This is a genomic window from Microcoleus sp. CZ3-B2, from assembly GCF_036705055.1.
Lineage (GTDB): Bacteria > Cyanobacteriota > Cyanobacteriia > Cyanobacteriales > Microcoleaceae > Microcoleus.
Genome location: NZ_JAUBTN010000040.1, coordinates 1 through 57,671, shown reverse-complemented (window position 1 = coordinate 57,671; position 57,671 = coordinate 1). Strand labels below are relative to the sequence as shown.

At 45.7% G+C, this 57,671-nt stretch carries 52 protein-coding genes and 1 tRNA gene (1 of these 53 running past the window's edge); 31 read left to right on the top strand and 22 right to left on the bottom strand.

Translation table 11 applies throughout. From position 1 onward, the window contains the following. The 4 genes from QUA97_RS18200 to QUA97_RS18185 form a co-directional block, all read left to right on the top strand. Window positions 1-1,229, top strand: the 3' portion of a protein-coding gene (locus QUA97_RS18200) for a serine/threonine-protein kinase (RefSeq protein ID WP_194068590.1). Its footprint begins 796 nt before the window's first position; only the last 1,229 of its 2,025 coding nucleotides appear in the window; its start codon lies beyond the left edge, outside the window; it ends in the stop codon at window positions 1,227-1,229. Beyond that, window positions 1,208-1,354 carry a hypothetical protein gene (locus tag QUA97_RS18195; protein WP_194068588.1) on the top strand — a complete coding sequence of 49 codons (147 nt, stop codon included), beginning with the start codon at window positions 1,208-1,210 and terminating at the stop codon, window positions 1,352-1,354. Before QUA97_RS18200 ends, QUA97_RS18195 begins: the two co-directional genes overlap by 22 nt. Before the next feature lie 38 nt (window positions 1,355-1,392). Next, a tRNA-Val gene (locus QUA97_RS18190) sits at window positions 1,393-1,466 on the top strand. A gap of 53 nt (window positions 1,467-1,519) precedes the next feature. Then, window positions 1,520-3,397 carry an RNA-binding domain-containing protein gene (locus QUA97_RS18185; protein ID WP_194068587.1) on the top strand — a complete coding sequence of 626 codons (1,878 nt, stop codon included), beginning with the start codon at window positions 1,520-1,522 and terminating at the stop codon, window positions 3,395-3,397. Between the two features lie 236 nt (window positions 3,398-3,633). On the opposite strand, the gene QUA97_RS18180 is transcribed toward QUA97_RS18185, so the two are convergent. Continuing rightward, entirely contained in the window at window positions 3,634-3,795 is a 162-nt protein-coding gene (locus tag QUA97_RS18180; RefSeq protein WP_228050116.1) for a hypothetical protein, read from the bottom strand. A gap of 7 nt (window positions 3,796-3,802) precedes the next feature. Then, a complete protein-coding gene (locus tag QUA97_RS18175; RefSeq protein ID WP_194013064.1) occupies window positions 3,803-4,801 on the bottom strand; it encodes a hypothetical protein in 999 nt (332 codons plus the stop codon). Window positions 4,802-5,125: 324 nt separating this feature from the next. On the opposite strand from QUA97_RS18175, the gene QUA97_RS18170 reads away from it, so the two are divergent. Both QUA97_RS18170 and QUA97_RS18165 read left to right on the top strand, forming a co-directional pair. Continuing rightward, window positions 5,126-5,407 (top strand): helix-turn-helix domain-containing protein, encoded by a 282-nt coding sequence (locus tag QUA97_RS18170; RefSeq protein ID WP_194068585.1) that lies wholly within the window; start codon window positions 5,126-5,128, stop codon window positions 5,405-5,407. Between the two features lie 73 nt (window positions 5,408-5,480). Next, window positions 5,481-5,924: a helix-turn-helix domain-containing protein gene (locus QUA97_RS18165; protein ID WP_228050115.1), complete on the top strand. Its 444-nt coding sequence runs from the start codon at window positions 5,481-5,483 to the stop codon at window positions 5,922-5,924. A gap of 58 nt (window positions 5,925-5,982) precedes the next feature. Here the strand turns inward: QUA97_RS18165 and arfB are convergent, their stop codons facing one another. Beyond that, a complete protein-coding gene (gene arfB, locus QUA97_RS18160; RefSeq protein WP_194068583.1) occupies window positions 5,983-6,396 on the bottom strand; it encodes an alternative ribosome rescue aminoacyl-tRNA hydrolase ArfB in 414 nt (137 codons plus the stop codon). A 223-nt stretch (window positions 6,397-6,619) separates the two neighbouring features. After that, window positions 6,620-7,090 (bottom strand): restriction endonuclease, encoded by a 471-nt coding sequence (locus QUA97_RS18155; RefSeq protein ID WP_194068581.1) that lies wholly within the window; start codon window positions 7,088-7,090, stop codon window positions 6,620-6,622. Window positions 7,091-7,261: 171 nt separating this feature from the next. Here QUA97_RS18155 and QUA97_RS18150 point away from each other — a divergent pair, with 171 nt between their 5' ends. Next, a complete protein-coding gene (locus QUA97_RS18150; RefSeq protein ID WP_333195465.1) occupies window positions 7,262-7,537 on the top strand; it encodes a hypothetical protein in 276 nt (91 codons plus the stop codon). Window positions 7,538-7,571: 34 nt separating this feature from the next. On the opposite strand, the gene gnd is transcribed toward QUA97_RS18150, so the two are convergent. Continuing rightward, window positions 7,572-9,026 carry a decarboxylating NADP(+)-dependent phosphogluconate dehydrogenase gene (gene gnd / locus QUA97_RS18145; RefSeq protein WP_194068577.1) on the bottom strand — a complete coding sequence of 485 codons (1,455 nt, stop codon included), beginning with the start codon at window positions 9,024-9,026 and terminating at the stop codon, window positions 7,572-7,574. Window positions 9,027-9,314: 288 nt separating this feature from the next. On the opposite strand from gnd, the gene QUA97_RS18140 reads away from it, so the two are divergent. Continuing rightward, window positions 9,315-9,737, top strand: coding sequence for a hypothetical protein (locus QUA97_RS18140; protein WP_333089901.1), 423 nt, complete (start codon window positions 9,315-9,317; stop codon window positions 9,735-9,737). 235 nt (window positions 9,738-9,972) lie between these two features. On the opposite strand, the gene QUA97_RS18135 is transcribed toward QUA97_RS18140, so the two are convergent. After that, window positions 9,973-10,569, bottom strand: coding sequence for a Uma2 family endonuclease (locus tag QUA97_RS18135; RefSeq protein WP_194068573.1), 597 nt, complete (start codon window positions 10,567-10,569; stop codon window positions 9,973-9,975). A gap of 71 nt (window positions 10,570-10,640) precedes the next feature. On the opposite strand from QUA97_RS18135, the gene QUA97_RS18130 reads away from it, so the two are divergent. Then, window positions 10,641-10,841 (top strand): hypothetical protein, encoded by a 201-nt coding sequence (locus tag QUA97_RS18130; protein ID WP_333195464.1) that lies wholly within the window; start codon window positions 10,641-10,643, stop codon window positions 10,839-10,841. 2 nt (window positions 10,842-10,843) lie between these two features. On the opposite strand, the gene QUA97_RS18125 is transcribed toward QUA97_RS18130, so the two are convergent. Together QUA97_RS18125 and QUA97_RS18120 are read right to left on the bottom strand one after the other, a co-directional pair. Next, the gene (locus tag QUA97_RS18125) at window positions 10,844-12,709 is read right to left on the bottom strand and encodes an ABC transporter ATP-binding protein (protein ID WP_333195463.1); all 1,866 of its coding nucleotides are present in this window, start codon (window positions 12,707-12,709) and stop codon (window positions 10,844-10,846) included. A 181-nt stretch (window positions 12,710-12,890) separates the two neighbouring features. Continuing rightward, complete coding sequence (locus QUA97_RS18120; RefSeq protein ID WP_333195461.1) at window positions 12,891-13,415, bottom strand: MerR family transcriptional regulator; 525 nt, start codon at window positions 13,413-13,415, stop codon at window positions 12,891-12,893. A 255-nt stretch (window positions 13,416-13,670) separates the two neighbouring features. Between QUA97_RS18120 and QUA97_RS18115 the strand changes: the two genes are divergently transcribed. Together QUA97_RS18115 and QUA97_RS18110 are read left to right on the top strand one after the other, a co-directional pair. Next, window positions 13,671-16,364 carry an N-6 DNA methylase gene (locus tag QUA97_RS18115; protein WP_333195459.1) on the top strand — a complete coding sequence of 898 codons (2,694 nt, stop codon included), beginning with the start codon at window positions 13,671-13,673 and terminating at the stop codon, window positions 16,362-16,364. An 11-nt stretch (window positions 16,365-16,375) separates the two neighbouring features. Then, window positions 16,376-17,410 carry a ComEC/Rec2 family competence protein gene (locus QUA97_RS18110; protein WP_333195457.1) on the top strand — a complete coding sequence of 345 codons (1,035 nt, stop codon included), beginning with the start codon at window positions 16,376-16,378 and terminating at the stop codon, window positions 17,408-17,410. 73 nt (window positions 17,411-17,483) lie between these two features. Here QUA97_RS18110 and QUA97_RS18105 read toward each other — a convergent pair whose 3' ends face one another. Then, a complete protein-coding gene (locus tag QUA97_RS18105; RefSeq protein WP_333195456.1) occupies window positions 17,484-19,820 on the bottom strand; it encodes a glycoside hydrolase family 31 protein in 2,337 nt (778 codons plus the stop codon). Between the two features lie 143 nt (window positions 19,821-19,963). Here QUA97_RS18105 and QUA97_RS18100 point away from each other — a divergent pair, with 143 nt between their 5' ends. Beyond that, window positions 19,964-20,155 carry a hypothetical protein gene (locus tag QUA97_RS18100; protein WP_194012076.1) on the top strand — a complete coding sequence of 64 codons (192 nt, stop codon included), beginning with the start codon at window positions 19,964-19,966 and terminating at the stop codon, window positions 20,153-20,155. Continuing rightward, window positions 20,148-20,492: a type II toxin-antitoxin system PemK/MazF family toxin gene (locus QUA97_RS18095; protein ID WP_333195455.1), complete on the top strand. Its 345-nt coding sequence runs from the start codon at window positions 20,148-20,150 to the stop codon at window positions 20,490-20,492. The genes QUA97_RS18100 and QUA97_RS18095 overlap by 8 nt, the downstream gene beginning before the upstream one ends. An 84-nt stretch (window positions 20,493-20,576) precedes the next feature. Here QUA97_RS18095 and QUA97_RS18090 read toward each other — a convergent pair whose 3' ends face one another. Further along, window positions 20,577-21,710, bottom strand: coding sequence for an ankyrin repeat domain-containing protein (locus tag QUA97_RS18090; protein WP_333195453.1), 1,134 nt, complete (start codon window positions 21,708-21,710; stop codon window positions 20,577-20,579). Between the two features lie 143 nt (window positions 21,711-21,853). Here QUA97_RS18090 and QUA97_RS18085 point away from each other — a divergent pair, with 143 nt between their 5' ends. Further along, the gene (locus QUA97_RS18085) at window positions 21,854-22,456 is read left to right on the top strand and encodes a 2OG-Fe(II) oxygenase (RefSeq protein ID WP_333195451.1); all 603 of its coding nucleotides are present in this window, start codon (window positions 21,854-21,856) and stop codon (window positions 22,454-22,456) included. Window positions 22,457-22,655: 199 nt separating this feature from the next. Here the strand turns inward: QUA97_RS18085 and QUA97_RS18080 are convergent, their stop codons facing one another. Then, entirely contained in the window at window positions 22,656-22,778 is a 123-nt protein-coding gene (locus QUA97_RS18080; RefSeq protein ID WP_333195450.1) for a hypothetical protein, read from the bottom strand. 527 nt (window positions 22,779-23,305) lie between these two features. Between QUA97_RS18080 and QUA97_RS18075 the strand changes: the two genes are divergently transcribed. The 3 genes from QUA97_RS18075 to QUA97_RS18065 all read left to right on the top strand — a co-directional run bounded on the left by QUA97_RS18075 (window position 23,306) and on the right by QUA97_RS18065 (window position 29,731). Then, entirely contained in the window at window positions 23,306-25,480 is a 2,175-nt protein-coding gene (locus tag QUA97_RS18075) for a glutamine synthetase III family protein (RefSeq protein ID WP_333195448.1), read from the top strand. 373 nt (window positions 25,481-25,853) lie between these two features. Further along, window positions 25,854-26,858, top strand: a complete 1,005-nt coding sequence (locus tag QUA97_RS18070) for a BMP family protein (RefSeq protein WP_333195446.1) — start codon at window positions 25,854-25,856, stop codon at window positions 26,856-26,858. A 41-nt stretch (window positions 26,859-26,899) separates the two neighbouring features. Further along, window positions 26,900-29,731 (top strand): PAS domain S-box protein, encoded by a 2,832-nt coding sequence (locus tag QUA97_RS18065; RefSeq protein ID WP_333195445.1) that lies wholly within the window; start codon window positions 26,900-26,902, stop codon window positions 29,729-29,731. Between the two features lie 124 nt (window positions 29,732-29,855). On the opposite strand, the gene QUA97_RS18060 is transcribed toward QUA97_RS18065, so the two are convergent. The 5 genes from QUA97_RS18060 to QUA97_RS18040 all read right to left on the bottom strand — a co-directional run bounded on the left by QUA97_RS18060 (window position 29,856) and on the right by QUA97_RS18040 (window position 35,902). Then, a complete protein-coding gene (locus tag QUA97_RS18060) occupies window positions 29,856-31,256 on the bottom strand; it encodes a cation:proton antiporter (RefSeq protein WP_333195443.1) in 1,401 nt (466 codons plus the stop codon). Between the two features lie 120 nt (window positions 31,257-31,376). Next, window positions 31,377-32,150: a 1-(5-phosphoribosyl)-5-[(5-phosphoribosylamino)methylideneamino]imidazole-4-carboxamide isomerase gene (hisA, locus tag QUA97_RS18055; RefSeq protein ID WP_194069494.1), complete on the bottom strand. Its 774-nt coding sequence runs from the start codon at window positions 32,148-32,150 to the stop codon at window positions 31,377-31,379. A gap of 164 nt (window positions 32,151-32,314) precedes the next feature. Further along, window positions 32,315-33,004 carry a TIGR02117 family protein gene (locus QUA97_RS18050; RefSeq protein ID WP_333195442.1) on the bottom strand — a complete coding sequence of 230 codons (690 nt, stop codon included), beginning with the start codon at window positions 33,002-33,004 and terminating at the stop codon, window positions 32,315-32,317. 164 nt (window positions 33,005-33,168) lie between these two features. Beyond that, on the bottom strand, window positions 33,169-34,359 hold the full coding sequence (locus QUA97_RS18045; protein WP_333195441.1) for a glycoside hydrolase family 10 protein: 1,191 nt from the start codon (window positions 34,357-34,359) through the stop codon (window positions 33,169-33,171). A 133-nt stretch (window positions 34,360-34,492) separates the two neighbouring features. Beyond that, entirely contained in the window at window positions 34,493-35,902 is a 1,410-nt protein-coding gene (locus QUA97_RS18040; RefSeq protein WP_194069500.1) for an amidohydrolase, read from the bottom strand. A 115-nt stretch (window positions 35,903-36,017) separates the two neighbouring features. On the opposite strand from QUA97_RS18040, the gene QUA97_RS18035 reads away from it, so the two are divergent. The 4 genes from QUA97_RS18035 (at window position 36,018) to QUA97_RS18020 (ending at window position 38,358) form a co-directional block, all read left to right on the top strand. Continuing rightward, window positions 36,018-36,788: a cysteine hydrolase family protein gene (locus QUA97_RS18035; RefSeq protein ID WP_194069501.1), complete on the top strand. Its 771-nt coding sequence runs from the start codon at window positions 36,018-36,020 to the stop codon at window positions 36,786-36,788. 512 nt (window positions 36,789-37,300) lie between these two features. Then, window positions 37,301-37,738 carry a cupin domain-containing protein gene (locus QUA97_RS18030; protein WP_442922539.1) on the top strand — a complete coding sequence of 146 codons (438 nt, stop codon included), beginning with the start codon at window positions 37,301-37,303 and terminating at the stop codon, window positions 37,736-37,738. 36 nt (window positions 37,739-37,774) lie between these two features. After that, a complete protein-coding gene (locus tag QUA97_RS18025; protein WP_194069507.1) occupies window positions 37,775-37,972 on the top strand; it encodes a hypothetical protein in 198 nt (65 codons plus the stop codon). A 35-nt stretch (window positions 37,973-38,007) separates the two neighbouring features. Then, window positions 38,008-38,358, top strand: coding sequence for a DUF952 domain-containing protein (locus QUA97_RS18020; protein WP_194069509.1), 351 nt, complete (start codon window positions 38,008-38,010; stop codon window positions 38,356-38,358). A gap of 193 nt (window positions 38,359-38,551) precedes the next feature. Here QUA97_RS18020 and QUA97_RS18015 read toward each other — a convergent pair whose 3' ends face one another. Continuing rightward, window positions 38,552-39,805, bottom strand: coding sequence for a CCA tRNA nucleotidyltransferase (locus tag QUA97_RS18015; RefSeq protein ID WP_333195440.1), 1,254 nt, complete (start codon window positions 39,803-39,805; stop codon window positions 38,552-38,554). A 108-nt stretch (window positions 39,806-39,913) separates the two neighbouring features. Between QUA97_RS18015 and QUA97_RS18010 the strand changes: the two genes are divergently transcribed. The 3 genes from QUA97_RS18010 (at window position 39,914) to tsaB (ending at window position 42,944) form a co-directional block, all read left to right on the top strand. Beyond that, a complete protein-coding gene (locus QUA97_RS18010; protein ID WP_194069513.1) occupies window positions 39,914-40,162 on the top strand; it encodes a Ycf34 family protein in 249 nt (82 codons plus the stop codon). Between the two features lie 359 nt (window positions 40,163-40,521). Then, window positions 40,522-42,234 carry a serine/threonine-protein kinase gene (locus QUA97_RS18005; RefSeq protein WP_333195438.1) on the top strand — a complete coding sequence of 571 codons (1,713 nt, stop codon included), beginning with the start codon at window positions 40,522-40,524 and terminating at the stop codon, window positions 42,232-42,234. A 2-nt stretch (window positions 42,235-42,236) separates the two neighbouring features. Next, on the top strand, window positions 42,237-42,944 hold the full coding sequence (tsaB, locus tag QUA97_RS18000) for a tRNA (adenosine(37)-N6)-threonylcarbamoyltransferase complex dimerization subunit type 1 TsaB (protein ID WP_194069517.1): 708 nt from the start codon (window positions 42,237-42,239) through the stop codon (window positions 42,942-42,944). 143 nt (window positions 42,945-43,087) lie between these two features. On the opposite strand, the gene QUA97_RS17995 is transcribed toward tsaB, so the two are convergent. The 4 genes from QUA97_RS17995 to QUA97_RS17980 all read right to left on the bottom strand — a co-directional run bounded on the left by QUA97_RS17995 (window position 43,088) and on the right by QUA97_RS17980 (window position 48,097). Beyond that, window positions 43,088-43,918 (bottom strand): DUF928 domain-containing protein, encoded by an 831-nt coding sequence (locus tag QUA97_RS17995; protein WP_333195436.1) that lies wholly within the window; start codon window positions 43,916-43,918, stop codon window positions 43,088-43,090. A gap of 64 nt (window positions 43,919-43,982) precedes the next feature. Continuing rightward, window positions 43,983-46,442 carry a CHASE2 domain-containing protein gene (locus tag QUA97_RS17990; protein ID WP_333195435.1) on the bottom strand — a complete coding sequence of 820 codons (2,460 nt, stop codon included), beginning with the start codon at window positions 46,440-46,442 and terminating at the stop codon, window positions 43,983-43,985. Window positions 46,443-46,471: 29 nt separating this feature from the next. Continuing rightward, window positions 46,472-47,422, bottom strand: coding sequence for a DUF1822 family protein (locus QUA97_RS17985; RefSeq protein ID WP_333195433.1), 951 nt, complete (start codon window positions 47,420-47,422; stop codon window positions 46,472-46,474). A 30-nt stretch (window positions 47,423-47,452) separates the two neighbouring features. Then, the gene (locus tag QUA97_RS17980; protein WP_333195431.1) at window positions 47,453-48,097 is read right to left on the bottom strand and encodes a hypothetical protein; all 645 of its coding nucleotides are present in this window, start codon (window positions 48,095-48,097) and stop codon (window positions 47,453-47,455) included. A 393-nt stretch (window positions 48,098-48,490) separates the two neighbouring features. Here QUA97_RS17980 and QUA97_RS17975 point away from each other — a divergent pair, with 393 nt between their 5' ends. From QUA97_RS17975 to QUA97_RS17955, 5 genes are all read left to right on the top strand, one after another. Then, window positions 48,491-48,697 carry a hypothetical protein gene (locus tag QUA97_RS17975; RefSeq protein WP_333195430.1) on the top strand — a complete coding sequence of 69 codons (207 nt, stop codon included), beginning with the start codon at window positions 48,491-48,493 and terminating at the stop codon, window positions 48,695-48,697. Window positions 48,698-48,742: 45 nt separating this feature from the next. Beyond that, on the top strand, window positions 48,743-50,164 hold the full coding sequence (locus tag QUA97_RS17970) for a CHAT domain-containing protein (protein ID WP_333195428.1): 1,422 nt from the start codon (window positions 48,743-48,745) through the stop codon (window positions 50,162-50,164). 70 nt (window positions 50,165-50,234) lie between these two features. Further along, window positions 50,235-50,516: a hypothetical protein gene (locus QUA97_RS17965; RefSeq protein ID WP_194069523.1), complete on the top strand. Its 282-nt coding sequence runs from the start codon at window positions 50,235-50,237 to the stop codon at window positions 50,514-50,516. 6 nt (window positions 50,517-50,522) lie between these two features. After that, window positions 50,523-50,810, top strand: coding sequence for a type II toxin-antitoxin system RelE/ParE family toxin (locus QUA97_RS17960; RefSeq protein ID WP_194069524.1), 288 nt, complete (start codon window positions 50,523-50,525; stop codon window positions 50,808-50,810). Window positions 50,811-50,986: 176 nt separating this feature from the next. Then, window positions 50,987-53,044: a hypothetical protein gene (locus QUA97_RS17955; protein WP_333195426.1), complete on the top strand. Its 2,058-nt coding sequence runs from the start codon at window positions 50,987-50,989 to the stop codon at window positions 53,042-53,044. A 316-nt stretch (window positions 53,045-53,360) separates the two neighbouring features. On the opposite strand, the gene QUA97_RS17950 is transcribed toward QUA97_RS17955, so the two are convergent. Further along, window positions 53,361-54,485, bottom strand: coding sequence for a hypothetical protein (locus QUA97_RS17950; protein ID WP_333195424.1), 1,125 nt, complete (start codon window positions 54,483-54,485; stop codon window positions 53,361-53,363). A 708-nt stretch (window positions 54,486-55,193) separates the two neighbouring features. On the opposite strand from QUA97_RS17950, the gene QUA97_RS17945 reads away from it, so the two are divergent. Next, window positions 55,194-55,376: a hypothetical protein gene (locus QUA97_RS17945; protein ID WP_194071194.1), complete on the top strand. Its 183-nt coding sequence runs from the start codon at window positions 55,194-55,196 to the stop codon at window positions 55,374-55,376. Between the two features lie 20 nt (window positions 55,377-55,396). Next, entirely contained in the window at window positions 55,397-57,469 is a 2,073-nt protein-coding gene (locus QUA97_RS17940) for an iron uptake porin (RefSeq protein WP_194071193.1), read from the top strand. Window positions 57,470-57,671 lie beyond the last annotated feature (202 nt).

Here is a 57,671-nt window from a genome sequence, read left to right as displayed (position 1 = left end):
AGGTTCAAATCCCTCCGAAATTAAGCCGCATTCTGGACAAAATGATCGAGTCGAGTCTCAGTCGCCGCTACAAATCTGTAGCTGAGATTCTCCAAGATTTGCAGCCGCAGCAGTCGCCTCCACAGGTTCCCCCGACTCCCGCGCCAATAGCAATTCCAGTGCCACAGACTGCGCCTGCTGTGCAGAATACGGTGCCGCCAACGGTTGCAGGCACGATTATACCTGTGCCCCGGAAGCAGCGGGTTTTGCCGACCCGCGCGCCTACTTGGAGGTGCGTTCATACTCTGGTAGGGCATTCTAATGCTGTCACGTCGGTAGCTTTCAGTCCTGATGGGGCGACTTTGGCTAGCGGGAGTGAGGATAAGACGATTGAGATTTGGAAGTTGGAGGCGGGTAAGCGCTGGTACACTCTCACGGGTCATTCTGACTGGGTGACTTGTGTGGCGTTTAGTCCTGATGGTGCGACTTTGGCTAGCGGTGGTCGGGATAAGACGATTCAAATTTGGGATTTGAATAAGGGTAAGTGGTGGTACGCTTTGCGCGGTCATGAGGATCGGGTTTATGCTGTGGCGTTCAGTCGCGACGGTCAGGTTTTGGCTAGTGGTAGTCGGGACAAGACTGTGCAGTTATGGAATTTGAATAGGGGTAGGCCGATGTCGGTTTTGACTGGTCACGCTGGTGGGGTGGAGGCGGTGGCTTTTAGTCCTGCTGGGGAGTTTTTGGCTAGTGGTAGTCGGGATAAGACTGTGCAGTTATGGGATTGGCGCAATGGTCGATCGATCTGTACTTTAGCAGAGCACGGGGATTGGGTGCGGGCGATCGCCTTTGCTGGAACCCCCTCCAGCTCTTTTGCCGGTCAGACCCCCCCCAGCCCCCCCTTGGTAAGGGGGGGAGTTGGAGAAGGATCGGTTTTGGTTAGTGGGAGTCGGGACGGTACGGCGAAGCTGTGGCGGGTGGATGCAGGGGGGGAAGGTACGCTGTTGCGGAGTATGAGGGACAATTCTGGGGATGTTTTGTGTGTGGCGTTTAGCCCGGATGGTGGGGTTTTGGCGACGGGGAGTCGGGATGGTTCGATTTATTTGTGGGATGTGGCGACGGGGGGTTTGCTGGAACTTCTGACTGGGCACGAGGGGGAGGTTTTGTCGGTGGCGTTTAGTGCTGATGGGGGGTGTTTGGCTAGCGGTGGGGGCGATCGAACTGTGAAGATTTGGCGGGGAATTGGGTTGTAGGGGCGATCGAACGGGATGCAGAAACCGGGTTTTTTGCGGAAAATATTTGCTTGCAGCCCTTGATATTGGTGAAAAACCGGGTTTCTTGGGCGGGAGTCGATAAATTTTTGAATATTTATGCTTGACAGGCGATCGAATGTTGTGCTAATTTATTAATTCGTGAGGACGCATAGCTCAGTTGGTTAGAGCACTACGTTGACATCGTAGGGGTCACTGGTTCGAGTCCAGTTGTGTCCATAGCTTTCTAAACTTTATAGCTAGGTTATTAACTCTGCTTTAGAGAGAAGGAAATGGATTTAGAAACATTACTCGATCGCATAAACCTTGGAGAAGACCAAGACATTGAATTTAAGTCTGCTGACGGTGGTTTTCCCAAAAGCAGTTGGGAAACAGTATCAGCATTTGCTAATACAGATGGCGGCTATATTGTTCTTGGGGTTAAAGAAACTCGCACAGGGTTTGAGGTTTCAGGTGTCCGCAATCCTAATATTTTAATTCAAGAGTTTTGGAATAATCATAATAATTCGCAAAAACTCAACTTCCCAATTTGTGGCAATTCTGACTTGCAAACTTTGAAGATAGAAGCTCATAATTTAGTTGTCATTAAAGTTCCCAGAGCAACAAGAACCCAACGCCCGGTTTTTATTAACAATAATCCCATGATTGGGACATATAAGCGCAATCATCAGGGGGATTACCGCTGCACTGATGCTGAAGTTCGCCAAATGCTGCGCGATGCCAATGATGCACCTCAAGATATCCAAATTTTAGAAGGTTTCGACCTTAGCGATATCGATGCAGAAACATTAAAATCCTTTCGTCAACGGTTTAGCTCTAGAGAACCGGATCATCCTTGGTTGGCATTAGACGATTTGGACTTGTTGCGTCAGTTAGGAGGATGGAGTCGCGATCGCAGCACGGGTAAAGAAGGGTTAACTATTGCTGGTTTGTTGATGTTTGGTCGGGAACGAAGCATTTTAGATGCACTGCCTCACTACCAACTTGATTATCAGGAGCAACTTTCTGGCTATCCAGAAACACGGTGGACTTACAGACTAACACTTGATGGCAAGTGGGAACCTAATTTATTTAACTTCTACTATCGCGTTTATACTCGTTTAGTTAATGATTTAGATGTTCCTTTTCAACTAGACAAAGATGCCGTGCGTCGTGGCGAAACTCATGTGCACGAAGCATTGCGAGAGGCTTTAGTCAACACTCTTATTCATGCAGATCATCAATCAACTCGCCCTTTAATAATTACTAAGTACAAAAATGGTTTTTCGTTTTCTAATCCGGGTCGTCTGAGAATTTCTCTTCAGCAGCTTTACGAAGGTGGCGTTAGCGATCCTCGCAACCCTAATTTGCAAAAAATGTTTCAAATGCTAGGCTTAGGAGAAAAAGCAGGATCTGGCTTTGGAAAGATGATCCGCGCTTGGATAGAGCAGCAATGGTTTCCTTTGGTATCAGAGAACTTAGAGTTAGAGATGACTTTGGTTGCTTTACCAATGGTGAGCATGATTCCCGAAAATGTCGAACAAGAATTAAGGGAAATCGTGGGAGATGACTATTGCGAACTGACAGAATTAGAGCGCATTATTTTGATATTGGCGCATCAATCAGGAGCAATTAGCAATGCTGACATTCAGTGTTACAGCCGAGAACACCCTAGAGATATAGGGGAATGTCTCAAGCGATTCGTCAATAATGGTTGGTTAGAACGCTCTGGTCGGGGGCGTGGAACTCTGTATGCTCTACCAAATAAAGGTGAATCGAATTTGCTTTCACTGCTTCCTAGCTCCGAACATTACGAGCCTAGCTCCGAACATTACGAGCCTAGCTCCGAACATTACGAGCCTAGCTCCGAACATTACGAGGATCTGCGAAAAATTGCTGCACCAATTCGCGACAAAGGTCGCACCAGCAAAGAGCTTGTCGAGCAGGTTATTTTAGAGATTTGCTCCGAACATTACTTACAACTCCGAACATTAGCTGATTTATTGGGTCGTGCGCCAAATAGTGTCAGGAACCACTATGTAAATCCGATGTTAAAACAAGGCTTATTAGAGGCACGGTATCCTAACGAACCAACTCATCCTCAGCAAGCATACAGAACTTTATTGTCTCAAGAAATCAACAAGATTTCTGATACTCAGCCATCTTCTTAAACCCCAGAATAAATCGTTGACACCAACCATCAGCCCACAAGGCCGGAATCTTAAACCTCGCCGCACAGTTGGGATATTTCGATCGCACTTTTAACCAATTTCGATACTAATGCCGTAAGCGAAGCAGACCGAAGGTATCGCCCCCGTACATCCCCAAATCAACCCAACATCCTGTGAAATCCCGATCGCCCACTTGATCGGGGACACGGCACCGTGCCGCGCCCGAGATCCGTAGATTACTTGCGGCAACCTTCGGCGATCGCCATTAACACAGCTTTACGCACTTCAGGATGCGATTTCTCCAGCCCGTTAGCCCGAAAAATCCAGTGTCCGCCGCCCGCGTGCTCGATCGCAATCTTTTGTCCGTCAGGCAAAACAATTTGCCACCAATTCAACACAGTGGCTTTAATCAGTTGGCACTGAATCTCGCTTAATTGAGCCTCCATCAGCTTCAGTTGACGCATGATAGGATTTTGGGCTGAGGATTTCATTATTTTTCTCCTTAAATAAATTGGACTGTTTCTCTGCTAAAATTTCAGTTCTCTGATTTTTCAACTTATTTTCACTTTCTGAACTTTTCGCCTTAATTTCACTTTCTGAACTTTTCGCATTAACTTCCCTTTTAGCACCTTTCGGCTCAATTTTACCTCCAAAACCTTTAGATTTAACTTTACCTTTAGCTGCCGTTGCAGACTGTTCCGCTGCCGGCTTCTTAAATTCCGCGTCCAACTGGTCTAAAATCTCCTCTTGTTCGGGAGTGTGTTCCGCCGGCTGCTCTAGGTTTCTAGGGTTATATTCGTCAACCAACCTCGCCAAAAATTCCGAAACTGACATTCCCGCAGCGGCCGCCTTTTTGGTTAAAAGGTCATAGGTATCGGTTTTGATGCGAATTTGCTTGAGCCGGAGGTTGGGATTGTTGTCAACAGTTTCGGCAATAGTTACTGCGGTAATCCTTTCTTTGGGGATGACATCCACCACTTCTTGCCACTTTTCCTCTAAAGCACAGTCACCGTACTGGTCTGTAACTGCGTGTTTGAACAAAGGCACAACTTGAGCGACACAGCTTGGCAAAATCTCAAATCCGGCTTTGATTAAGCGCAGGCAAATGCCAGCAGATTTGATGATTTGCGTGCAGTAAAAATACTGTCTGCCTAATGCTTGTTCGCAGTAACTTTTAAAAGTTTTGAATTTGTGTTTGTACAATCGCAGTTTTCTGATCGCGTCCAGCATGATTCCTTGCCGCACGTAGTCTAGAAATCCCCTTTTAATTTCCCCTGTCAGGTAGTCTAAATCGTGAAACGGAGATTGATTTTGGATTTCTTCTTCAAAGTCTAGCAGCGGGCCTGCAAAGTGAAAGTTGGAGGCGATATCGCCTAGGTAGAAGTTTTCGGTAGATGTGGTCACGATCGGGAATGGGTGGAGAAATGGAACGATAACACGGAAGTTGTGCGATCGTAAAGTGGAAGTTTTGGTCGGGTTCTTTGATACAATTTTGAGTTGGGTTGTGCTGTAGGTCGATCGACCTTTTACATGGCACCACCTCCGGGCACGTTGAGCAAAAGAGACTTGAGGTATGGGCCCAAGCCCCAAAATACGTTTGGGGCGGTTATTCAAAGCTGCCTGTTTTGAATGTTCGGCTCGTCCGGTCGCCTTTTGTGATGTCAGTTATTTACAACTTTAGTTAAATAATTATAGATTGTCAAGTAAAGTTGTATAACTTTAGTGTTAATGAATCAAGATATAGACTATCTCAAACCAGAAACTATTCAAGAAGCTATCCAATTGGCTGAAGCTACTCAGGAACAACTAGCCCGAAACCTAGGAGTTTCTCTAAATACAGTGAATTCCTGGGTTAATTGTCGGAAAATGCCACGGGCGGACAATTTTTTCGCCCTATGCCGGGAGTTAAAGCTTTCGCCCAAAACCGTCGCTAGATTGCTAGGCATTGAGATCTCCAACATCCCTGACGATATGCCTTCGGTAAAATCGCCCTCGCGATCGGACAACTAACCCGCAGGGGTTCGCCAATCTCTAGGGAAAGAAGCTGGAGTCGCACACCCAAGCCAGGAAAATACGCTTGGGTATGCAGGCACAATTGGTAGAAACTACAAATAAGGCGGTTCTTCAAACCTGCATTTTGACCTTTGAGGCTCGCCCGGCCGCCTTTGCTTTGCCTGTCTACATGAAGTGTACTTCATATTTCAGTAGAAGTCAAGAGGTTCACTTCATGAAACAAGCTTCATGTATTATGGAAGAAAATTCGCAAGAAAAAGAGAAGTCTCCATTAAGGCTTCTCAGAGAACAAGCTGGGCTAACCCGCCCTCAAGTCAAACAACATATCGGCGTTTCTGAGCGGATGCAAGCTGACTGGGAATCAGGAAAGTCCATGCCAACTGTTGAAAACGTTGCTGCACTGGCTAACCTGTACCAAGTTTCTCTAAAAACTATGTTTGAGCTTTTAGGATTAGACGTAACTAAAATTCCCGATGACTTACCAAGTCGATCGCCCTCGGGCCAGGAGAAGTAAGAGCTACATATAGGTTGTCTGCCATAGGAGAGGCGAGGGCGATCGCCCCAGTCATCCCTCAATCAGTAATTTTCCCTCTCAGAGCCTTAATCTGCCCCCGCTTGGTTTTGCTGTCGAGACGCTTGCGCTGGGAGGAGCGAGTCGCTTTGCTGGGTTTGCGCCTTTTCGGGATGACGATCGCACTTTTAATCAATTCTTGCAGCCGCCTCAAAGCCTCCTCCCGGTTTTGTTCCTGGCTGCGGTGTTCCTGCGCTTTGATGACAATCACGCCTTCGGAGGTGATTCGCCCATCGTTGATTTGCAACAAACGCTGCTTGTAGCGATCGGGCAATGAGGAAGCTGGGATATCAAAGCGCAAGTGAATAGCACTCGCCACCTTATTGACATTTTGCCCACCTGCGCCTTGAGAGCGAATGGCGCTAATCTCGATTTCGCGATCTGGAATGAACACAGTATTAGAAATTTGTAACATGATGAATAAGTGAAATTAAAGATACTGAGAAAGCAGTGCATCTTTTATATATAACTTACTGTAGTTAGGGAACAGGATATTACCCACAATCTGGACGCGGCAGTGCCGTGTCCCTACAATTAATCGGGGTAGGGAAACGGCACTGCCGTGTCCTCTCCGTTGCTATTTTTTGACTAACAGTAAACAGTCAACAATTCCGGGATGAGTGCAACCGGAATTGATATTATTTAAAATTCTTAGCTATCAGGATGAGTTCGATTAGTTTTTTTCTATCCCATAACTCTACGTCGTTAGATTTAGCAAGTTTGCAAGCATTTTGTGTAAATCTGTTGTTGGTGATTACTAGGGCTTTATTTCCTTTGTAATATCTGACCGCTCCTGCTACTTCTTGAACTGCTTTAATACCAACTGGTCTTTGGGTTCTTTTTGCTTGAACCACCGTTTTTGAGCCATCTTTGTACAAAATTAGATCTGCTCCATAATCTTGACTGTCTTGAGTTAAATTAACAATATAACCACAGTTTATAAAATGGACATCAAGAAATCTTTCAAACTCTTTTCCAGTCATTTTATCCACTTCTAAAATGCCACTGTCTAATAAACGTTTGTTTTCCTCTTCTTCTTTTAATGTATCAAAAACCAAGGCTGCAATATCACCGATAACGGCAGCGGATCTCACTAGAAAAGGCTTCATGAAATTCAACTTATTTTAAAGAGATGTCTATCATTGTATCAGATTTACTCATCTGGAGAATATATGATGATGAAAAGGGCTTTTGGTACATCGAAACTCCAAGTCGAGTCTTACCAAGGGCTGCTATATTACAAAGTGGCGAGATTGTTCGTATAGACGAGCTAGAAAACTATGACGAAACCGCATGATATCAGAAGAGAGCAAGACCGCAGATTAGGAGAATTAATGGCGATCCTCTTCGAGGGCTTCGCTAACGCACGTCAGCGATTGATCGATGCAGGCGGCGATCCTCGACACCCGCCATCAGGTTTAAAAGGCGACGATTACATGACAGACGCAGAAAGACAAGAAGCACTGACGATCGCCCGATCGCTCTTTAACGACGAATATATTAAAACCTATCTCGAAAACAAACGTCAAAACAATTTGCAACCCCAGATCAATTAGTAAGGTGCGCCGAAACGCACCCTACAAAAATTAATTAATCAGTAGTACCGGTTTGCAGCGACTCTTTAGCAGCCTGCGTCCACTCAGAGTGGAAGAACTCACCGCGCGGTTTGTCGGTGCGCTCGTAGGTGTGAGCCCCAAAATAATCGCGCTGAGCTTGGGTCAGATTTTGCGGTAATCTTTCGCGCCGGTAGCTATCGAAATAGTCCAGCGACGCGCTGAAGGCCGGTACAGCAATCCCCAGCAGGCTAGCCGTAGACAACACCTCGCGCCAAGCTGTTTGGCGATCGAGAATGGTCTGTTTGAACTCCGGCGCTAACAGCAAATTCGGCAGCGCGGGATCGTCCTTGAAAGCTGTTTTAATCTTGTCCAAAAAGCCAGCGCGAATGATACAGCCACCTTTCCAAATTCGGGAAATTTCGCTCAAACTCAAGTCGTAATTGTACGACTTCGAGGCCGCGCTCAACAGTGCCATTCCTTGCGCGTAGGAACAAATCTTCGAGCAGTAAAGGGCATCCCGAACTTTGTTCACAAACTCCTTAGTATCGCCTTCATACTTGCCGCTAGGCCCGGTTAGTTCTTGGGAAGCTTTGACGCGCTCTGCCTTATAAGAAGACATGATTCTGGCATTCACAGCAGCAATAATTGTCGGAATGCTCACGCCCAATTCCAAAGCACTCATGACAGTCCAGCGGCCCGTGCCTTTTTGACCGGCCGCGTCCATAATTACCTCAACTAAGGGATGCTTAGTTTCGGGGTCAATGTACTTGAAAATATTCGCGGTAATTTCAATCAAAAACGAGTTGAGTTCGTCGGTGGTATTCCATTCGGCAAATACTTCCTGCAACTGCTGACCGTTCAGTCCCGCCACGTTTTTGAGCAAATCGTAGGCTTCGGCAATGAGCTGCATATCCCCGTACTCAATGCCGTTGTGCACCATCTTCACGTAGTGACCGGCACCACCGGGGCCGATGAATGTGACGCAGGGGCCGTCATCTACTTGAGCTGCTATTTTTGTGAGAATTGGCTCTAGGATGCCGTAAGCGGCGTGGGTGCCGCCGGGCATCAGGCTAGCACCGTTGAGCGCGCCTTCTTCGCCGCCGCTGATGCCCATGCCGACAAATCCCAGTCCGGCTGCTTCTAAATCTTTGGTGCGGCGTTCGGTGTCGTCGTAGAGGGAGTTTCCGCCGTCAATGATCATGTCCCCCGGTGACAGCATGGGTTTGAGCTGGTCGATAACCGCATCTACGGCTTTCCCAGCTTGCACCATGACTAAGATGCGGCGCGGGGTTTCTAGGACATCGACGAATTCTGTCAGAGTCTTGGCGGCTACTATGTTTTTGCCGGGGGCGCGTTTGGCCATGAATTCGTCGGTTTTAGCTGTTGTGCGGTTGTATACAGCTACGGAGAAGCCTCTGCTTTCGACGTTGAGGGCTAGGTTTTCGCCCATTACGGCTAGACCGATTAAACCAAAATTTTGCTTTGTCATGCTAATAACCCGCTAGTTTCGCTTGAGGTTTGATTTGAGATAGAGGAAAGCGAGGCGGGGTGTACCGCTTTCCGGTGGACTAAAGTATTGGACAATAGACCGAGGAGGTTTAGGTTTATTTTTATATTGTCAGAATTGCTGTTTGGTAAATCAGTAGGGTTTTTTTAAGATTTAAGGGATATTAAAGAGATCGGCGAGTGATAATAAGGCAGGTATTATGCCGATCGCAGTAGCAGTAGATACAAACAAGCGCACATTTTGAGGAAAATTTAGGAGACTTTTGTAACTATGGAAGATTTGCAGTATCTGGCGGCCTGGGTGAAGGAGCAACACGCTCGCGAGTATATTTTAACTTGGCTGCTGAGTCAACAGGGACTGTGGTGGTCTGATGGCGATATTTATCAGGCGGTTTTGCAAAAGTCGGGAAAGCTTTTGAAAGCGTATGTTCAAAAAAGGCAAGCTGGAGAGTTATTTGAGGGAATTTCTGAGAAGTTGGTGGGAGATGAGAATTGGGATGATTTGGTGGTGAGTTTGGGGCGAATTGTTGCTGTGTATCAAGAGGAATTGCTGAAGTTGCAAGAACGGGACAGGCGCGGGGACGGGGTAAAAAAAAAGTTGATTAGCGAACCGTTGACTGGTAATTCTTTGTCGGTTTTGGAGGTGCAGCAAGCTTTGCCAGATCCTTATGCTGATACGCTGACTGGGAGGTAATTGGCGATGGCTTACGCCCCGCTACGCTACGACTTTTCGGAGGCACAATAATCTCATAAACCGGGTTTCTTTCTATATCTCTCGTACTCAACTGCAAATTGTCGCAGAAACCTGGTTTATCGCTATTTTTCCTAATCTTAGAAACCGGGTTTCTTTCTATATCTCTCGTAGTCAACTGCAAATTGTCGCAGAAACCCGGTTTCTCGCTACGCAGCGATTGAAGTGCGATCGAGATTTAAGGATTGAGAATAGGTGTAAGATCGAGAACAAATCCGGGAAGTACGTCTTCACCCGAAAGTTTTGGCGGTTGGTCAAAAGAGAAATTAATTACTTCTGCTACATCTTCGGACAACCGATAGATTTCTACTAAAGGCGTTTGCGGGTCAATTAGCCAACCTAAGCGACAGCCATTAGTTCGATAATACCGCATTTTAGCCCGCAATGTTTCTAGGGAATCACTTGCAGAACGCAATTCAATTACAAAGTCCGGGCACAGGGGAGGAAATTTGCGCTTATTTTCTGCGGATAATGCTTCCCAACGTTCTAGGAGTACCCAAGCGGCATCTGGGGAACGCTTCGCACCGTTGGGTAATTGAAATATAGTGGAAGAGTCAAAGACTTTTCCCAATCGAGTTTGACGATTCCACAAACCGAGTCCCAGGTTGAGATCGGAATTTCTGATGCCGCTTTCGCCGCCTGTTGGAGGCATAATAATTAGTTCTCCTTCGGGGGTTTGTTCTAGTCGCCACTCTTCATTAGCAATGGACAATTGATAAAATTGTTCGTCTGTTAAAGCGACGGTGGCTGGTAGGTTGAGAGTTATAGTTTCCATCGTTGATATTATCGCCAACTAGGTTTATTTTATTATAGTCGATCGCACTTTCTGACAATTTTTTCAAAAAAGTGGCACATCCCAGAAACCTGGTTTCTGCCGATATCTCTGGTACTCAACTGCAAATTGTCGCAGAAACCCGGTTTCTCGCTACGCAGCGATGGAAGTGCGATCGTATTTCTGTCGCTTGGTGGGGGCGGGTTTATGTAGCTTGTCTGTTGGAGTTGGAGATAGTTGGTGAACCCGCCCCTACCGAAATTTTGTTTGTTTGATTCTAAATATAGCTGCTAGCTTGACGGGTGAACATTGAGCAGTAAATGCCGTTTGCTGCGATCAATTCGTTGTGGGTTCCGATTTCGGCTATTTTACCATTTTCCATGACGGCGATGCGATCGGCAATTTTGGCCAATCCCAATCTGTGGCTGATGACAATCGTTGTTTTACCGACGGCGATTTGGCGGAAGATGCTGTAAATTTCGTGTTCTGTCTTGGGGTCGAGGGCGGCGGTTGGTTCGTCAAAAATTAGGACTTCGGCTGTAGAAAGCCGCATGAGGGCGCGGGCGATCGCAATTCTTTGCCACTGTCCCCCGGATAAGTCGATACCGTCTTCTAATTGTTTCCCCAAGGGTGTTTCTAAACCTTTGTCTAAACTGTTGATTTTAGCGGAGATTCCTGATTCGGAAATTGCTTGATTAATTGCGGTGTCATCCGACAGGGAAAGCAAGTCGCCGAAACCGACGTTTTCGCGGACTGTGGAGGGGAAGCGGGCGTAATCTTGCATGACTACTGCTATGCGCGATCGCACGTATGATAGGGAGTACGATCGCAAATCTTGACCGTTCCAGGCGATCGTACCACTTGTCGGGTCGTACAGGCGGCCGAGGAGTTTGCCAAGAGTCGTTTTCCCCGCGCCATTTTCCCCAACAAGCACGAGCATTTCCCCCGGATTGATGGTTAAGTTGATATCTGTAATTGTGTTTTTAGTGCTACCGGGATAGCCAAAAGATAAATCCTTAATTTCGATGCCAATTTTATCTTTTCTCACCTCAACATCTTGGCTGCGATCCGGCAAGTTTGGCAAGCGAGATGCTACATTTACCAGCGGAGACTGCAATTCTGGCTTCAGATCCAATAGTTGAAAAATCGGACTGACACCGAGGCCAATATCGTACAAATTAGTGTAACTATTAATCAATAATTCTAAACTGTTTTCTACTTGGACGATCAAACCAGAATATAGGGCTAAATCTCCCAAAGTATAGCGCCCTCCCAAAGCTCCCATTACTACATAAACAAAAGGCAAAGCTACTCCTACTCTACTAAATATCGACCACAACAGTACAATAATTGATGCTTTTTTTCGGATGCCCTGCATCTCGCTAAAAAACTGCACGAACTGACTTTGCCAGCGTTTCAGCCAAAGTTCTTGCAACCCAAATAAACGCAATTCCTTAGCGTATTCTTCCCCTGTTAATACTCGTGATGACAAGTTCATTTCGCGACTAATTTTAGCTTGCTTTTTTTGAACTCTCCAGATGATTCTGGTATATTTTCTTTCGATGTAAATTGAGGGAAGTGATGAGATTAACATCAGCACGGGTACCCACCAGGCTATAGCAGCAGCAAGGCTGACAGATGGAATAAAAATAAAAATTCCGGTGATTGTCATGCTGATGCTGAATGCTAGTTGTTGTATTCGGGATACTCCGGTTTTTGCGAGTTCTACAATATTTAAGAGTTCTGGGTTTTCAAACAGGGCGATATCGTCGAAATTGGCGACTTTTTCCAGAACTTTTCCTTCAACTGCACCTTGAAGGCGATCGCGCAAAGATGTTACTGTAAAGGAACTCATTGTATCGATGGAATCGCTGACTAATTTGAGAGTTAAGACTCCGGCAATACTCCACAGCAATATTGGATGAGAAAGTATCAAAGCTAAGGGCTGTGCTGTTTTGGGTTGCGACAGCAAGCGAGAGACTTCATCAATGATTAATTTATCTAAAAATAGTACGCCAGATGGGGCTGCACCGCGAACGATGTTGAGTATTATTAAATTGCGGAGTTCTATTGGTGCGGCTTGTATTATCAGGCTTAGGCTGCGCCGCAAAGCTTGGAATGTGGTAATTTGGATGGGTTGCATTATTTGTGGGTAGGTGTCGGGTCTAGTCATCCCCGGACGGTATATTATAACTGTATTGATTAACCGCTTGCCAAGCACAGACAGGTCACTGTATTGGTCAATATAAGTAGGTGAAATTCAAAAAATATAATTCCGAAACACCGATCGATAAAATTTCTTCAAGCCCAGAATTAAATAAATATTAGGCAGGTAAAACTTTAGCTCGTTGTTTAAAGCTTTTGAAGTCTATTACTCGTGATTTTTTAGCAGCTTCCCAAATATCATTAACGATATCAATTAATGGAGGTATCACCAGTAAAACGTACTGACCTACCTCTTTATTTTTTTTGCCAGCAACTTTGACGGTTGTGGGTATTCGATCGCTAAAATCAGACCAGTCTTGCTTCATCCAAAAAACTTCATCTCCAACTACAACTAATTGCTTATCTCTCAGACTGTTGTCATAACCGCTTTCGTCTAAAAATTTGATAATTTTTCTGACGGTTTGTAAAGAAACATCTCTTCTTAAATGTTTAATTGCTCGAATTTCTAGTAACTGCTCCCAACTAAAAACTACAGTTGGTCTGCCATTATTTCCAAATCTCTCAGGAATAACTAAGCCTACTTTTTCTAAATAAGCCAGTCGGCTAGACGTGCAGCCTGCCAGATGTATTGTTTCTTGTCGTGTAAAGCCTGACATCTGGTTCATAGTGGTTTGCTTCCCCATTGCTTCCTGAAATTGTAGTTTTAACCTGCTGAGGCTAGAGCTTGTCTGGTATGGATGCTGTGCAACCTTAAAAAAGTATAACTTAATCCTCTTAAGTCTGGCTCATTAAAACATTGTTATACAAATTTGACTTTTTGTAGAACAACGTGTTATTATCGATCGTATTCAAAAAACTTTCGTAGTAGACATAACTTTGGTATGGCTGGCTCACCGGGACTTGATTATGTAGTTGAAACCGCAGAGCGAGTGTGGCAAATGCAGCCACACCGCAATGTGCGTATCCCGGTAGCCGGCAACGATCCTGTGGCTGTTAATGGTATATGGACAGATTATGGACTCCGCCCCAGCGCAACTAATCTGGCATTTATGGTTCAAGCTGTTCCGCCACAGGAGATGAATCAGTGGAAGCGGTGGCTGCGTGATTGGCCTTTTCGTGCAGGGCTGTTAGTCTCCGATGAGATGTATCTGCTTCAGTATTACGATCCATCTGGGAAGTCAGAGACACTGGAAATAGAACCTGAATCTCTGGCTGTAGAGCTTACTGCACCCAGAAGCCGCCTGTTTACACCAAAAGCATTAGCAGAGTTTCGTACTGGTCAGCTTTCATTGGCAGATTTGGAAGAATCAATTTCCGAAAATAGCTTCTCCTTTATACTTCGACAACGAGCCGAACTTGATAAAGCATTTCAAGAGGCAATTCGGGGGGCACTTGAAGAGATTGGTGTTCCAAATCAGCGAACACACCCACAAGGCTTTATCTCCTCTCGCGGAGAGATAGCAGGTCATGTAATCCGTGTGGCTATCGCATATTTGGCAGCAAGAATTTTAGAGGATAAAGGCTTTTTTGGTTCCGATTTGTTAATTCCAACCAACGATCCTCGAATTTTGCTTAACCGCACGGTATCTCGTGCAAATGGTTTTTTTAAGAAAGCCCTTGAGGAATCGATACCCCATTTAAGTGATAGAGTGTTGAAGCGTTTAGCTTCTAACTTGGGAATTCGAGTCAGCTTTGCGCTAGTCGATCATAAGGATGTTGGCCTGCTATACGAACGAGCTATCAAAGAATTGCCTCGCGATATTGGAGGCAGAGATTGGAGCGATTTACAAAGGCATTACACTCCAATCGCGATCGCTGAACGTATGCTTGAATTGCTTCCGTTGGAAAGGTTAAGACCAGAAGATCGAGTAATCTTCGATCCAGCTGCAGGTTCCGGTAGTCTCCTATTAGCTGCTACATCCCGGCTTGCAGGGATGTCTGATATTCCTGAAGATATCAATGAGCGAAACACCTATTTGGCACAGCACGTAGCGGGTAATGATTTAGACCAATATGCAGACTTGATAACACAACTCCGATACACTTTGGCAAGAGAGTCGCTAGGTGAGGCTGTGACATTTCCATTCCCCTACCACTTTTCTCATCAGGATTACAACAAACTAAATAGCGAAAACATGGGCATCAAACCGCGTGTTGTTGTTGCCAATCCTCCTTTTGCTGAAGATGGCAATACTCAACGTGCAGCAAAATTTATAGAAAGAGCTTTAAGTTGGTTAGAAGAAGAGGCTCAGTTTGCTTTTATCTTACCTCAGTCTTTTTTGACAGGTTCAACTCATGGCATACCAAATACACGTAGGTTGATAACTGAAAATTGCCAAATTTTTGAAGTATGGCAGTGTCCAGAAAAAGCTATTGGAATTGATGCAGAACAAGCTGTGTGCATTGTCTTAGGACAAGTAGGCAAACCAAAAATCATAATTCCTAGTGCAGCAAGAGCAGTATTTTCCAGAGGAAAAGATACTGTATCTAATATTTGTAATAATGGTTTCCTTGGCAATCAATGGATTACCCGACCAAATTCGGACAATTGGAAATTTTTTACGGCACCGCCTGTTTCCATGCAGATTCCTACAATAGCTTTAGGAAATCTTTTCTTTGTTTTTAATGGAGTAACTCCTAGTAAAAACTACAAACCAGTTAGTCAATGTCCACCAAATACTGAATGTAAGCTAAACTGGCGTATGAAGTGGCGGGATACAAATCGGATTTGGGCAGATCCAGACAGAGTTGGAGAAGAGGAACGCTGGATAAGATACGGTAAAGAATTTCTTCATACAGCAGTCCTAAATAATTCACACCTATTTGATTTACCAAAAATTCTTGTAGGTCGTAAAGTGAATCGAGGCTCTTTGTATCCTCTTGCGGCTCAATTAGATACTACAGGTCTTTGTCCTGATAATAATATATTTTGTGTTCTTCCTGCCAAACAAGCAGGAAAATCTACTCAAGCATTGGGAAGTCAACAATTTTTAAAAGAATGGAGCACATTAAGTTATCAAGAACAAAGATTATGGTTGTTGGGTATCCTAGCTTCTAAAATAGTCAATGCACTATCTTTAATTGGACGCAAAACACATGAAATAACAAGTGATGAGCTATGTAAACTTCTCTTACCTCAAAAAATAGACAGGCGAATCATTGATATTACTCGTCAAATCGTTGAACGAGATCAACAACGTCTTGAAATTCCTAAACCCGATGATCTACGCAGACAATTAGATGAAATTGTCGAAGAATCTTATGGAAACCCTCATTGGATAGAAATTAAACGAACTGGAGAACCCCCAGAATTAGAATTATGGAAATCCGAACGAACAAAGCCGACATTTATAGTGCGTGGTCAAGTTTTAGAAGTTTCTCAAGATAATAACCAAATTCATTTATATTTGAGTGGCTTATTAGATGACAATAGAGCAGACTGGATGCCAATTTTACCAGAAATGCCTGGGTGGGCGCTGGATGGTACAGTTTTTAAAGCTGAACTAAGTCAGGATGTAGAAACATTTCAAGAAATTGCCAAACGTCCTTGGGCTATTAGGCAATTTCGCCATACTCCTCGTCCTTATTTAACCGACGATGAGCTAATAGAAGAATTAGGGATAGAGGAGTAAAAGTAAATTTTATGACTTGTGAATTTGTTTTTTTACCAGTTGGCAATGCTGATAGCATAATTATCAATCCTGATGGCGGTTCAGCCGTTGTAATTGATCTGCATAAAATGCCTTTACTCCGTCAGTGGTTTCAAAATAAAAGAGAAACTAATATTAGTAGAATATATATTACCCACGAACATAATGACCATTTTCCATCAATAGATAGTTTAGTTACTTTTCTAGAAACTTGGTTAAAAACAGGAACGATAGGAAGCATTTGCCTTCCTTATGAAGTATATAAAAAAGCCAGAAAGAAAGTAGCTGATGGCAAAGGCAATGGACTACTTAGAGATGCTCTGCTACGTCTCAGAGATTGGGAAAAAAAGAATATTATCAATTTTATCGAAGTTACTCGCGGCTCAAATCCATATTCTCAAGATTCCTTAGAAATTCATGTTTTACATCCAGGGCTTTTATATGCTCAGGATCATCTTGCCAAGACTGGTGCTAAAGATAATGAAATATCAGTTGTCTTGCGTGTTACTTATGGCGATTTTGCAGCACTGCTACTTGCAGATATTGAAGGGGCTGGACTGAAGGAGTGTGTTGATAGTTCCATGCTCAGTCCTCTTGAATTTAGAGCTAACATCGTAAAAATTCCTCATCACGGAGCATGGCCTAAAAATGGGGACGATCTCAAGCAATTACTCGAAGCTATTGATGCAGAAATAGCAGTTTTATCAGTCGGTAGCACCAATAATTATGGTCATGTAGTTCCCGATCTATTTGATTTGCTATTACATCTAAAAAATGATACTTCTAAGCGATTGAAAAAATTTGCCTGTACCGAAGTTACTCGAACCTGCGTTAAATCAGCAAGCGAAAGGTCTGCGATGAAAAAATCTGGATTAGAGCAAAAATTCTGTGCTGGAGAAATTACGATTCTTGCCGAAACTTCTGGTGAATGGCAGCTTAAAACACAGACTGTTCACGAAGATATAATCTCATCGCTTCCACGCGCAGCCTGCCAGGGAAAGGCTGACTTGGGCATAATTTCTACTTAAGCTAAAAAGTTAATTTTAGTAAGTACGAGTTATTCTTTCGGAATACAGGCAATATTCAATTCTTGTTTCTAAACTATCCAAATATCAAGCGCCGCACCGTACCATCATCTGTAAATTGCTGTTTCCCAACGCCAACAACTTCCACAGTAACTTCACGATCAGAAATCGCAAATTCTCCCTCCCGCGCCGCAATTTCAACTATCACTTTTTCACCCTCAACATACACCTGGTAATTAGTCGTAGCCCAGACACCTTTTTCATGTTCAAAACTGTGTCCGTCGTCCTCATAAAGCGTCCATTCACCGCTTCCGGGCCAAATTCGCATTTTTAATGACTCAAGCGGTTCTTCGCTGACAAATTGCTGCACGGGCGCGATCGCAATTATCCCCCCGCCCCGCACGTAAAGCGGCATTCTCTCCAAAGGTGCATAAGCTAAAATGTGCATCGGGCCCTGATAGCATTCGCCAGTCCACCAATCAAACCAAGTCCCCTCCGGCAAATACACGGCGCGGTGCTCAACTCCAGGCCGGTAAACGGGTGCAGCCATCAGCGACGGGCCCAACAATACTTGATCGTAAAGGTGGTAAGTTGTGCGATCGCGCGGAAAGTGATAAAGTAACGGTCGCAAAATCGGCGTGCCCGTCGTTGCAGCTTCCCAAAACAACGTATAAATGTAAGGCAACAACTGATAGCGCAAATTGATGTATTCGCGGCAAATTTGTTCAGTGCGAGATCCAAAAACCCACGGTTCGTGCTGCGCCGTACTCATGGCCGAATGACCGCGCATCAAGGGATACAGCATCCCCACCTGCATCCACCGCGCGAACATTTCGGCGGTTGCATTCCCCGCAAAACCGCCGATGTCGCAACCGACAAACGCTACGCCGGAAAGCCCCATATTGCAAAGCATTGGTAGCGACATTTCTAAGTGTTCCCACTGCGATTGATTGTCGCCCATCCACACGGAAGAGTAACGCTGTACCCCCGCAAATCCCGATCGCGTCAGCACAAAAGATCGATCGCCCGATCGCACTTTTTGCAACCCTTCCGCACAAGCTTTCGCCATCATCAACCCGTACAAATTGTGCGTTTCAGCGTGAGTCGCGCGATCGTCATCGGGGCCCTGCGGCGCATCCAGCGGAAACCAAATGTGTTCGCCGCCGTCGCCAAAAGGCCGTTCTGCGATCGCAGGTTCGTTCATGTCGTTCCAAATCCCCGCAACCCCAATATCTGTAAGAGTTTTGTGCAACTCGCCCCACCACTGGCGCACCTCCGGCCGCAGGAAATCGGGAAACACCGATTTATCCGGCCAAACGTAGCCGTGGAAAAGCTTTCCCTCGGCGGTGCGGACGAAATAGTCGTTTTCCACACCGCGATCGAATATTTCATAATCTGCTTCCGGTTCGTACTTGACACCGGGATCGACAATCGTCACCACCTTAAAACCCGCTGCTTTCAAGTCTGCGATCAGTTTTGCGGGATCGGGGAAACGCTTCGGGCTCCAGGTAAACACCCGGTAGCCGCGCATATAGTCGATGTCGAGGTGGATGACGTCGCAGGGAATGCTGCGATCGCGAAATTCCTGGGCCAACTCCCGCACAACGTCCTCGGATTCGTAGCTCCAGCGGCATTGGTGGTATCCGATCGCCCATTTTGGCGGAATTGGCATCCGGCCGGTTAACTGGGTGTAGGTGGCGATAATTTGGGCGGGTTCCGGGCCGTAAATAATGTAGTAGTCGAGTTCCGGGCCTCTGGTTTCCATCCGCAAAACTCCCGGTTGTTCGGCGCCGATGTCGAACTGACTCCAAAATGTGGTGTTGAAAAAGATGCCGTAAGCGCGATCGGGATTCAGGGCGATGTAAAATGCGATCGCCTGGTACATTTCATCGGTGAGGGAATTGTAGTCTAGGGCGTCGGTTGTCCAGTTTGTCTTGACTTCGGAGAGTTTGTCGAGGAAGCCGGTGCGCTGGCCGAAACCGTAGAAGTGTTCGTCGGCTTCGATGCGCTTCCAGCCTGCGGTTGCGCCGGCGCGCCATCCCATATTGCGATCGCAGTCGCTAGCAAAGGGTTTTCCCGATTTGTCGAAGCATTCGATTGCAGCGGGCGATCGCTTGACAGAAACTATTATTTGTGCTGTTTCTATTTCAATTTTGTCTTCGGTTTCTCGCACTTCAAAGGGTACAATTTCCCACTCTTCCTCGGGGAGAGTTACTGACTGCGATCGCTCTTTAAATTCGCCCGTTGGGGACATTCGCACTCGGACTAAATTGGGGGCGAGGATGCTGATGTTTAGGGAAGTTTCGCCGCAGTTGAAGTGAATTGTGCGATTCGTTCGAGCGATCGATTGTACAGCGCCGATGGTTGACCAAGGCTGTTCTGTGGTTTGGAGTTTTCCGAAGTATTGCGGCATGGGTAGTTTGAGATTGCGGTTTCTAACTATAATGGCAGTTTAGAAAGAAAATGCGCTCTCTCTGAGGTTATAAGCAGTCATGGTAAATGCAACGAACAGATAGATTTTGTGTTATACTAAAAACGTGTCTCAGGAAAATAACTATGACCGCTTTAGTACAACAATTCCTAAACACCTTCGATCGCCTACCAGACTCAGAGCGGCTGGAAGTGGCGTTAGAAATTTTGAAACGAGTCATTCATTTAGACTTGCCACCTTTGTCTGACGATGATTTAGTTCTGAATGCTGAAGAAATTTTTTTAGAGTTAGATCGAGAAGAATCGGCTTATGAGTAGTCCTAATCGCGGAGAGGTTGGGCTCGTAGATCTAGGTTACGTAGCGAAAGTCAGACCGTGCCTAGTAATTAGTATTCCGGCTTGGGATATAGACCGTGCATTAGCGACTATAATTCCACATACAACAAGCTCGCGCCGATCTAGATTTGAGGTAGATATTAAAACTCACTTTTTGCGATCGGGAGTATTTGATGTGCAGAACATTATTACAATCCCTCACGCCAAGCTGCTGCGAAATTTGGGAAGTTTAACAACAGAGCAAATGACGGAAGTGGAAAAGATTATGCTCTTATGGTTGGGATTTAAAGACGCAAGCGCTGAGGAAGGCATGGGTTGATAACTGATAATCAGTAGCTCTCTCAGAGCGTGCACTAGCTGTTATTTTCAATTTTAATGTAAATCTTGATTGTCAGAAAACCGCTTAATTTTTAGCGCCGTGCTGCTTGAGTAACTTAACAATCTCCGAAGTTGATGATTTTTCAGCAATGCTTAAAGCCGTCTTACCATTTTTATTACGAGCATTCACATCCGCACCCTTTGAAAGAAACAACTTCACTAATTCAGGTTTTAATAGCCCAGAAATACCAGTATTAGGTTGAACAATTCTCATCAATATAGTAGTATTGTCGTAAGGATCGGGAGCGTTGACATCAGCACCGCGATCGATCAATAATTTCACAGTTTCAATATCTCCACGAGACACGGCACTATACAGCAATCCTTTAGGGATTTGAGCTTGATTTTTCAGGATCAATTCAACCATCTCTAGTTTCTTTGTTCCCGGTTTAAACCTGCTAATAACAGTAAACAAATTTTTGTCATCGTTTATATTAGCACCTCGATTAATCAAGGCTTTCATTGCTTCAAAATTACCGCTTTCTGCTGCGATGTTGAGTGCCGTGCGTTGATTGCGATCCATCGCCTCCATATCTGCACCGCTGGCAATCAATAAGTCGTAGCGTAGCGGGGCGTAAGCCATCGCCCCGCTACCTCCTCCTGCGGCTGCCGCGTGCAGGACAGTTTGTCCTGCTTTGTCGAGATCCTTTACATTCAATCCTTTTTGCAGAAACAACTGTACAATAGTCTGATTCCCGCCAAAAGCAGCCGCGTGTAACAGTGTTTGGTTTAAATAAGTCTTGAAATGAACATCCGCATTTTTTTGCAACAGCTTTTCGACTTCCGCCAAATTGCCCGTGTAAGCCGCACTAAACAGCAGAATGTTGATATTATCTATTTTGGGCAATTCCCACCGATCGAACATCCCAACCTCAACGATATCGCCCAGCCAGCCCGCAGACACAAGTTGCACCATCTCAAAACTTTTACTCTTCAACTCCCTTCCAGACGCATCGAACAAAAATACATCGCAAGGCGCATCGCTGCCCCCACCAGGCATAGAAAACAGCATCGGATGTCTGACAATGGCGATCGCATATTGGCCGTTTGGACTCCAAGTAGCGCTGCGAATACCCGATTTCATAATTTCTCGGGGCGCTACCGAGAGGATAATTAACAAGCCTAAAATACCAAGACAGCCAAAACTAAAAAAACGCATAATTATCTTACAGTCGCTCCTGGAATAGACTATAATTTTTAACTTCCACAGATCCCGCGCGAGGAACCAAACAATTCCAAATATCAACGATTGCTACATTCCTATTCGCTGTTTCCGTTAAACTTTGATGATTTTTAAGCGCCTTGAAATATTACAGCCAACATCCTAACGCTTTCTCGATCGACTATCTCAACGACTTGCGAGGCTCAATTCTAGCATCCCCGTATCTGGCAATCAACAACCTCAACCGCGATTTCATTGGCACAAAAGGCTTTTCCGTGGTGTTTAAGCGTTCCGAAATTGCCGAAGTAGAGCGCCGCTTCCCCTTCTTCAAACCCTATCTAGACAGAGCATTAAACCCTGAATGCAACGCTTTTTATCTCAATCCCCTGCTGCTGGGTGAAGGTTCCCGCGTCGATCCGCATATTGATCGCTCTTTGCGATCGTACTGCAAAACCGTCGAACCTCCCGCCGCCGTCAGCGTTTTGTACGTACAAGTACCGCCAAACTTGCAAGGAGGAGAGTTGATACTGCGGCGCAACAAACAGCAAGTCGGACAGATTAAGCCACAAGCCAACTCACTCATCTATTTTCAAGGAGATTTGACTCACTCTGTCAACGCCGTTAACAGTACCGGAAGTCGTTTAAGTTTGGTTTGCGAACAGTACAGTTTGAGCGCCGCAGAATTGTCAGATATTCCCGGATTTACGGTGGAATCTAGGGCCGCAAAAGCAAAAAGTAAGTAAGGTTTATTCGATCGCTGATACCTGCTGTAAATTAGCCACAATACTTGTAGGGGCTGGTTAACCAAAAATTGATGACTCCAACCCACAATATCTATAAACCCGCCCGCACGCGACAAAGTTCGATCGCGCGCCATTCAACCGACATCAGATCGGCTATAGCGGTTCTCAAATTTTAACTCTCAATAATCTGAATAACCCACTACTGGCGCACCCTACAACTGCTGCGATCGCCCGCCGTTTCAGTCGCGGGCCTCCTGTCAAACTCAACTTTTGCGGTTACGCGCGATCGGGCGATCGACCATTCCGCAAAAAAAAGTAACATTCTGTAGCCTGTGCTACATTAATTAAGTTAATGATTGCTTACACTCTCCAAGTGTAGGTTGTGTAGTCTCCATAATTCCGCAAAACAATAAACGAGTGCGTTGTTTGCTGGGCTGCGATTTATCGATCGTTGAACCGTTAAAAACCATAAGTAGTTTTGACCAGAATTAATCGGAATTGACTAGCACAAAATTTTTGAGCTTACCAGGGTTAAAATGAGCTACTAAATCTGTGCAGCGGCCACATCTATGATGTTAACTAAAGTTAGTACAGCCTCTTGTCATCTATTTTATTGCTAAGAACTGAAATCCCACCGCATCTATCGAACACTGGATTCTCAGCAACACAGAAAGCGAAGTTATTGCGCCTCGCTCATCCAATTCTTCATATCCTGCCAAAAAAGGCATTCTCCAAAAAGTTAGCCTTGACTAAAAATGTTAGTAAATCTAACAGATTCATCAACGGTTAGACTTGCCCTAACCCCTATTTTTCACAACTACTGCTCCCCTAATCCCAATAAAAATAACCATGAGTGGAAACCAATCGCGCGTTCAAGCAATTTCTCAAATCGTCAACCGCAAACTGACCCCACCCAAGCCTCTCAAGCGGTTAGAAGATATGTGGGCAACAGACGTTTTTAGTCTGAGCCAAATGCAAGCAAGACTGCCCAAAAATATTTTCAAATCAGTAAAAAATACCATTCAAACCGGGCAAACCCTCGATCCTTCCGTAGCTGATGTAATTGCAGTAGCAATGAAAGATTGGGCTATTTCCAAAGGAGCCCTGTACTACGCCCACGTATTCTTCCCGCTAACCAACAGCACCGCCGAAAAACACGACGGTTTCATCTCACTCCAAAGCGACGGCTCCGTCATCTCAGAATTTGCAGGTAAACTTTTAGTACAAGGCGAACCCGACGGTTCCTCCTTTCCTAACGGTGGCATTCGCTCCACCGAAGCCGCTCGCGGATACACAGCCTGGGATGTCACCAGCCCCGCCTATGTCATGGAAACAGACAACGGCATGACTTTGTGCATTCCCACTGTTTTCATCTCTTGGACAGGTGAAGCCCTAGACAAGAAAACCCCGCTTTTGCGCTCCATTAGCGCCATGAACAAAGCAGCAACCAGAGTCTTAAAACTGTTAGGAAACACCGAAGTTGCACCCGTAAATTCCAGTTGCGGTTGCGAACAAGAATACTTTCTTATAGATTCCAACTTCGGCCACAGCCGCCTCGACCTACTGCTCGCAGGTCGCACCCTCTTTGGCAAAGCTCCCGCCAAAGGTCAGCAATTTGACGACCACTATTTTGGAGCCATCCCAGAGCGCGTTCAAGTCTTCATGCAAGAAGTAGAAGAAAGAATGTACCGCCTGGGAATTCCGGCCAAAACCCGCCACAACGAAGTAGCACCCGGTCAGTTTGAAATTGCACCAGTTTTTGAAGCAGCAAACGTCGCCAGCGACCACCAACAATTAACCATGACAATTCTCCGCAACACAGCGAAGAAACATGGTTTTATGTGCTTGCTGCACGAGAAGCCCTTCGCGGGAATCAACGGTTCCGGCAAACACGTCAACTGGTCAGTTGGTAACGCCACCCAAGGCAACTTATTAGACCCCGGCGATACACCGCACTCTAACATACAATTTCTAGTATTCTGCGGCGCTGTGATTCGCGGCGTTCACAAATACGGCCCCTTGTTGCGCGCCGTAGTTGCAACTGCCAGCAACGACCACCGTTTGGGTGCCAACGAAGCTCCACCAGCAATTATCTCCGTCTATTTGGGTTCGCAATTAGAAGATATCTTCGAGCAAATTAGCAAGGGCGGAGTTAAAGGTTCTAAAAATGGCGGAATCATGAATTTAGGCGTAGAAACACTGCCTACATTCATCAAAGATGCCGGCGACAGAAACCGGACTTCGCCCTTTGCCTTTACGGGAAACCGCTTTGAATTCCGTGCAGTAGGTTCCAGCCAATCTGTTTCCGGCCCGCTGGTGGCGATGAATACTATTCTTGCAGATTCTTTGGACTGGGTTGCTAACAAATTAGAAAGCGATTTGGCTAACGGAACTGAACTGAATGCTGCCATCCAAACACTTCTGAAAGAAGTGATGGACGAGCACGGCGCAGTGATATTTGGCGGTAACGGCTATTCAGAAAAATGGCACAAAATGGCTGTTGAAGAACGGGGTTTAGCCAACTTGCGGACTACGGCAGATGCTTTGTCGGCGTTGAAGGAAGGATACGTTGAGGACTTGTTTGAAAAGACAGGTGTTCTAACTCCGGTTGAACTAGAAAGCCGTTATGATGTGTATGCAGAGCAGTATTTGCTGGCAATAGAAGTCGAAGCAAAACTGGTACTGAGCATGACAAAAACTCTGATTTATCCGGCAGCGGTGAGCTATTTGTCCGATCTTTCTAACACGATTTATAAGTTGAAAGAAATTGGCATTGAATTGGAAAAGGCAACTGCTGAAAAAGTAGCTGCTCTGGTTAAGTCAATGATGGATACCGCGAGCAAGTTGAGTGATGCTTTGAGCAAGCACGATTTTGCTACAACAGACGAGCATATGCAGTACGCTTCGCAAACAATTCGCCCTTTGATGGATGAGGTTCGGCAGTATGCTGATGCTTTGGAAGGTGAAGTGGCTGATGATTTGTGGCCGCTGCCTACTTATCAAGAAATGCTGTTTGTTAAGTAATAGCAAATAGAGTGAATTTGTAGTTAGAGTTGTAAGGACACGGCAGTGCCGTGTCCTTACTTGTTTTTAAGCTTTGCTCGTTACTTTCGCTCTGCCTGGTAATGCAGATAGGCGAGGCTCTGCCTCCTTTGATATCGCAACTTATAGGAGAGAAGACTGTAGGAGGTGCTTAATTTATTAAGTTTTCTATCCTATAAGTTGTAAGGACACGGCACTGCCGTGTCCTTACTTGTTTTTGAGCTTAAATGAGTGTTACGCTGAATCTGTCAGAGTCATTAAATGCGAGCGAGAGTAAGAGTTGTGAAGATTGTTGAGATATCCTTCAACAAATTTATCGGCGTAAAAAAAAGTAATATTGCTGCGAAAAGCTATTATGCGAATTCAATCTCTCTTGAAACAAATGACTCTGGTGGCTCTAGCTCTGGTTTTTGCGATCGCGTGCAGTCGATCGACTCCGAAAATAGACTCTTCCCCTGAAGCAAGTACCTCTAGCAGCTTTAGAGTGGCGTTGGTGACGACAGGACCTAAAGATAACAACAGTTGGGATCAAGCCTGCTTTGAAGGATTGAATCTAATCAAAGATAAATTTAATGCTCAGGTAGACTTTACTGGCACTATTGACGGCGAACATAGTGAAGCGGTCATTCGCAAATATGCCCAGTCAGGCTATGACCTGGTAATTGCAGCCAGTGGTGGCTATGCCACAACTGCCGAAAAGGTCGCTAAAGAATTTCCGCGAACGAAATTTGCCCTGGTTACAACGTATCCAGGGAATAACAAAAATTTGGGGGCTGTTGCCTTTCGATCGGGTGAGGTGGGATACCTCACAGGTGCTTTGGCTGCCATGAAGACCAAAAGCAATAAAGTTGGCTATATTGTGGGTGCACCTTATCCAGTTTACAAAGAAGAAGAAGCCTTGTTTCGGCGGGGAGTGAAAGCAACGAATTCCTCTGTTCAAGCCTCGACTGCTTTTCTCAACTCTTGGGTTGATACGGACAAAGCCATCAAAGTCGCAACAGATATGGTAGCTTCTGGAGTAGATATTTTGGCAATCAACGCGGATGAGGCAGGGTTAGCCGCCCTAAAAGCCGTTACGCAAAAGCCAGGAGTCTTTGCGATCGGTTGGACAAAGGATCAGTACGAAGTGGCTCCCGGCAAAGTCCTAACTAGCGTTCTGCAGGACATTCCCCATCTGGTGCTAAATGTGGCAGTGTTAACCCAGCAAGGTCGCTGGGAAGGTAAACTTTACAAGTTTGGCCTCAAGGAAAAAATCTACGACTTTGCCCCTTTCCGTGGCACTCTCACGTCTCAGGAAGAGGATACTTTTAAGATTATTCGAGAAGCTGTGACGACTGGCAAAATAGATGTTTCTCCTTAGTGCGCCGATTAATTGATTTACTAATATTGATCCTAAGTCCGATGCAAAATCAACGCAACGATCGCGCTCTGCCGATTGCCAGAAGCTCCCGTTCTCATCCCTGGCAACGCTTTTTTTCTATCGCCAATCAGCTCCGCTATGGTTTGATATTTTTGGTTCTCCTGAGCTTACTGCCCACTGGTGGCTTGCTGATCTACCTCAGCTTTCAGGCGCAGATCCAGCAATCGCGATCGCTCCAACAAGAGTGCAGTCAGACAGCAGCAGGGCAGATTGATAATTATCTAGATGACTTGAAACGAAAACTGAGCTATTTAGCTAGGGTCAAAGGACTCACCAACTTTCAACCTCAAGTGCAGCAGAGCCTGTTGGAAGGGTTAACTCGTCATAATGATGCTTATGAAGCCGTTGCCATTTTGAACCGAAAGGGACAAGTTGTCGCGTCAGTTTCACCCTACGAACCGCTCAAGTTAGAAAATCCAGCCAATTCGCCACTGTTTATTCGTGCCTTTAAACAACAGGAAGATTATGTCAGTCCTGTAGAAATTAATCCTCAAACCCACGAACCAACCACCATTCTGGCGGTGCCGATTCGGAATGAGCGAGATGAGGTGGATGGGGTGCTATTAGCACAGGTAAATCTCAACTTTCTCTGGTTTATTGTTTCCCAAACGGAGGTGGGCAAGACGGGTTATGTCTATGTAGTTGATGAGCGTAATTTTCTCATTGCTCAAAAGGCTCGTAAGCCAGAAACGTTTCAACTTGAAGATATTTCTAAGCGTCCCTTTTTTCAATTCTTGAAAGCATCCGAAGATACTAAGCGCCTTAACGTTTATCAGGGTCTAAAGCAGGTAGAAGTATTGGGAGCCAGTGCCTTAGTTCGGAGCGTGAATTGGAATGTGGTTGTAGAATTGCCAACGGCTGAGGCCTATGCTCCTGTTTACCAGATGCTCTCAGTTATGGGAGGCTCATTGGCGGTGGTGACGCTCGTGGCTGTTGGCATTGGGTATCTATTTATTCGGCAAATTGTGGTGCCGCTACAGCGCTTAACTACGGCAGCTACTGAACTCAGTGCGGGGGAATTAGAGACGCGGGTCAACATCCACAGCCAAAACGAACTGGGGACATTGGCGATCGCCTTTAACAATATGGCAACTCAGTTAGAGGAACTGATTACAGCAGTTGAAGTAGAACGCAATTTCTTTTCAGCTATTCTTGAAATTGCAGGTGCCCTGGTAGTTGTGCTCGACCCGCAGGGACAAATCGTTCGCTTTAACCGAGCTTGCGAACAAATGACTCATTACTCGTTTAGTGAAGTGAAAGGACGTTACATTTGGGACTTGTTTCCGAACTCAGACTTAGCAGGACTTGCCAAAACTGCTTTTTATTCTTTAAAAGCTGGTAATTTTCCCCAGCAGTATGAAGGCAGTTGGATGAGTAAAGATCGACAACTTAGACTGATTGCCTGGTCAGATACTGCTTTAGTGGATAATCAGGGTGAAATTGAGTACATCATCAAAACAGGGATTGACATTACTGAACGGAAACAGGCAGAAGAAGAACTGAAAGCGTCGGAACAGCGGCTATCTTTTATATTCCGCAAAACTTCACTGGCAGTTGTGGAATGGGATTTAAACTTTAAAGTCACTACCTGGAATCCAGCGGCAGAGAAGATTTTTGGTTACACGGCTACAGAGGCGATCGGACACCATCCCGCAGAATTAATTGTGCCTGCATCTGCCCGAAAAATGGTCGATCAAATTATGAACGAGTTGTTGATGCAGAGCGAAGGAATGTACAGCGTCAACGAAAATATTACAAAAAACGGCAAAATCATTATTTGCGAATGGTTCAATACGCCTTTAGTAGGGGATGCTGGAAATATTGTTGGAGTTGCATCCTTGGCACTGGATATTACTGAGCGCAAGCAAGCCGAAGCTGCTTTAAGGCAAGCAAAAGAGGAAGCTGAGGTTGCACTCAAAACCTTACAGCAAACTCAGGCACAGCTTATTCAGGCAGAGAAAATGTCTGGTTTGGGGCAATTGGTTGCCGGTGTTGCTCACGAAATTAATAATCCTGTCAACTTTATCTATGGCAACCTGAGCCATACTGCGGACTACACGCAAAATTTACTAAAGTTAATTCAGGTTTACCAGCAAACCTATCCAATTAACACCCATATTCAGGAAAAAGTTGAAGAGTTCGAGCTGGACTTCATTAGTGAAGATTTGCCCAAAATCCTGACTTCAATGAAGGTAGGAGCCGATCGCATTCGTCAAATTGTCCTGTCGCTGCGAAACTTTTCGCGGCTGGATGAGGCAGAAAAGAAGCCAGTTGATATCCACGAGGGAATTGACAGCACATTGATGATTTTGCAAAATCGACTGAAGGCAAATCCGGCTCATCCTGCTATTGAAATTGTCAAAGAGTACGACCACTTACCGCGAGTAGAGTGCTATGCCGGACAGTTGAACCAAGTGTTTATGAATATTCTGGCAAATGCGATCGATGCTTTAGAAAACTACGACAATCAGCGTTCTCCAAAAGACATCCAAAAAAAGCCCAGTCGCATCACTATTCGGACTAAGCTAGTCACAAAGGAAACTGGGCCCGGTCATTCTCAAAACGTGGTGATTCAAATTCAAGACAATGGCCCTGGGATAACAGAAACTGTTATAAAACAGGTGTTCAATCCGTTCTTCAGCACAAAACCAACTGGTAAAGGAACTGGATTAGGGCTATCAATCAGCTATCAAATTGTAGTTGATAAGCACGGTGGCTCGATCCAGTGCTTCTCTCAACCCTGTGAAGGAGCAGAATTCCGAATTGAAATTCCTGTTTTGCAAAACGGTTCTGTAGCACTCGTTGGTAAATAAATGCGATCGCAATTAGACCCATTTCTTTGAGAACCTGGAGGCGAATGAGTAGCAATGGAGACGATCGCCCTTTCTGATTCAAAACCAGCCGATCGCCCCCAACCACATCAAAACAGACTTAATATCACCCGCCAATCGCAGTTTGCTCGCTGGAAGGTTCCCCGCTAGCAGGAGGCTCTACCGTATCGCCAAAGGCAATCCGTAGAAAAGGCGGAGCCAAAAAAGTCGTCAGAATTACCATGATAATAATCGAAACCTCCAGCGGCTTATCCAAAGCCCCGCTAGCCGAACCGATACCGGCAAAAACCAACCCAACTTCGCCCCGAGGAATCATCCCAACTCCGATCGCCAATCGATTGATTCCAGGCTGACCGAACACCGCCCAACCAGTCACCAACTTGCCAAAAATCGCCACTACAATCAAAAACACGGCAATCAAAAGTCCCGCCCGATTCTCCGGTACTGTTGGGTTCAAAACGCCCAAATCGGCGCGCGCTCCCACCGTCACAAAAAAGATCGGTACAAACAAATCAGCGACGGGTTTAATCAACTCATTCAACTCATTGCGGGCATCGCTTTCATCTAACACTAAACCAGCCGCAAAAGCACCCAAAATCGCTTCGAGATGAATTGCGTTGCCGATAAAAGCCATGAAAAAAGCAAATATAAATGCCGGAATGACGATATTACCGCGAGTTTTGAGTTGATCGACTACTGCGGCAAAGGTTTTATTAAAGATGCCGCCCAACAGAATTGAACCTAGCAAAAATGCAGTTGCACCAATGATTAAATAGATGACATTAACAACATCAATTTCACCTGTTTTCGCTAAACTGGCAACTACCGCCAAGACAATAATTCCCAGCACGTCGTCAATTACTGCCGCCCCGACAATGATTTGACCTTCTTTGGATTTCAGCCTTCCTAATTCCGACAAAACTTTCGAGGTAATTCCGATGCTGGTTGCCGTCAAAGCAGCCCCAGCAAAAATTGCCGGAATCGCCGCCGTGTGAAAAATTATCATCAAGCCCGCAGTACCGGCAACAAAGGGAACTGCTACGCCGACAACAGCGACAAAGGTGGCTTGAATTCCCACTTCTTTGAGTTGTCTGATATCCGACTCCAAACCAATTTCAAACAGTAGAATAATCACCCCCAATTCAGCCAGCACAGAAACGATTTCGCTCTGCGATTCAAACACGCTGGTGACGGCGGCAGGGGACATAGGATTTATTGACTGCAAAACAGTCATAATTCCTGAGTTGGAAGCTGACAGTCCACCTTCGGGAAAAACGATCAGGTTCAAAGCGGATACGCCAACAATCACCCCTGCTACAAGTTCGCCCAAAACTGGTGGAAGATTCAACTTCAGAGCCGCTTCTGCGCCTAATTTGCTGGCCAGATAAATCACTACCAAACTGAGCAGAACTCCGCTCAAGACGATAGGCGAATTTTCGGGATCGAGTGTTGCTAGCAAAGGTATGGGAGTAGTTAAAGATGCTATCCCAGAACTTAAAGCTGTCATTGTTGGGTTTAAAAACATGGTACAATGAAGATAAGAAAGACATTCTAATCAGATAATTTTGGATGCAAACAAACTCAAGGACTCCGGTTTTTTAAAGGCTGGTTGTGCTAATTCAGATGTTCAAGCAAAACTGGAAGAACCCAAATCAGGGGGTACATCTTGCCACCGGCCTTGTCCGACAGCTTGAATTGCTTCTTTTAGCAAGATATCGCCGGTATAAATTGCTCTACCGACGATCGCACTTTTGACACCAATTGGTTCCAAAGCCAACAAACTGAGTAAATCTGCGATCGAACTAACGCCGCCCGAAGCAATCACTGGAATCGAAATAGCGTTAGCAATTTCGCGCAAAGATTCCAAGTTCGGCCCTTCCATAGTACCATCGCGGTGAATATCGGTGTAAATAATTTCTGCTGCCCCCAATTCGGCCATTTTTTGCGCCAATTCTGTTGCTAAAACTTCGGAAGTTTCTAACCAACCTCTAGTAGCAACTTTACCGTTTCTGGCATCGATTCCCACCAGAATTTGACCAGGAAATTCGGCGCACAATTCACCGACTAATTCCGGTTGTTCGACAGCAATAGTTCCGAGAATGGCGCGCTTGACTCCTAAATTGAGGATAGCAGCAACAGAAGCGCGATCGCGCATTCCGCCACCTAGTTGACAGGGAACGTCTACGGCGCGGACAATGGCCTCAATGGCTGCTTGATTGACGGGATGACCCGCTTTTGCCCCGTCGAGGTCTACCAAATGCAGCATTGTCGCGCCTTGATTTACCCACTGTCTGGCGACTTCTACCGGATTGTCGTTAAAAGTTTGAGACTTAGCGTAGTCTCCCTGATATAATCTCACGCATTTTCCGTCCAATAGATCGATCGCTGGAATTATATTCATGATTTGGGAATTGGTAATTGTTGACTGTTAACTGTTGACTGTTAACTGTTAACTGTTAACTGTTGACTGTTAAGAGGGCGGGCACGCACCATCCACCGCCCCTACCGACTGATGACTAATGACTAATGACTACTGACTAATGACTAATGACTACTGACTAATGACTACTGACTTCTACATTCGCAACCGCTGTTTAAGTGAAACATAACCGCTGACGATAGAGTTGACCACAAAGGAGTATCAACATCCGCTTTTCGCAAAGCTTCAGCAGTCCAGTCATTGCAAGTTTTCAAAATCGAGTAACTGCTTTTTGCTTCATAAAAACTGTCACTATTATCGTAGCCGTAGCTAATTTTTTTCGGGTGAGCTTCTGCGTCTAATAGGAATGATTTTTCAATATAATTTACCATCCTTAGATAATTTTCTCCACTAAGTTTAACACATTTAGTTTCTTGATTTTGGGGAAAAGCCCGATAACCTTCAACGTGCATCGTAGACGGAGTTGGGAAAAATAGCGCGTTGAAAGCTATAACTGGGTTAATGGTTCCTGACGTGGGAGTTTCCAGCATAAAAGCTCTATCTCCCCAACCAAAAGATAAATATTTGTACTCATGATCGGCATCCCGCCCTATTTTTGTTAACGGTAAATATTGAGACCAGTTAAAGTATTGATTTTTAACGGGGACGATTATTTCAGTGTGGATACCTTGCTTAGCAACTTGTACAGTAACTGTGCAAGTTGTTTGCGATGATTCTCCCCACTTTCTGGGCATCAAGTAGCCGATTGCCGCAAGTACAGAAACTAGGCAGAAATTAAGAATACAAATGCGAAAAATTAACTTTTTATTCAACATTATAACTCTTTCCCCGGTTCGTAATGAGGACTTTAGTCCTTAATAATCGTAAGAATAAGGACGGAAGTCCTTACTACTCACCCAACTTGAGAAGGACTGAAGTCCTTACTACTAACCAACTTTAAAAGAACTGAAGTCCTTACTACGAACTATTTTAGCAAACTTTAAACTTGCGGGCGCTGCATCTTTGTCGGAAATAATTTTTGCAGGGTTCCATTGCGCTGTTCGGGGGGTTCCTTGGCCCAACTGGACAAGCTTTCGTAGAAAAAGAATGAAACACCTCCAAAGTTTCTTTTTCGGACTTCTTGCACTTGTTCTTGAATTTGTTGCAGCGGAATTGAATTATTTTTCAAGCCTGTTAAAATGCCGATCGCAGTTGGAATGTGTCCTTTGGCTAATTTAACTTCTTCCCGTTCCAATTCTACGTTAAAACGCTTGAGATCGCTGCGATAAACCTGGACTATAAGTTCTTCGATGTAACCGCGTCTTTCCCAGCTAAACCAGTCCTGCAAGTGGGCTGGTAAAGCAAAGTGCAGAGGGTTCGGAGATAAACTGATAATACATTTTTGTTTACGGGATTTGATAGCGCGGGAAATTCGCCCCATGAAGTCGTTGATTTTGTCGGCGCGCCAGCGCACCCAGAAGGTTTCGCGGGCATCGTTGGAGGGAGGGCTTTTGATTTGTTCCTGATACATTAACACTGTTTGCGGCTCGTAGCCAAATTCTACTGGCAAACCGAAATGATCGTCAAATTGAATGCCATCTAGATCGTAATTATCGACAATTTCTAGGATTAAATCTAAGATAAATTTCTGGACTTCGGCATGAAAAGGATTCAGCCAAACTCGATCGTGGGTGCCTTCTTTCCAAATAGTTGAACCGTCGCGCCTGCGCGCCAGCCAGTCGGGGTGAAGTCGGGCTAATTCCGATTCGGCGGGAGCCATGAAACCAAACTCAAACCACGGGATTACTGCAATACCTTTTTTGTGGGATTGTGCTATAATCTCTTTGAGAATGTCTCGGTCTTTTAATCCTGGTGATGGATCGATCGCCTCTCCGAATACTCGTTTGGCGACAGCGCTGGGATAAAGCGTGTAGCCTCCTTGCCAAACTGTAGGATAAATGGTATTAAAGTTGAGTTTTTCCAGTCTGTTTACAGCGTCAATGATGTTATTGCGCGAGAAAATAACGTCGCTGTCAATATTAGTCAGCCAAATGCCGCGCAATTCGGTTGTTGGGGTTTTGGGCGGGGTTTGAGCCTCCATTCGGGGGGAGAAAATGGCGGAGGAGGTAAGGGCGATCGCAAAAACAACTATTAAAGCCAGTATCCGCTGCCATTTGTACAGTTTAATCATCAATTTTTCGCAAACACCACAATCTAACATCATACTGTAGGGTGAGCACGCGAGCACCTTAATTTATTCAATTCCCGTCGGGTTTTGTTTGTACAGGATAGGTTTCAACCGCCGAATTTTGCTGCAATTCCCCCTAAGAATAACCAGGCAATTTCATCACTTGGCGGTAGTGCGCTTCAATCTCGCCCACCATTGGCGATTGACGCTGGCTACTCCACTCGCTGCGATCGAATAATTCCCGCCTCAAATCATCAACATCAATCGTTGTCACCTTACCTTCAGCAACAATTTGTTTGCCGTTTACCCAAACACTGTTTACCGCATTTGTCGGACGACCCAAAATTAGCAAACCAATCGGGTCGGTGCGCGGCAACAATGATAAACTGGTTAAATCGTACAGCACAAAATCGGCTTTTTTCCCAACTGTCAGCGAACCGATTTCTTCGGCGACATTCAAGCCTTTCGCTCCGCCCTGCGATGCCATTGCTACAGACTGGCGCGGTGTAATCCAGTGGCGGTAATCCAAATCCGTGATATTGTGTAGAATCGAACCCATTTTAATTGCTTCTAGCAAATCTTGAGAATCGTTGCTAGCAGCGCCATCGCAGCCGAAAGATACATTGACTCCCGCTTGGCGGTATTTCAAAATCGGTGCGATACCACTTCCCAACCGCAGGTTGCTGAGGGGATTGTGTACAACAGTCGATTCAGTTTCTGCTAGAATTGCGATGTCGGAATCTTCCAGCCAGACGCAGTGGGCTAAGGAAGTACGAGGAGTTAAAAAACCGATTTTTTGCAGGTGTTCGACGGCGCTGCAACCGTATTTTTCCTGAGCTAGTTGTTTTTGGGCTGAGGTTTCTAGTAGGTGGGCGTGCAGGCAAAGATTGTAGCGATCGCCCAAATCGACGCAGCCTTCAAACAAAGCATCCGAACACAGTTGAATTCCCGTCGGTGCCAACAACATATTAACACCTATTTCGGGCTTATGAAACTGTTTAATGGCTGATTCCATTAATTCCAAAGTTGCCTTTGTCGAGCGAATGTAAGCCCTGTGTTCGATAGTGCTATCACCCGCAGGCATTCCCGCTGTCAGGGATTCATCTTGAATTAATGGCCCGATAAACGCGCGGATGCCAATTTCTTGATAAGCACGAACTGCGGCGGCGATTGTCTCTAATTCTTGCCCCGGAATTAAAACTAAATGATCGACTACGCTGGTGCCGCCAGATAGCAATGTTTCTACTGCCGTACCGAGGGCGCTCAAGTAAACTTGTTCGGGATCTAAAGGTGTAAAATCGTACAGTTCGGCAATCCACAATTCCAGCGGCAAAGGGGGAATGATGCCGCGCTGCCACATTTCGGAAGAGTGCGTGTGGGCGTTGACAAAACCGGGTAGCAGCAGCTTATTAGTGCCGTCGATTACTGTTCCCACAGCCTCTAAATTTTGGGCGATCGCACTTATGCAATTATCCGCCACCTGCACGTCTGCGGTTTCATAACCACCCTCAACGGGAATTAAAACATTTTGAATTGTAAAGCTCACAGATTGACCCCTTCTGGTGAATTCACATCTATTACTATTGTAATGTTTAATGTCATTTAATCTTCTAGTCAGTGCCTGCTAACCTTAAGTAAGTCAATCGACTTAAACGTAAAATATGAATCCTGATTCTCTCCGTACCTTGGGCGTGCCGCCGAATGCTTGGAAAGTTGATGAAAAAATTGCCGACATCACCCGATCGCCGATCGCGCCTCAACCTGTTACCCTAGAAACAGAAACGAAAACCCTGCGTTTGGATTTAGCAAAAGCAGCAATGTTGGTGATAGATATGCAAAATGATTTTTGTCACCCCGACGGTTGGCTAGCACATATTGGCGTGGATATAACCCCCGCCCAAACTCCAATTAATCCTTTAAAAAAATTGCTGCCCAAATTGCGATCGCACGCAATGCCAATTATTTGGATTAACTGGGGAAACCGCCCCGATTTACTGAATATTAGTGCAGCTTCCCGCCACGTTTACAATCCCACCGGCGACGGCGTAGGCTTGGGAGATCCCCTGCCAAAAAACGGCGCATCTGTGTTGATGGCGGGGAGTTGGGCGGCGCAGGTTGTCGATGAATTAGAACAAAAACCAGAGGATATTTGCATTGACAAATATCGGATGAGCGCCTTTTGGGATACTCCTTTAGATAGTATATTGCGAAACCTCGGCAAAACTACACTTTTCTTCGGAGGAGTAAACGCCGATCAGTGCGTCATGGCTACACTGCAAGATGCTAATTTCCTCGGTTACGACTGTATTTTAGTCAAAGATTGTACAGCTACCACATCTCCAGAGTATTGCTGGCAAGCTACTCTTTATAATGTTAAACAATGTTTTGGTTTTTTGTCGGATTCTCAGGCTATGTTAGAAGCAATTAAATAACAGTCAGTAGTCAGTAGTCAGTAGTCAGTAGTCAGTAGTCATTAGTCATTAGTCATTAGTCATTAGTTAGTAGTCATTGGGCATTGGGCATTGGGCATTGGGCGGAGCGAAGCGGAGGGATTGGGCGGAGCGAAGCGGAGGGATTGGCCAAACAGGGCATTGGGCATTGGCCAAACAGGGCATTGGGCATTGGGCATTGAGAATCGGAGCAAAAAGCATTGGGCCTCTATAGCATTGTTATTTGTCTGATATTATTTGTGAGTGGCCACCAATAACAAATAACCAATAACTAATAACAACAACCAACAACCAACAACCAATAACCAACAACCAACAACCAATAACCAATAACCAATAACCAACAACCAATAACCAACAACCAACAACCAATAACCAATAACCAATAACCAACAACCAATAACCAATAACCAATAACTAATAACCAATAACTAACAACCAATAACTACTGACTTCATCCATAACTAACAATAAAAAAAATGACAAACCAGTGCATGATTCCGGTGATGAAATCTCCGAAAGATTACCAAGCATTTCGCATCAGTCCGGGCGATACTAATAGATTAGCTATCGTCTTCGATCCGGTAATAGCTAATGTTTCCTTAACTGTTTGCATCGAAATCTTCGATGCGGGTGGCAAAACTCCTCCTAACCGCCATCAATTTGCAGTAGAAATGTTTTTTGTACTCAAAGGAACAGGGGAAGCAACCTGCGACGGCAAAACAGTTAGTATTAAACCGGGTGATAGTTTGTTAGTGCCTCCAACCGGTACTCATGTAATTAAAAATACGGGCAATGAACGTTTGTACACTTTGTGCATTATGGTGCCGAATGAGGATTTTGTGGAACTAATTCGCAGCGGTACGCCAGTGGAACTCGATGAGGAAGATATGAGGGTTCTCGGGCGATCGGATGTACTGGTGGCGTGCTAAGTTTCTAGTGAGGATTACCGTCAGCAAACAGAAAAAATGACTGGCGCGGCTCCGGGTGCAGCGCGGGCGATCGGTGCTAAAATTAAGACGCTGACAGTAAGTTGCGGCGGAAGTTTTCCTTGTCGAATTGTACTGCGGCGCAACGAAGGCAAAAAATCCGGTTTCTTTGAAAAATTGTCGCTAATAGCGAAATATTTTGGTACAGAAACCGAGTTTTTGACCCCGCATTTGTAAGTTTTGTACCAGTCGCACTTAAAACCAATCTAATTATGAGCGTTATCTTTCACATCACCCGCAGCCAAGAGTGGGAACAAGCCAAACAAGTGCAATTCTATCGCGGGGATACGCTAGATACTGAAGGATTTATCCACTGTTCGACTTTGCCGCAAGTTGTGAAATCTGCTAATAAATTTTTTGGTGGACAAACAGGATTGTTGCTGCTGTGGATTGATTCGGAGAAAGTGGAATCTGAAGTTAAGTATGAATTTGCCGCTGGTGAAGATTACCCCCACATTTACGGGCCGCTGAATGTTGATGCTGTGTTGCAATTTTTTGAGTTGGAAGCGGGTGCAGATGGTAAGTTTCAATTGCCGGCGGAATTAACAGCCAGCCTTAAATAAACTTATTGCATTGTTTTTTGATTGATAATTCAACTGCAGATGTCAAGCAGGTGCAACACAGATGCAACGCAGATTAATGTAGGCGCATTTACTGATTGTCGCTGGGGCTAGTTTCTAGATATTTGGGATGTGAATTACAGATGGTTGGTAAACTGGCTTCTAGCAAGATTGTTGTTGCGATATTTCCCAAATATTAATCAACTTCAATCAAGTCGGCGGCCAGTTTCAGCGCCTCTTCGCGAGTCGCAATTATCCCTTCTACCCGCGCTAATTGAATCTCCATTAATAATTGACCGATGAGCGGACTTCTGGGAATTTTCAAAGATTCCATTAATTCATTGCCGCTAACTAATTGGGTGGGATGAGCGATAATGTCATCGGCATTGAGGTAGCGATTAATTAGCAGGGAAATATCATCAACTGCGACTCCCGCGGCTAGGGCTAAAACTGCTAAAACTGGAAATACTATTCCTACATCCCGAAACAAAAAATATTGTTTTCGCAGGGACATTTCTGCAATCGGTTTTGCTTGCAGTTTGGGCAAGTATTTCAAAAGCCCGATCGCACTTTTAATCTCTGCATTGCTGTACTTCAACCGCAGCAACTCTGTTTCAGCGATTGTCGGGTCGGAATTTGCTAAAATAGCTAACTTCCCAACTGCCAACAACGGCGTTTTAATTGTATCTCGAATCGATCGCCCAAATTCTCTCCCCAAGTCTGGATAAATTGCTGCCAAATCAGCAGCACAGGAGTCGATTTTTGTCAAGATATCGAAACGGTCGATCGCACTTGCAAACCAAATCGAAAACAAACCATCTTCGCAACCGCGACAAATCCAAGGAATACCGTTATGATTGCTCAACAAATAACCTAATTCCGTCCGCACCCGTTCCACCGCCACCCGACTCAACAGCGGCGCTAATTCTCGAATCGCCTCCAAAGTTTCCGGCTCGATCGCAAAACCCAACTGCGCCGCTTGGCGGTAAGCTCTTAATAACCTCAGCGGATCGTCTTCCAAATTCGATCGCGAAATCATCCGCAGCAAACCCAACCGCAAATCAGTTTGACCGTCCAAAGGATCGATGATTTCTCCGGTAAAAGGATTGCAGGCGATCGCATTTATCCGAAAATCCCGGCGCAACAAATCCCCCTCCAGACTCCCCCCCAAAGCCTCCGCAAAATCCGCCGTACCGCCCGCAAACACCACCCGCGCAATCTGTCGTTCCGCATCCAACAAGACAAATCCGCCTTTGGTGCGATCGGCAATGTTTCGAGCAGTCTTCACCGCCCGTGTTAGCATAACGAAATCCAAATCAAAATAGTGCGATCGGCGTCCCAGCAGCGCATCCCGCACCGCACCGCCCACCAGATAAACAGGCGGTGTCAGCAGTTCCAAATCGAACGGCCAAGTCTCAGGAGATAGCGCAGTTGGCAAATTAATCGGCATCGCAACAAAAATCTACTTTCCTTACAAACCATTAAACTCTTGCTAAGCTAGATTAACAGAAAGCTCAGAATTCACCAATTTTTTTGAAATGCACAGAGGATATCAAGAATGTGTATTTGTATTAACTGCCACTATGTAGACCGCTGCTTCACCTACCACGCCGTAGAAGAACAGCACGAACAGATTCACCTCACCGAAACACCAGATTTTGACCCCGTAGAACCCACCATCAACGTCAACATCCGCCCCCGCCAAGACGAAATAGAAATGGAATGGGATGTAGTCGGCTGTGAAAGTTTTAAGCAAGAGACCGGCAAATGGGCCTCATTGCGGCCGGGCGAACTCGTACCGACTTAAGTTAGTTGGCAGTTGGCAATTGGCAATTGGCAGTTGGCAGTTGGCAGTTGTTAGTTGGCAGTTGTTAGTTGTTAGTTGTTAGTTGGTAGGGGGGGTGGATGGTGCGTGCGGGCCCTCTTAGTTGTTAGTTGTTAACAATTCACCAGTAACAACTAACCAATAACCAATAACCAATAACCAATAACAACTAACCAATAACAACTAACCAATAACCAATAACCAATAACCAATAACAACTAACCAATAACAACTAACCAATAACCAATAACAACTAACCAATAACAACTAACCAATAACCAATAACCAATAACAAACAACAGTAAACAATTAAAAATCTAAAATATAAAATATAAAATCCAATGTCCTATTGCTTAAACCCAACTTGTCAGAATCCGCAAAATTCAGGGGATGCAGAATTGTGCCAAAGTTGCGGATCGAAATTGTTGTTAACTAACGAAAACTCGGCATCAGCATCTCGCTACCGTACCATAAAGGCGATCGGACAAGGAGGCTTTGGTAGAACTTTCCTAGCAGTTGATGAAACAAAACCCCTGATTTTTTCGCAGTGCGTAATCAAGCAATTTTTGCCGCAAAACACCGCAGCCGAAAAAGCCGCCCAACTATTTCAGCAAGAAGCATCCCAGCTAGAAATTTTGGGAAAACATCCCCAGATTCCAGAATTAATCGCCCATTTTGAACAAGACGGGAGACAGTATTTAGTACAAGAATTTATAGACGGCAAAAACCTAGCCAGAGAATTAGAACAAAAAGAAGCATTCACCGAAACTCAAATTCGGAAACTCCTCAACGATTTATTACCCGTGCTCCACTTCGTCCACAAATCCAAAGTCATTCACCGGGATATTAAACCAGAAAATATCATTCGCCGCCGCCTATCTCCAACTCCCTTACCAGCCTTAGAAAGTTCCTATCAACCCTCTCCTTTCCAAAAAGATATCGTTTTAGTAGACTTTGGTGCAGCTAAGAAAGTGACAACAACCGGCTTGCCACAAACAGGTACAATTATCGGCAGCGCTGCTTATATAGCCCCAGAACAATTGATGGGAAAAGCAGTTTTTGCTAGCGACATCTATAGTTTGGGCGTTACTTGCATTCACTTGCTGACTCACATTCCTCCCTTCGACTTGTTCGACAGCGCCGAGGATTCTTGGGCTTGGCGAAATTATTTGAAGACTGCTGTTAGCGACGATTTCGGCCGCATCCTCGACACCATGCTCCAAAGTGCCACCAACCGGCGCTACAATTCAGCATCAGCGGTCATCCGGCACTTAAACCCCAAGCCGGTGTATTTAGAGGGACAGCCTGTGCTGGATGCGCCGAAAACGTCCGCAGAACGGGTGGTGACACCTGCGCCCGGTGTGTCGCTTTTCACTCGCCAACAGCAAGCCGAAATTCAGCAAGCTTTGCAAGATGCGATCGCCCCGTACAATGTTACAATCCAAGTCAGTCAAGCCAAACAAAAACTAAATGTCGTCATCAACCGAAGCGAAGACAACCCCATTTACTACCCGCACCTATCCCAAATAATTGCCACCCGGTTAACCGATTTGCAGTTAAATCAAATCACAGCCATTAAGCTATTGGGAAGAGTCCACAATTCTCGCATCCCAGAGTGGAAGGAAGTATTGCAAATCGATGATCCCAAAATTAAACTAACAAACAAAAGCGTGCGACTGCACCAGAATCAATTAATCAACAAAATCGCCCCTGTTGCTACCCAAGAATTTTGGCTACCGAAGTTAAAAAATACGGATTTTTGGATCGATTCGCTAATGTTTGCTTTGGTTTGGTTTATCTTTGGCTCTCAAATAGTCATTTTTAATTCAATATTTGCACTAATAGTTGCATCTGGTTTTATGACGGTCAAGCATCAAGTTTCTCAAAACAAAGAATTTGCCAATAAAAATTTATTTGCCAGTTTAGTCTTACTATTTCTGATAACTGGTGGTATGGGTAATTCAAGAATATTAAATACGGGAATATTTGGCGTTATTTTGGGTTGTTTGGTTGTCGCTTTGCCCTTGTTTTTTGTAAAGGAAAATTATCATTAATCGTGAATAGCAATCCCCAAGACAGAATATCAGTTAAAAAATACGGCCTAGCCCTGCACACGGCAACTCCCGAATTAGGTTTAGCAATTAGCAATTTTTCCGGCGACTCTCGCTGCCAAACTTGGAATTTGGGCCGCAGTTTAGCAACGGATTTGCACCAGCATTTAATCGAGTTTATCCAGCCACAAACTTGGGCGGATTTGGCTTTTATTGCAGTGGCGAAGGGGCCCGGAGGTTTCACCGGCACTCGCATGGGTATGGTGACGGCGCGGACTTTGGCTCAACAATTGGATATTCCGGTTTTTGCGATTTCAACTTTGGCGGCTGTGGCTTGGTTGGAACCCCCCCAACCCCCCCTTGCTAAGGGGGGGCTTTTGAGTGAGGAATTACCCCTTGATAAGGGGGAGGTTTTGGATATCGCGCTGCAAATGCCTGCAGGGCGCGGGGAATTGTTTGGGGCGGTTTATGCAGCTAACAGTAATTCTGGTGTAACTGAGTTGTTTACAGATACGGTAATGACGGCGGAATCTTGGCAGAAAAAGTTGGAAAGTTGGGAAAATTCCTATCGATTGATTGAAGTTGGCAGCGAATTGGGTGCGTCGGTTTCTGGTGTGTTGGAATTGGCTTATTTGCAGTGGAAACAAGGAAGCCGCCCTGAGTGGTGGGATGCTTTGCCTTATTACGGGCAACATCCCGTGAAGGGGCAATAGACTTGAATTGCAAAATTAGAAAAACATCTTAAAAGTATCTGCGTTTATCTGCGTTTATCTGCCTGAAATCTGCGGTTTTTGTATCATATCGTTTCCGCTTACATCGGAAACGATAGGAGGACGAAAAACCCTACAATTGTAATTTATGGTATCACAACCGGGCCGGCTAGCGGTTCTTGACTTAACTCTTTTTCCCCAATAGACTCTAACAATTTATTCCAGTTACTTCTCAATTTTTCATCGCTTGGAGAAGCTAACAGCAAATTGCCCAAACGAGTCAATGAATCGTACCAAATATCAGGTGTGGCTGCATTAATCAGACGGTCTGTTTCAGCAGTTGTGGCTACCCTTTTCAGTCCTCCGTTCGCTGTCAAATCGGCTAGATTGTTTGTATTGTTTTTGCAGTATATTCTTAAATACCAACGATAAGATTGCTCTGTTTGTAAACCATAGTTTGGAGATGTAGGTAAACTAATATTCACAATGCCAGGAGTTTTAGGTGGCTGGAAAGAAGTTTTGTAAATTAAGGTTTTTTCGTCTTGAGTGAGTAGGACAAATTCTCCTTTTTTTATATCTTCGGCAGCATAGGGAATGTAAAACCAAAAGGTAGGATGGGCAGAAGTTGTGAATACGGGATTTTGGCGGGGTACTAGCAGGGCCAGTATTTTATTTGTGCTTTTGCATGATTTCGATGGGTCGAGACCGCCACCAGGTCTAGTATTAGAATCGGGTGGTGTGTTAGTTGTCGATATTTTTGATCCGGCCCCTGGTTTAGTGTTTTTGTCGGGCTCCTTGACAGGTGTTTTTACCTTGGGTTTGCTGTTGGGTTTGGCGTTTTGCCCGATCGCACTTGAATGATTTTCCAGCAAACCATTGTCTGCTAAAATAGCCAGATTAGCAGAATTTGACATCGCTGATGTAGCATCGATCGCCAAAATGAAACCCAACACTAACTGCAATTGCATTTTATACATAAAACCTCTCATCTCTCCCAGTCCGTAGAGGCGGATTTTGCCTGTACGGGCGCGGTTTTAAACGTCACAGCTTTGTTTGCGATTGTGAAGAGCGATCGTACACAAACAACATACCACCGGTCGTAACTAAAGCCAAAACCGCAGGAACCAAAGGCATCCAGCCCCCCAAAATCAGAATTATCAGAGAAACTTGATACAACACAAAAATCATAGCACCGCTGGCGATCGTCAATAGCAAGGGCGATCGCCAACGCCAAGCCAACAACCCGCCAGTCACAGCAGCCAGCCACACAAAAACCGCATCTCCCCACTGAAACCGATCCCATTGAGGTAAAATCCACAATAGCGGCCTTTTATCAATTACAGCGCTGAGAATTTGACTCACCATATGAGCGTGAATCCAAACTGCCGGCATTTTACCGTAAGGAGTATCGAATTCAGTCTCAGAAACTTCCGAAGTATGACCGATTAAGACAATCTTACCCTTGACTAAATCCGGGTCTATTTTCCCTGACAATACTTCTTGCAGCGTCACCTTAAAAGCTGGTTTGGGGTTAGCGCGGTAGTTGAGCAATACTTGACTGACTTTTGGCTCTTTTAACGGTTGATAACCTCCTGTACGAGAGGCTAATCTTTTGAATGTAACACCGCCAATTACCCACTCTTCATTCTGGTTTTTTTCCAATCTTATGCCTTGATTTTCCAAAAATCGCGCCGCCAACAGAAAACTTAAGCTATTCGGAGCTTTGCAACTATCCTTGAAATTAGAAAGATTCGGGTGATAAGATAGAAGTTGGCGGCGAATACTTCTACCTTTATTGTCACGCGCTTCATCTGGCGGTAAATTGATAAAACCAATTTGATTTTCTAATTTACTTTGCAATAATTCTGGGGGTGGCTCCGTGATTTTGCGTGCATTGTAGGTGCAGACAGCAATGAGATTGGGATTCTTTTGAAAAAGGGCAATCAAATCTTTTCTGCCCGGTTCCTTTGGCGAATTTCGGTGCATATTCAAACCAATTGCTGCAGGCTTAAATTGGAGTAATTTGTCGATCGCCCTGGCTATAATAGCATCAGTTTGCGGATAGTCGTACTTGTCAACATCCTGGTTAGTCACTTGCACCACCAGCAACCGATTGTCGATTAATTCAGATTCCCGCTGCCTCATTAGTCGATCGAACATTGACAGTTCCAACACCTCCATCACCCCCAGAGAACGCGCTCCCATCACCGCCACGGTACAGGCCGTACTCGCCAAAATCACCGACTTCAAGGGCGAAAAACCCTTAACTGGCGGTCTTTTCTCATACCTAGGAACCGCCGTCAAATTTTCAGCAACAACAGGCGCATCGGACTCAATCAAAAAATCGCTCCACATCAGAGGCACCGCCGTCGGATGCTGCCAAATTACCGGCAACCAACTAGCACAAGGAAACTTATGCTCTAAATCCCCCAAACGGTTGCAAGCTTCCCTCTTTGCTGCATACAAAGACTTGCCAGCTACAAACTCTGTCAGAAAATATTTTAAAAATTCTTGAGCTACAAAATCCGGCACCAACTCCCGCATTAAAATCATTTGCGGAATCATTTGGAAATCATCTAATTTTGTCGCCAAACCCAACCCGTCACAGCAGTTAAAAATTGCTAGCTGCAAACCATTATCCACCGCTTTTCTCAAACCAACCCACAGCTCATCAATAGTTAAACAATCATCTTTATTGATATAAATTTTTCCCGTACCATCCTCAGTTTCACCGTGCCCCGCAAAAAATATAATATCCCAAGATTGTTCCCAAAGCTCGTCAGTAATCTCTTTGCGTTTGGGTTCTACTAAAACTTTAACTTCAGCATCAGGAGACAAATTTTTCAGGATTTTCTCATCTTCTTTGACATTAATATCAGGGCTATCTCCCAAAATAGCTAAAATTTTCACCTTAGATTTGCGGAGAGGTTTCTGAAACTGTAGTTTAACAAAGTTTAATTGACCAAGCGACGGTTCAGCTTTCGGAAAATTATCAAACAAATCCCACAACTGCCAAGGTAATTTGTGCAAGTTCGGATCTTCGGTGCGAATTAATACCCTAATATCTTCACGATCATTTAATTTCTCTCTCAGTCGCGTATCAATTTCTCGAAACTGTTCTGACTTCAGCCAAATATTCATGGCTGCTGCTAGTTGCTGGCCGGATTCCTGGCATTTCTTCAAGGAACTTCTAGTGTCTGCTTCTTTAACCTTAACTCGCCAAGAGAAAGATTTGGAGCGAAAAATTGTTTTATTACCCGCTCTTACCAGAGAATACAAGGCTGGAAAAATTCTTTTTTTATGGTTCCGGGAAGGCATTCCCAAAGAGCGATATTTTTGAGACCAATGTTGGTTTACTAAAGCTGCTAACTCGGGATTTGCAGGTAAAATGCTAGTAATGTCAGCCAAGGATTCGCCGTCATCCTCTTTGATTTCCAAGGTAACTCGAAAACCTTGGCTTGGCAAATTGCCATCTAATTTGAGATAAACTAACTTGCTCATAACACTTACCCCCTATGGATAATTGATGATTAGGTGAAAAACAATTCACTTTGGCTGAAATCACCCAAAGCAATTTTAACGCTAAATTGTTCTCCCGGTTCTGCACTCAACTTGAATAGCAAGCTATCGGTTTTATTAGCTCTAGCTTGCACCAAACTTTTTCCTCGTTCGTCCAACACTATCAATTCCACATCTTCGGGTAATTCAGTTTGGTTATCTGCCGGACAAAGTTCTATCAAGATATCAAGATTCCCATGATTTGTTGGCATTATTCCCAGCAGTAAATTAACTCTTTCTCCAGGCTCCAATTCTAGGGTTTTTATGCGTTTAATCTGAGTGACATTATTAGCAGGATTGCTCATCTCTAAAGTTTGACTACTCCTGAAATCAAACTGGAATTTTTGTCTTGATTCAAACACTTTTTCGGCGGCCTCCCAGCCGATGTCGAAAACATTATGCAACCATTGAATGAGATGCACTGGTTTGAGTTCGTCCAAGTATTTTGGCTGGAGTTCGTCCAGGTATTCTAGCAGGTTTTCGATGGATTCCAACTTACTAATTGGAACTTTTTCTCGATCGCCCTTTTTGACAAATCCCAGCAACTTCACCTCTGCCAGGGATTGGGCTATCTCCACGGCAACATAACCGATTCTGTCCGATCGCACTTCTGCCGGAATCGAGACAAACTCTTCACCCTCACGTACAGGGCGGCACTCCAGCTTACCAAGATTTTTGACCTCCAAATCTGCAACATCCATGAATTTCTGGATCGCAGGATTCCAGATATTGCTAGCGGTCAAATCAGTGTCTATTTCCATACACTGAAAGTAAAAATCCACTGCGTGCACCGCCAAAGCATTCAGATAAACCTGTTTGGCTTTTTTCGGGTCTGTTTGTTGCTGCGAGAGCCTTTGAGCGCTCAGGTGCGCTGCTGGGGCGATCGGCATTGTCAAAACTAAATCAACTTCTGTGTTATTCATGATTACTCCCTGCTTTTGGTACATAATGTTCTACAAGTATTCTTTGAATCTGGGCGTAAATTTCTTTACACACCTCTGATAAAAAGTGCTCAAACTAGAAACGTTGACTCCTAACTCATCGGATATTTCCTGCCAACTTTCATCTTTTATAACTTTCTTCACCAACAAAAATTTAAAATTGACCTGCGGGTACTTTCTCATCACTTCGCCTTCAAAAAAACCTCCCGGATCTTCTAGGATGACATCGCTCAAAGCAACTTCAAATTGACAAAAATTATTTTGAACTTGCTGCTTTTCAATTAGATTGAAAACTTTCTCTATATCTCCGCAGTATACAGTTAGCAACTCTTTTTTACCTATAACTTTAGGCGTAGCTTGCTGAAAACATTTAAGCATCAAGAAGTTGACCCACTGACTGACTTCTTTCTCAGGTCGATAGTTGTGAATTTCCCGGCAAATTCGCAACGTTAAGTCCGATTTGGCTTCTGCACAAATTGCCCGATAAATTTCGGGGGTAAATTTTGTATTTCTGGGACATTTAACGATTTTGTATTTTTCAACCTCCGCCATAAAATTGGTCATAGCTAGCCGTTGCCCTAAAGTTTTAGGCTGGTGATTTTGAGCAGCTATGGCTAGCTGTTTGAGCCGATCGTCAATTTCATCCTTAGTAGGCATCTCTTGTTCCAAGGGTACTCAAAAAAATAGTCGGCAAAGCGGATGCAGGTGGCCGGAGATTGGTTAACAAGCCGATCGAGATTGACTGGCGCCCATCCTCCTGCATAGCCCTCTATTTGTCTATCTGTGGGGATCTGGGATTTTTACGCAAAACTTCTGCAAAAGTTACAAAACTTTACATAACTCGCAAATTTTTGGGTGCTGTCACTGGTGTTGGTGCGTCAGGAATCCAGCAGTGCGGACGTTTCAGCCGGCAGAAGAGATTAGGCTTGTTGCTACTTACCAGGAAGAGCCTGGTAATGCTTCTGAGGCGAGGAAGGCTTAGAGGATAGAGAGAGGACTGTAGGAGGTGTTTAAGTTATTAAATTTTCGTTCCTAAGCACCCTACAGCAGATGTTTGGGGTTGGTTTTGGGCGATCGAGCTGCAGGGAAGGCGGCACACCCTACGGGAAATATTTGGCATTTGTCTTGAATGCTATAATCGAGCTCGCCAGCACAGGACGATCGCACTTCCAAAAACGCTTATTACACTCCGAAAAAGATGCTGTCGCCAAATGCGCCGTTAATACCACTGCAAAAAAATGCAGCTTTAGTCAGTGATTCTCAATCGTTGCAAATCAAAAATGGTATACCCGCCTCAAAACCATGCACCAACAATCCCCGCAGCAGCCTCAAAAACACGCGACTGCCAAAAAACTTAAAACAGCTATTTTTTACTGTTTGACAGCAATATTTTTCTGTTGGAGTACCGCGAACCTCCCTACAATTGCCCAAAACGCAGACCCAGGCGGGCTTAACGGGCAAGAAATGAGAAATTTGCTCGATCGCGGAAACCTCACCGAAGCCGTCACCAGAATCGAACAAGACTGGGAAGAAGACTATCAAAAATACTTGCAACAAGACTTTGGGGCCCGTGCAAAAACCGCCGAAGCAATATCAAAAACCCTCTCCCGTCTAGCAGCTCAAACCAAGAAAAAACCAGCTTTAATTTACGCCATCCCGCGCACAGACCAACTCGAATTAATCTTGATATTGCCCGATCGCCCGCCAATTCTCCGCAGCCTCCCATCCGCCAAACAAGAAACATTACTGTCAGCAGTCAAAAAATTCAACAACGAAATTACCAACCCCGCCAAACTCAGCACAACCAGCTATTTAGAAGGAGCCCAACAACTTTATCAATGGATAATTGCACCCCTAGAAACAGATTTGCAAATAGCAAAAATTGAAACCTTGCTGTTTTGTGTCGGCGAAGGTTTGCGAACCGTACCCCTAGCAGCAATGCACGACGGAAAGCAATTTCTGATCCAAAAATACAGCCTCGCCCGCATCCCCGCCTTCAAATTCACCCACACTAACTACGCCAACCTCAAAAACACCCAAGTCTTAGCAATGGGAGCATCTATTTTCTCAGAAACGGCGAACAAACAACCGCTACCGGCAGTCCCGTTAGAATTAAGGACGATCGTCCAAGAGTGGCCAGGTAAATCTTTTCTCAACGAAGATTTTACCATTGTCAACTTGCAATCGCAGCGCCTGCAACAAAGGTACGGCATCATCCACCTCGCCACCCACGCCGAATTTCGCCCCGGAGCTCCCAATAACTCTTACATTCAATTTTGGGACACCAGACTCGGACTCGATCAAATGAGAGATTTAAAATGGAACAATCCGCCTCTGGAACTGTTAGTATTGAGCGCCTGCAGAACCGCCTTGGGAGACAAAGAAGCAGAACTCGGATTTGCCGGTTTAGCGCTGCAATCGGGAGCAAAATCTGCCCTCGCCAGTTTGTGGTACGTCAGCGATGCGGGAACTTTGGCGCTGATGAGCGAGTTTTACGAGCGCTTAAAAGTCAACAAGCCGAAAGACCCTCCTATTATTAAATCTGAAGCTCTCAGGGAAGCACAAATTGCTGCGATCGAAGGTAAATTAACCATAAATAATGGTCAATTGCAAAGCTCTAGGGGCGAAGTTTTTTTACCTCTGTCTGTCCCTCAACTAGACAGCAAAGATTTATCGCATCCTTATTATTGGGCAGCTTTTAATATGATCGGCAGTCCTTGGTAAATTCTGACTGAAAATGGCTAAGTTAAAATAACGTTATCCCTCCTCTAATGCAACCATTCTCCGATCGCATATGACCCAAGCAACCACGATCAACACTCAACTCATCGATACCCTCACCCAAATTATCCTCGCTCTCACCGAGGAAGAGCGCCACATCCTGATCCATAAACTTCTAACTCCAAATCAAACTTCAGACACTACAAAGGTCGATCGAGAAACTCTGAAGCAGGAAATCGCTATCGGCGCCGGGCAGCTTCAGACAGGACAATATACAGAGTATGATGACTCTTGTCTGCCGAATCTTCTGGTGACTATCAAACAACGGGGGCAACAACGCCTAAAACAGGAGTAAGTACCTGTGAATCGTTATCGCCTTTCCCAGCAAGCCGAAAAAGATTTAGAAGATATATGGATTTATTTGGGACAGCAGGATGAAATTGCCGCCGATCGCCAACTGGCGCGACTGCTAGATCGCTTTCCCATGCTTGCCCAATTTCCGAATATGGGGCGACAGCGAAATGAACTCCTCACAGGATTGAGAAGTTTTCCTGTCAAACCTTACATTATTTTCTACAGAATTCTCCTAGAAAAAGTCGAGATTGTGAGAGTCCTGCATCAATCGCGGGATATAGAAGGACAATTTTAGCGAGCGAGCCAAATGCCGACTTCTCGATCGCCTATCTATCTTTCTGAACGTAACTCTTGACCGATCGAGGTGATAAACTGTAGAACATATAGTAATTCAATTCCTGTAGCTGCAAAAAAACCGCGTACCGCAAACCTTTCAGCAACATAGCGGGGGTCTTCTAGAGAAAAGAAAAGATGAAAAAACTAGAATTTTTACTGCAGAAAGAAGGCGATCGCGCCTGGTTGCCCCTAGAAACCGCCGACGTGGAAATTCTAGAAGGCAAATACCGCGTCGTTGCTCGCATCCAGCACCCCAACACCGACATCGAAATTCGCGTCACCTACACATCCTTCGAGGGAGTAGTCCCGCAGCGGAAAGTCCAAAGCCGATCGGCACGCACCAACCCCGAAGGATTAGTCGTGATCATTCCCTACACCAGACTCAAACCGGGAATGTGGGAACTCTCCTGCTTGCCAGATCCTCGATCGACACCAGCAAAACCTTGGCAGTACGGCGTGCAATTGGAAGTATTGCCCGCAGAATCGGAAACCTCCGAACCCCTACCGCCGACGATCGACACCTCAGAACCTGCCACTATCCCCTCAGACTCACAAATCGCAGCACCGGTCGATCGTCCTGCAACCCAACCCCCAGCCCCACCGCAGCCTCCCAAAATCTACCAATTCCCCAATCCCCAAACCACCCCGGAGCCTCCGCCCCAACCCCCAGTCAAACTCGAACTCGAACTCATACTCGATCGAGAAACCTTCGTCACCCAACTCGGCCGCCCCTTAGTCATTTCCGGCAAAATCGACATTTCCCAACCACCCCAAACAACCAGAAAAAAAGCAAATCTCATCTCTGAATCACAAACAGAAGAACTCAAAAAACTCATCGGTTCAGCAGAAATACAAATCTACCTGCGCGACCCCCAAACCTCAAAAATACTCGCCCAAATCCAGCAGCAGATGCCAGAACAAGCTCCCCCCTGCATCTTTGCCTGCGTCACCTACATCCCCAGCGAGTGCAAAAGTCGCCTAATTTTAGGAGAAGCAATACTCAGCAGCGGAGGCGTTCCCCTAGCCACCAAACTATTTACAATAACCGCCCGTTTAGAGCACCTTCTAGAAGTAATTAAAGAAAATTTCATCGAAGAAAAGCATCAAGCCGAACTCTCCCCAACAGCCTCAAAACAGCCTCGGAAGACCACAAATTTATCGTTTCTCAAGCTAGTAGAAAAATCCTTAGAGCCTCCATCCCCTGCCGAAGTTTCAACAAACGAACCCTTACCGCCTCAACTGAATTCCCGCCAAACTGCAAGTGCCGGCGGTTTAGAATTGCCCGCATTCGGTAACAAACTGCCCGAGGGGGGCCGATCGCAATTGCTCGAAGAAATCTCCAATCCCCGTCAAACAGTCGCCGGGGCGATCGACCCACAAACCAAACCCTCAGACATCCCAACAGCCGCAGAAACGGCCGAAGATCGAGCGATCGACAAAAAACCCGAAAACACCCCGGAACCAGAAACAACAGCCCCAGAAACCCCGCCACCAGCCTCAAAACAGGCATTTCAAACCCTAAACGTCGAGAATAGATTTTGGTCGCGACTGAGTTCCCTAGCCAGCAACGGCGAATCCCCCGAATGGCTCAAAGCAACCACCCTGTCGCCAACTCCAAAAGCCGCCAATAGCAGCGACACCATAGCCGTAGTGGAAGAAAGCAGCCCAACATTACAGCAACGGGCGATCGGGAAAACAATTTCCGAGCCCAAATATATTGGCCCGGAATCCAGAGAATTTGTAGTTTTTGACGAGCCCCCACAGCCGAAACAAGTTGCTCAAAAAACCACAAAACTCGAAGAATCAACTGGGCCAACTCCCTACGTTTTGCCAGAAGACGAGTTAGTACCGATGCCCGTCTTAGAATTGCCGCGCGCCCAAATCCTCGCGGGCCAAGCTGTAACAGTGAAAGTGCAACTGCCGGAATTGATGCCCCGGATTTATGTGAAAGTTTGGGTATTCGATCGACAAAGCTACCTGATTCTCGACGGGCCGCGCTGGATTACCGAATTTACACCTAACGGCTTGGGAAATGTCAGAGCAAGTATCGAGTTAGAAATTCCCTACGGCTGCATGGAAGTCGAATTTGAGGCGATCGCCGTAGAAATGCAAACTCAGCGAGAAAGTCACAAAATCAGCGTTCACCGCCAAGTTTTGCCCCCAGCCGGCCCCCTTTTGCCCCTGGATGAGTGAACCCTGCATTCATCTCTCTCTTCTCTTTCTCTGTGTTCTCTGCGTTCTCTGCGGTTAAAAAATTCCGAAATCAGTAATCGTAGCCAGTAGCTAACCCTGATTTGGTATTACTGCAAAAAAATCGGGAAATGGAGGCGAGAAATCTCAGAATATTCCCGGTTTCTCGCCCCCGCGCCCAACTTTTTATATCGTTTCCGGTTGCATCGGAATAATAAAATCGAGTCAACAATTAATACTCAGTAGGGGCGGTGGATGGTGCGTGCCCGCCCGTCAACAGTCAACAATTCCCCAGGAGTGCAACCGGAATTGATATTATCTACTTACCGGCCAACTGCCGAAACTTCTTCTTAAACTTATTATTGTACACATAGATCGATCGCTGCAAATCCTCAAATTGCAGCGACATCTGGGCCGCCAAACCCCTGCGGTTCCAAACATCCTCCTGACACTTGCGGCGGCAAAAATTCATCGGTTCCGAGTAAACTTGAGATGTTGATAAAGTCGGTTTCGGCCCGCACCAATGAATCACAGTCGCCAAGGCGCGATCGCCCGCAGGCCCGCTTGACTCAACCGGAAACCGCTTTTTCACCAAATCCCGGTCAAAATCCGGCATCAAAAACTGCATATCCACACTCTGCACCCGCAGCCGACTTTCCCCGGCCACCCGGAAAATCATAAAGTTTAAAAAAACCATTTCTCCGTACTTAAATATCCCCGGATTTGCAACCGTAAAATCTAAAATTTCTACGTATTCTTCCAAATTAAAAATGCCGCGTTTAGCAAAAAAAGTTCCGGTGCAGAAATAATTGGCTCGGTATTGCGACCAGTTAAAACTGGGAAAATGTTTTTCAACACCAGGAATGTCAAAGAAAAACTTGGAAATATCTGCATCCGAATTTTCCTGACCAGGTTGGTCTACAATAAAATCAAATTCCTTAAAATTAGCACACTTGAGAACATCACCCCAAACAATAATATCGACATCCAAAACCAAGAAATTTAACCGAGGACTTTCCCAAAAGGCAATCATTTTAGTTTTACCCCAACCAAAAATTCTCTTTCTCAAAACATCTTGGGAAACGGTTGTGCGATCGATTACTCGCACCCCGTAGGACTTTTCCAAAGCACTTACAGAAAACGTACCGTCAATCAACAGACAAATCGGCACATCTCCCAGGAAATATCGGATGCTAGCACAGCAACCCTTCGCAAACAGATAATCTTGGTCGCCGCAAGCAATAATAATACCGAAATCTTCCCTAACCCCTAATTCTTTTACTAAAACTTCCACCCGCAGCCTTTGGTTTTTTTGTTCCGACAGCACTATTTTTGAGTTGTGCATTTTCGCCCGCTTAGCATTAAATTCCTGCGATCGCCCTCCGCCAAAAACAGCCATCAAATCGCTATAAAATTTGGGTAGAGTTTGTATCTCAAGCAACACAGCATTCTCGGCGCGATTGGATATTAAGCAACACCAATTGCAGCCGCACTCAGAACACCCAAAAATTGTGTTAAAGTAGCGGTTAATTAAACCGGGCGACAGCTTGTCTCAAACATGACGATCGCCCGCGCAAGTCCCGACTCTTGGGATCGTCAGAAAAGCCAAATTGGTCAAGCCAGAAATTTGGCTTTTCTAGGGTACATCTACGAGTTATGAAAGCCCGCTGGCTCCCAGCAGGCCCGAAAATCGCCCCGCCAAAGGTCGCAGGGTTTAAAGTGAGGTTAAAAAGCTTGACATATTTGGCTCGAAAGCTGTATAAGGGAGGCGACAAGCAGCCCCGATCCTATCCTGATAACTGTCTATTAAGTCTGGCGTAGCCGAAGACTCAGGGTAGCAGTCAGTTTGAGGCAGATTGTGGCCGAACCCGCACCACCAATTATCGATCGCAGCTACAGCAATTAAAGCAAGTCTGGCGATCGAGAGATGAAATGAACTCCTTGGGGCGCAGGGAGTCTGCCCGGATCCCACGCACCCCGTGCGATGGGAGTGAGGACAAGATGGCTTGTCAAACCTCCATACGCTGCATAAGACCAACATCATTCAAAAATGGTAGAGGCAGCGGCGGTTGAAACGGGAAGCCCAGACTGTATGCTTCGCATAGCGTGTGGGTACGTCGCCCGGTGATGGTATAATCAACCGTAATGTAATGTGGACTTGACCAGAATTGATGCCCTTGCCGTAGAAAAGCCCAGCCCCTACGTTCAAGCGGAAACTAGACACCCCAACTGTGAGTCAGCAGCTATGGAGAGGTTCTATTCTATTGGCAGTTATTCTCAGCAGACAAGCAACCACAAAAATTACAAGTTGGGAATTCTCGATCGAGTTGAATAGAGTGTGAAGGTGTGAGGAAAATGAACAGAACTTTTTGGAATTTACTGCTAGTATCCCCCGCTATTCTGGGGCTATCATCAGTTGTCAGTACCGCAGCCCTAGCAGCAGAAGCGACCGCAACCGCTGAAGCCAACCAGCTAGCCACAGCAAAGTCATCCGAATCAAAAATTGCAGCATCAGTTGCAGAATTAGTTGCAGAACCAGTTGCAGCAGCCCCTGCCGCCCCAGAAAAGCTGGCTTTAAACAGCATCGCTCCGGCGGCCCAAACCCCGATCGCCAACTCGGACGACGCACAAAAACAGCCGGACAAACTGGCAAAAATTGAACCAGAAACCAGGGCAACAGCACTGCAAACAGCAGAAAGCGACATCGACTCAGCAGCCCCAATCGCAATCGCCCCCGCCACCACAGCGGCAGCGACTGAACCCGTGGCGGCAGCGAACACAGCCGAACCGTCGCCCCAAGCATCAGACTTGGCAGTGCAAAGCACCCCCACAGACACCGCTGCAAAAATTGAAGAACCGGCTGCCACCGCTCTCCCCCCAGCTACTGTCCCAGCTACTAAGGTAGAAATTGCTCAGACAGTACCCGGAGGAATGGGCGGCCCGATCGTCCCAGCAACACCCCAAGCCCTGCCGGCACAACAGTCAGGAACCATGTCCCAGGTGACATCGGTCTCTCAGCTATCCGACGTAAGGCCGACAGACTGGGCATTCCAAGCCCTGCAATCCCTAGTCGAACGCTACGGTTGTATCGCAGGCTATCCCGACGGCACCTACCGCGGCAACCGCGCCCTGACTCGCTACGAATTTGCAGCCGGCGTCAACGCCTGCTTAGACCAAGTAACCAAACTAATTAGCTCGTCAACAGGTACCTTCGTCACCAAAGACGACTTAGCCATCCTGCAACGCCTGCAAGAAGAATTTGCAGCCGAACTCGCTACCCTGCGCGGACGAGTAGATGGCCTAGAAGCTCGCACCGCAGAACTCGAAGCTAACCAGTTCTCCACCACTACCAAACTCTCAGGAGAAGCCATTTTTCTCGCCAGCGACACCTTCGGAGATGGTGTTGGGCTGCGGGACGACAAAACGGCCACCAACCTCGGCTACCGGGTGCGGTTGAACTTCAACACCAGCTTCAGCGGTCGAGACTTGCTCAGAACCCGCTTGCAAGCTAGAAACATCGCCAACTACGGTACAGCCAACACCGCCGGTACGAACATGGCTCGCCTCGCCATCGACGGCGAAGACGGCAACCAATTCTCCCTCGATCAAGTGTGGTATCGCTTTCCGGTAGGCAACGCTACAGTATGGTTGGGCCCGAAAGGACTGAGGCTCGATGACGTTGCCGAGCTGACTGCTCCCTTGGAAAGTAGCGGCAACGGTGCTCTATCCAGGTTTGGACGTTACAACCCGGCAGTGTTCCGCGGCCCCGAAGGAGCAGGTGCTGCTATCAAATACAACTTGGGCCCAGTGAAAGCCACAGTTGCCTATCTTGCCTCCGACGGCGACGCTCCCAACCCAGCCGACGGCCGGGGCGTTTTCAACGGTTCTTTCAGCGCTTTGGGTCAGCTCAACTTCTCTCTCGGCAAAGCTATTGATATTGGCGCAACTTACACCCGGAAATACAATCGGGGTGGCGATGTTGGCATCATGGGCGGTACTGGCAGTTCCTTGGCTAACCGGCCCTTCGGTCAAACATCCACCGCATCAGATAACTTTGGCGTACAACTTAACTTAAAACCCAGCCGCGGCTTCCAGCTTGGCGGTTGGTACGGTTACACCAAGGCTCACCAAGAACGGGGCGCAGACAATGACGCTACTGTTCAGAACGGTGCTGTTTTCTTGGCGCTGCCAGATTTTGGTAAGCCTGGAAACCTCCTCGGTTTTATCGCCGGCATCCCGCCAAAAGTTACTGAAAGCGATGTCGCCAGAGACCGCGACACCTCTTATCACTTGGAGGGTTTCTATCGCTTCCAAGTTAATGACTTTATTGCGGTGACACCGGGCGTTTACGTGATTCTGAATCCCGAAAACAACAGAAATAATGACGATATCTGGGTAGGAGTCCTGCGGACAACCTTTAGTTTCTAAGGTTTCCTGATATCTAGTTAAAACTAAAAGCGGCAGGCGACTGCCGCTTTTAGTTATTGGTCAGTTGGTAGTTGTTAGTTGGCAGTTGTCAGTTGTGAGTTGGCAGTTGTGAGTTGGCAGTTGTGAGTTGGCAGTTGTTAGTTGTTAGTTGTTAGTTGTTAGTTGTTAGTTGTTAGTTGTTAGTTGTTAGTTGTTAGTTGTT

Bases quoted from the DNA above. Each gene is read 5' to 3' on its own strand.
- QUA97_RS18135 (WP_194068573.1), bottom strand. From the start codon at position 10,569: ATGGAAACTATAACTCTCAACCTACCAGCCACCGTCGCTTTAACAGAC.
- arfB (WP_194068583.1), bottom strand. From the start codon at position 6,396: ATGTTACAAATTTCTAATACTGTGTTCATTCCAGATCGCGAAATCGAG.
- QUA97_RS17965 (WP_194069523.1), top strand. From the start codon at position 50,235: ATGACCCAAGCAACCACGATCAACACTCAACTCATCGATACCCTCACC.
- QUA97_RS18010 (WP_194069513.1), top strand. From the start codon at position 39,914: ATGTGTATTTGTATTAACTGCCACTATGTAGACCGCTGCTTCACCTAC.
- QUA97_RS18090 (WP_333195453.1), bottom strand. From the start codon at position 21,710: ATGCGTTTTTTTAGTTTTGGCTGTCTTGGTATTTTAGGCTTGTTAATT.
- QUA97_RS18025 (WP_194069507.1), top strand. From the start codon at position 37,775: ATGACTGGCGCGGCTCCGGGTGCAGCGCGGGCGATCGGTGCTAAAATT.
- QUA97_RS18115 (WP_333195459.1), top strand. From the start codon at position 13,671: ATGCAGCCACACCGCAATGTGCGTATCCCGGTAGCCGGCAACGATCCT.
- QUA97_RS18050 (WP_333195442.1), bottom strand. From the start codon at position 33,004: ATGTTGAATAAAAAGTTAATTTTTCGCATTTGTATTCTTAATTTCTGC.
- QUA97_RS18030 (WP_442922539.1), top strand. From the start codon at position 37,301: ATGATTCCGGTGATGAAATCTCCGAAAGATTACCAAGCATTTCGCATC.
- QUA97_RS17990 (WP_333195435.1), bottom strand. From the start codon at position 46,442: ATGAGCAAGTTAGTTTATCTCAAATTAGATGGCAATTTGCCAAGCCAA.
- QUA97_RS17975 (WP_333195430.1), top strand. From the start codon at position 48,491: ATGTTTGGGGTTGGTTTTGGGCGATCGAGCTGCAGGGAAGGCGGCACA.
- gnd (WP_194068577.1), bottom strand. From the start codon at position 9,026: ATGACAAAGCAAAATTTTGGTTTAATCGGTCTAGCCGTAATGGGCGAA.
- QUA97_RS18170 (WP_194068585.1), top strand. From the start codon at position 5,126: ATGAATCAAGATATAGACTATCTCAAACCAGAAACTATTCAAGAAGCT.
- QUA97_RS18105 (WP_333195456.1), bottom strand. From the start codon at position 19,820: ATGCCGCAATACTTCGGAAAACTCCAAACCACAGAACAGCCTTGGTCA.
- QUA97_RS18080 (WP_333195450.1), bottom strand. From the start codon at position 22,778: ATGTTACTTTTTTTTGCGGAATGGTCGATCGCCCGATCGCGCGTAACC.
- QUA97_RS18075 (WP_333195448.1), top strand. From the start codon at position 23,306: ATGAGTGGAAACCAATCGCGCGTTCAAGCAATTTCTCAAATCGTCAAC.
- QUA97_RS18015 (WP_333195440.1), bottom strand. From the start codon at position 39,805: ATGCCGATTAATTTGCCAACTGCGCTATCTCCTGAGACTTGGCCGTTC.
- QUA97_RS18155 (WP_194068581.1), bottom strand. From the start codon at position 7,090: ATGAAGCCTTTTCTAGTGAGATCCGCTGCCGTTATCGGTGATATTGCA.
- QUA97_RS18100 (WP_194012076.1), top strand. From the start codon at position 19,964: ATGACCGCTTTAGTACAACAATTCCTAAACACCTTCGATCGCCTACCA.
- QUA97_RS17995 (WP_333195436.1), bottom strand. From the start codon at position 43,918: ATGTATAAAATGCAATTGCAGTTAGTGTTGGGTTTCATTTTGGCGATC.
- QUA97_RS18070 (WP_333195446.1), top strand. From the start codon at position 25,854: ATGCGAATTCAATCTCTCTTGAAACAAATGACTCTGGTGGCTCTAGCT.
- QUA97_RS18005 (WP_333195438.1), top strand. From the start codon at position 40,522: ATGTCCTATTGCTTAAACCCAACTTGTCAGAATCCGCAAAATTCAGGG.
- QUA97_RS17955 (WP_333195426.1), top strand. From the start codon at position 50,987: ATGAAAAAACTAGAATTTTTACTGCAGAAAGAAGGCGATCGCGCCTGG.
- QUA97_RS18095 (WP_333195455.1), top strand. From the start codon at position 20,148: ATGAGTAGTCCTAATCGCGGAGAGGTTGGGCTCGTAGATCTAGGTTAC.
- QUA97_RS18045 (WP_333195441.1), bottom strand. From the start codon at position 34,359: ATGATTAAACTGTACAAATGGCAGCGGATACTGGCTTTAATAGTTGTT.
- QUA97_RS18110 (WP_333195457.1), top strand. From the start codon at position 16,376: ATGACTTGTGAATTTGTTTTTTTACCAGTTGGCAATGCTGATAGCATA.
- hisA (WP_194069494.1), bottom strand. From the start codon at position 32,150: ATGAATATAATTCCAGCGATCGATCTATTGGACGGAAAATGCGTGAGA.
- QUA97_RS17980 (WP_333195431.1), bottom strand. From the start codon at position 48,097: ATGCCTACTAAGGATGAAATTGACGATCGGCTCAAACAGCTAGCCATA.
- QUA97_RS18020 (WP_194069509.1), top strand. From the start codon at position 38,008: ATGAGCGTTATCTTTCACATCACCCGCAGCCAAGAGTGGGAACAAGCC.
- QUA97_RS18060 (WP_333195443.1), bottom strand. From the start codon at position 31,256: ATGACAGCTTTAAGTTCTGGGATAGCATCTTTAACTACTCCCATACCT.
- QUA97_RS17985 (WP_333195433.1), bottom strand. From the start codon at position 47,422: ATGAATAACACAGAAGTTGATTTAGTTTTGACAATGCCGATCGCCCCA.
- QUA97_RS18140 (WP_333089901.1), top strand. From the start codon at position 9,315: ATGGAAGATTTGCAGTATCTGGCGGCCTGGGTGAAGGAGCAACACGCT.
- QUA97_RS18065 (WP_333195445.1), top strand. From the start codon at position 26,900: ATGCAAAATCAACGCAACGATCGCGCTCTGCCGATTGCCAGAAGCTCC.
- QUA97_RS17940 (WP_194071193.1), top strand. From the start codon at position 55,397: ATGAACAGAACTTTTTGGAATTTACTGCTAGTATCCCCCGCTATTCTG.
- QUA97_RS18150 (WP_333195465.1), top strand. From the start codon at position 7,262: ATGACGAAACCGCATGATATCAGAAGAGAGCAAGACCGCAGATTAGGA.
- QUA97_RS18125 (WP_333195463.1), bottom strand. From the start codon at position 12,709: ATGCAACCCATCCAAATTACCACATTCCAAGCTTTGCGGCGCAGCCTA.
- QUA97_RS18035 (WP_194069501.1), top strand. From the start codon at position 36,018: ATGAATCCTGATTCTCTCCGTACCTTGGGCGTGCCGCCGAATGCTTGG.
- QUA97_RS18120 (WP_333195461.1), bottom strand. From the start codon at position 13,415: ATGGGGAAGCAAACCACTATGAACCAGATGTCAGGCTTTACACGACAA.
- QUA97_RS17970 (WP_333195428.1), top strand. From the start codon at position 48,743: ATGCACCAACAATCCCCGCAGCAGCCTCAAAAACACGCGACTGCCAAA.
- QUA97_RS18185 (WP_194068587.1), top strand. From the start codon at position 1,520: ATGGATTTAGAAACATTACTCGATCGCATAAACCTTGGAGAAGACCAA.
- QUA97_RS18165 (WP_228050115.1), top strand. From the start codon at position 5,481: ATGCAGGCACAATTGGTAGAAACTACAAATAAGGCGGTTCTTCAAACC.